The organism is Pseudoxanthomonas sp. LjRoot125 (assembly GCF_964252705.1).
Lineage (GTDB): Bacteria > Pseudomonadota > Gammaproteobacteria > Xanthomonadales > Xanthomonadaceae > Pseudoxanthomonas_A.
In genome coordinates, this window is sequence record NZ_CAXUOY020000001.1 from 1,915,808 (window position 1) to 1,970,508 (window position 54,701).

General features: G+C 65.1%; 57 protein-coding genes and 5 tRNA genes (2 of these 62 running past the window's edge). 39 read left to right on the top strand and 23 right to left on the bottom strand.

The window, feature by feature from the left end; genetic code table 11:
* The 4 genes from ACSION_RS08855 to ACSION_RS08870 form a co-directional block, all read right to left on the bottom strand.
* Window positions 1-324 carry the 5' portion of a sensor histidine kinase gene (locus tag ACSION_RS08855; RefSeq protein ID WP_435305682.1) on the bottom strand. 762 nt of this gene lie to the left of the window's left edge, so only the first 324 of its 1,086 coding nucleotides appear in the window; the start codon lies at window positions 322-324; its stop codon lies off the left edge, out of view.
* A gap of 108 nt (window positions 325-432) precedes the next feature.
* Window positions 433-1,077 carry a trimeric intracellular cation channel family protein gene (locus ACSION_RS08860; RefSeq protein WP_435305683.1) on the bottom strand — a complete coding sequence of 215 codons (645 nt, stop codon included), beginning with the start codon at window positions 1,075-1,077 and terminating at the stop codon, window positions 433-435.
* Window positions 1,078-1,122: 45 nt separating this feature from the next.
* A complete protein-coding gene (locus tag ACSION_RS08865; protein WP_435306686.1) occupies window positions 1,123-1,563 on the bottom strand; it encodes a carboxymuconolactone decarboxylase family protein in 441 nt (146 codons plus the stop codon).
* Between the two features lie 43 nt (window positions 1,564-1,606).
* Window positions 1,607-2,494 (bottom strand): RNA polymerase sigma-70 factor, encoded by an 888-nt coding sequence (locus ACSION_RS08870; protein WP_435305684.1) that lies wholly within the window; start codon window positions 2,492-2,494, stop codon window positions 1,607-1,609.
* Between the two features lie 114 nt (window positions 2,495-2,608).
* On the opposite strand from ACSION_RS08870, the gene ACSION_RS08875 reads away from it, so the two are divergent.
* Window positions 2,609-4,126 (top strand): fumarate hydratase, encoded by a 1,518-nt coding sequence (locus ACSION_RS08875; protein ID WP_299343179.1) that lies wholly within the window; start codon window positions 2,609-2,611, stop codon window positions 4,124-4,126.
* A gap of 53 nt (window positions 4,127-4,179) precedes the next feature.
* A complete protein-coding gene (locus tag ACSION_RS08880) occupies window positions 4,180-4,815 on the top strand; it encodes a glutathione S-transferase family protein (protein ID WP_435305685.1) in 636 nt (211 codons plus the stop codon).
* Between the two features lie 113 nt (window positions 4,816-4,928).
* Here the strand turns inward: ACSION_RS08880 and ACSION_RS08885 are convergent, their stop codons facing one another.
* Genes ACSION_RS08885 through ACSION_RS08900 form a run of 4 tightly spaced genes read right to left on the bottom strand, consistent with a single transcriptional unit; the run spans window position 4,929 to window position 8,227 of the window.
* On the bottom strand, window positions 4,929-6,038 hold the full coding sequence (locus ACSION_RS08885) for a sterol desaturase family protein (RefSeq protein ID WP_435305686.1): 1,110 nt from the start codon (window positions 6,036-6,038) through the stop codon (window positions 4,929-4,931).
* Between the two features lie 47 nt (window positions 6,039-6,085).
* Window positions 6,086-6,505: an arsenate reductase (glutaredoxin) gene (gene arsC, locus ACSION_RS08890; protein ID WP_435305687.1), complete on the bottom strand. Its 420-nt coding sequence runs from the start codon at window positions 6,503-6,505 to the stop codon at window positions 6,086-6,088.
* Window positions 6,505-7,689: a phospholipase A gene (locus tag ACSION_RS08895; protein WP_435305688.1), complete on the bottom strand. Its 1,185-nt coding sequence runs from the start codon at window positions 7,687-7,689 to the stop codon at window positions 6,505-6,507. Before ACSION_RS08895 ends, arsC begins: the two co-directional genes overlap by 1 nt.
* A 52-nt stretch (window positions 7,690-7,741) precedes the next feature.
* Window positions 7,742-8,227, bottom strand: coding sequence for a DUF456 domain-containing protein (locus ACSION_RS08900; RefSeq protein WP_435305689.1), 486 nt, complete (start codon window positions 8,225-8,227; stop codon window positions 7,742-7,744).
* Window positions 8,228-8,457: 230 nt separating this feature from the next.
* On the opposite strand from ACSION_RS08900, the gene ACSION_RS08905 reads away from it, so the two are divergent.
* Window positions 8,458-8,667 carry a cold-shock protein gene (locus ACSION_RS08905; RefSeq protein ID WP_093490713.1) on the top strand — a complete coding sequence of 70 codons (210 nt, stop codon included), beginning with the start codon at window positions 8,458-8,460 and terminating at the stop codon, window positions 8,665-8,667.
* A 91-nt stretch (window positions 8,668-8,758) separates the two neighbouring features.
* On the opposite strand, the gene ACSION_RS08910 is transcribed toward ACSION_RS08905, so the two are convergent.
* Complete coding sequence (locus ACSION_RS08910) at window positions 8,759-9,232, bottom strand: glycine zipper 2TM domain-containing protein (protein WP_093490714.1); 474 nt, start codon at window positions 9,230-9,232, stop codon at window positions 8,759-8,761.
* Window positions 9,233-9,377: 145 nt separating this feature from the next.
* Complete coding sequence (locus ACSION_RS08915) at window positions 9,378-9,818, bottom strand: cytochrome c (protein ID WP_093490715.1); 441 nt, start codon at window positions 9,816-9,818, stop codon at window positions 9,378-9,380.
* Between the two features lie 76 nt (window positions 9,819-9,894).
* Between ACSION_RS08915 and ACSION_RS08920 the strand changes: the two genes are divergently transcribed.
* Window positions 9,895-10,707, top strand: coding sequence for a tRNA threonylcarbamoyladenosine dehydratase (locus ACSION_RS08920; RefSeq protein WP_435305690.1), 813 nt, complete (start codon window positions 9,895-9,897; stop codon window positions 10,705-10,707).
* Here ACSION_RS08920 and ACSION_RS08925 read toward each other — a convergent pair.
* On the bottom strand, window positions 10,688-11,455 hold the full coding sequence (locus ACSION_RS08925) for a TatD family hydrolase (protein ID WP_435305691.1): 768 nt from the start codon (window positions 11,453-11,455) through the stop codon (window positions 10,688-10,690). The genes ACSION_RS08920 and ACSION_RS08925 overlap by 20 nt on opposite strands.
* A 4-nt stretch (window positions 11,456-11,459) precedes the next feature.
* On the bottom strand, window positions 11,460-11,684 hold the full coding sequence (locus ACSION_RS08930; RefSeq protein WP_435305692.1) for a DUF6116 family protein: 225 nt from the start codon (window positions 11,682-11,684) through the stop codon (window positions 11,460-11,462).
* A gap of 172 nt (window positions 11,685-11,856) precedes the next feature.
* Here ACSION_RS08930 and ACSION_RS08935 point away from each other — a divergent pair, with 172 nt between their 5' ends.
* The 7 genes from ACSION_RS08935 to ACSION_RS08965 all read left to right on the top strand — a co-directional run bounded on the left by ACSION_RS08935 (window position 11,857) and on the right by ACSION_RS08965 (window position 18,599).
* Complete coding sequence (locus ACSION_RS08935; RefSeq protein WP_435305693.1) at window positions 11,857-12,669, top strand: glycine zipper 2TM domain-containing protein; 813 nt, start codon at window positions 11,857-11,859, stop codon at window positions 12,667-12,669.
* Between the two features lie 149 nt (window positions 12,670-12,818).
* Window positions 12,819-13,982, top strand: a complete 1,164-nt coding sequence (locus ACSION_RS08940; RefSeq protein ID WP_056880919.1) for an acyl-CoA dehydrogenase family protein — start codon at window positions 12,819-12,821, stop codon at window positions 13,980-13,982.
* Window positions 13,983-14,071: 89 nt separating this feature from the next.
* A complete protein-coding gene (locus tag ACSION_RS08945) occupies window positions 14,072-14,623 on the top strand; it encodes a GNAT family N-acetyltransferase (protein ID WP_435305694.1) in 552 nt (183 codons plus the stop codon).
* Window positions 14,620-15,108, top strand: coding sequence for a hypothetical protein (locus ACSION_RS08950; protein WP_435305695.1), 489 nt, complete (start codon window positions 14,620-14,622; stop codon window positions 15,106-15,108). Before ACSION_RS08945 ends, ACSION_RS08950 begins: the two co-directional genes overlap by 4 nt.
* Window positions 15,098-15,748 (top strand): glutathione S-transferase family protein, encoded by a 651-nt coding sequence (locus tag ACSION_RS08955; RefSeq protein WP_435305696.1) that lies wholly within the window; start codon window positions 15,098-15,100, stop codon window positions 15,746-15,748. The genes ACSION_RS08950 and ACSION_RS08955 overlap by 11 nt, the downstream gene beginning before the upstream one ends.
* A gap of 13 nt (window positions 15,749-15,761) precedes the next feature.
* The gene (locus ACSION_RS08960; RefSeq protein WP_435305697.1) at window positions 15,762-18,029 is read left to right on the top strand and encodes a thiamine pyrophosphate-dependent enzyme; all 2,268 of its coding nucleotides are present in this window, start codon (window positions 15,762-15,764) and stop codon (window positions 18,027-18,029) included.
* A gap of 27 nt (window positions 18,030-18,056) precedes the next feature.
* Window positions 18,057-18,599, top strand: coding sequence for an NADPH-dependent FMN reductase (locus ACSION_RS08965; RefSeq protein ID WP_435305698.1), 543 nt, complete (start codon window positions 18,057-18,059; stop codon window positions 18,597-18,599).
* 4 nt (window positions 18,600-18,603) lie between these two features.
* On the opposite strand, the gene ubiM is transcribed toward ACSION_RS08965, so the two are convergent.
* Both ubiM and ygfZ read right to left on the bottom strand, forming a co-directional pair.
* Complete coding sequence (gene ubiM / locus ACSION_RS08970) at window positions 18,604-19,836, bottom strand: 5-demethoxyubiquinol-8 5-hydroxylase UbiM (RefSeq protein ID WP_435305699.1); 1,233 nt, start codon at window positions 19,834-19,836, stop codon at window positions 18,604-18,606.
* An 86-nt stretch (window positions 19,837-19,922) separates the two neighbouring features.
* Window positions 19,923-20,786, bottom strand: coding sequence for a CAF17-like 4Fe-4S cluster assembly/insertion protein YgfZ (ygfZ, locus tag ACSION_RS08975; RefSeq protein ID WP_435305700.1), 864 nt, complete (start codon window positions 20,784-20,786; stop codon window positions 19,923-19,925).
* A 39-nt stretch (window positions 20,787-20,825) separates the two neighbouring features.
* On the opposite strand from ygfZ, the gene ACSION_RS08980 reads away from it, so the two are divergent.
* The 9 genes from ACSION_RS08980 (at window position 20,826) to lolD (ending at window position 27,476) form a co-directional block, all read left to right on the top strand.
* Window positions 20,826-21,011 carry a DUF1674 domain-containing protein gene (locus ACSION_RS08980; RefSeq protein ID WP_435305701.1) on the top strand — a complete coding sequence of 62 codons (186 nt, stop codon included), beginning with the start codon at window positions 20,826-20,828 and terminating at the stop codon, window positions 21,009-21,011.
* A 55-nt stretch (window positions 21,012-21,066) separates the two neighbouring features.
* Window positions 21,067-21,459, top strand: coding sequence for a succinate dehydrogenase, cytochrome b556 subunit (gene sdhC / locus ACSION_RS08985; protein WP_435305702.1), 393 nt, complete (start codon window positions 21,067-21,069; stop codon window positions 21,457-21,459).
* Complete coding sequence (sdhD, locus tag ACSION_RS08990) at window positions 21,456-21,839, top strand: succinate dehydrogenase, hydrophobic membrane anchor protein (protein ID WP_093490729.1); 384 nt, start codon at window positions 21,456-21,458, stop codon at window positions 21,837-21,839. Before sdhC ends, sdhD begins: the two co-directional genes overlap by 4 nt.
* Window positions 21,840-21,843: 4 nt before the next feature.
* Entirely contained in the window at window positions 21,844-23,634 is a 1,791-nt protein-coding gene (gene sdhA / locus ACSION_RS08995; RefSeq protein WP_093490730.1) for a succinate dehydrogenase flavoprotein subunit, read from the top strand.
* Window positions 23,635-23,652: 18 nt separating this feature from the next.
* The gene (locus ACSION_RS09000) at window positions 23,653-24,435 is read left to right on the top strand and encodes a succinate dehydrogenase iron-sulfur subunit (protein WP_056880929.1); all 783 of its coding nucleotides are present in this window, start codon (window positions 23,653-23,655) and stop codon (window positions 24,433-24,435) included.
* 4 nt (window positions 24,436-24,439) lie between these two features.
* Window positions 24,440-24,871: an MAPEG family protein gene (locus tag ACSION_RS09005; protein WP_435305703.1), complete on the top strand. Its 432-nt coding sequence runs from the start codon at window positions 24,440-24,442 to the stop codon at window positions 24,869-24,871.
* Window positions 24,868-25,116 (top strand): succinate dehydrogenase assembly factor 2, encoded by a 249-nt coding sequence (locus ACSION_RS09010; protein WP_056880931.1) that lies wholly within the window; start codon window positions 24,868-24,870, stop codon window positions 25,114-25,116. Before ACSION_RS09005 ends, ACSION_RS09010 begins: the two co-directional genes overlap by 4 nt.
* A 412-nt stretch (window positions 25,117-25,528) precedes the next feature.
* Window positions 25,529-26,776 (top strand): lipoprotein-releasing ABC transporter permease subunit, encoded by a 1,248-nt coding sequence (locus tag ACSION_RS09015; protein WP_093490734.1) that lies wholly within the window; start codon window positions 25,529-25,531, stop codon window positions 26,774-26,776.
* Window positions 26,769-27,476: a lipoprotein-releasing ABC transporter ATP-binding protein LolD gene (gene lolD / locus ACSION_RS09020; protein WP_435305704.1), complete on the top strand. Its 708-nt coding sequence runs from the start codon at window positions 26,769-26,771 to the stop codon at window positions 27,474-27,476. Before ACSION_RS09015 ends, lolD begins: the two co-directional genes overlap by 8 nt.
* 490 nt (window positions 27,477-27,966) lie before the next feature.
* On the opposite strand, the gene ACSION_RS09025 is transcribed toward lolD, so the two are convergent.
* The 3 genes from ACSION_RS09025 to ACSION_RS09035 form a co-directional block, all read right to left on the bottom strand.
* Window positions 27,967-28,347: a GFA family protein gene (locus ACSION_RS09025; protein WP_435305705.1), complete on the bottom strand. Its 381-nt coding sequence runs from the start codon at window positions 28,345-28,347 to the stop codon at window positions 27,967-27,969.
* A gap of 1,026 nt (window positions 28,348-29,373) precedes the next feature.
* Entirely contained in the window at window positions 29,374-29,631 is a 258-nt protein-coding gene (locus tag ACSION_RS09030) for a hypothetical protein (protein WP_435305706.1), read from the bottom strand.
* Window positions 29,632-29,982: 351 nt separating this feature from the next.
* Window positions 29,983-31,209, bottom strand: a complete 1,227-nt coding sequence (locus ACSION_RS09035; protein WP_435304588.1) for an IS256 family transposase — start codon at window positions 31,207-31,209, stop codon at window positions 29,983-29,985.
* Window positions 31,210-32,665: 1,456 nt separating this feature from the next.
* Here ACSION_RS09035 and ACSION_RS09040 point away from each other — a divergent pair.
* Window positions 32,666-33,754 (top strand): IS110 family transposase, encoded by a 1,089-nt coding sequence (locus ACSION_RS09040; protein ID WP_213605433.1) that lies wholly within the window; start codon window positions 32,666-32,668, stop codon window positions 33,752-33,754.
* A gap of 1,909 nt (window positions 33,755-35,663) precedes the next feature.
* Here the strand turns inward: ACSION_RS09040 and ACSION_RS09045 are convergent.
* From ACSION_RS09045 to ACSION_RS09065, 5 genes are all read right to left on the bottom strand, one after another.
* Entirely contained in the window at window positions 35,664-35,966 is a 303-nt protein-coding gene (locus ACSION_RS09045) for a hypothetical protein (RefSeq protein ID WP_435305707.1), read from the bottom strand.
* Window positions 35,967-36,023: 57 nt separating this feature from the next.
* Window positions 36,024-36,635 (bottom strand): hypothetical protein, encoded by a 612-nt coding sequence (locus tag ACSION_RS09050; RefSeq protein ID WP_435305708.1) that lies wholly within the window; start codon window positions 36,633-36,635, stop codon window positions 36,024-36,026.
* 69 nt (window positions 36,636-36,704) lie between these two features.
* Complete coding sequence (locus tag ACSION_RS09055) at window positions 36,705-37,010, bottom strand: SCO4225 family membrane protein (protein WP_435305709.1); 306 nt, start codon at window positions 37,008-37,010, stop codon at window positions 36,705-36,707.
* Window positions 37,011-37,067: 57 nt separating this feature from the next.
* A complete protein-coding gene (locus ACSION_RS09060; protein WP_435305710.1) occupies window positions 37,068-37,526 on the bottom strand; it encodes a hypothetical protein in 459 nt (152 codons plus the stop codon).
* Between the two features lie 57 nt (window positions 37,527-37,583).
* On the bottom strand, window positions 37,584-38,099 hold the full coding sequence (locus ACSION_RS09065; protein WP_435305711.1) for a DUF2199 domain-containing protein: 516 nt from the start codon (window positions 38,097-38,099) through the stop codon (window positions 37,584-37,586).
* A gap of 177 nt (window positions 38,100-38,276) precedes the next feature.
* Here ACSION_RS09065 and ACSION_RS09070 point away from each other — a divergent pair, with 177 nt between their 5' ends.
* From ACSION_RS09070 to ACSION_RS09140, 15 genes are all read left to right on the top strand, one after another.
* On the top strand, window positions 38,277-39,284 hold the full coding sequence (locus ACSION_RS09070) for an integron integrase (RefSeq protein ID WP_435305712.1): 1,008 nt from the start codon (window positions 38,277-38,279) through the stop codon (window positions 39,282-39,284).
* Entirely contained in the window at window positions 39,277-41,667 is a 2,391-nt protein-coding gene (locus tag ACSION_RS09075) for a DNA internalization-related competence protein ComEC/Rec2 (RefSeq protein WP_435306687.1), read from the top strand. The genes ACSION_RS09070 and ACSION_RS09075 overlap by 8 nt, the downstream gene beginning before the upstream one ends.
* A 2-nt stretch (window positions 41,668-41,669) precedes the next feature.
* Complete coding sequence (locus ACSION_RS09080; protein WP_435305713.1) at window positions 41,670-42,323, top strand: MotA/TolQ/ExbB proton channel family protein; 654 nt, start codon at window positions 41,670-41,672, stop codon at window positions 42,321-42,323.
* Window positions 42,324-42,332: 9 nt separating this feature from the next.
* The gene (locus ACSION_RS09085; protein WP_093485470.1) at window positions 42,333-42,755 is read left to right on the top strand and encodes an ExbD/TolR family protein; all 423 of its coding nucleotides are present in this window, start codon (window positions 42,333-42,335) and stop codon (window positions 42,753-42,755) included.
* Between the two features lie 38 nt (window positions 42,756-42,793).
* Window positions 42,794-44,506, top strand: coding sequence for a lipid A export permease/ATP-binding protein MsbA (gene msbA / locus ACSION_RS09090; protein ID WP_435306688.1), 1,713 nt, complete (start codon window positions 42,794-42,796; stop codon window positions 44,504-44,506).
* Complete coding sequence (gene lpxK, locus ACSION_RS09095; protein ID WP_435305714.1) at window positions 44,503-45,513, top strand: tetraacyldisaccharide 4'-kinase; 1,011 nt, start codon at window positions 44,503-44,505, stop codon at window positions 45,511-45,513. Before msbA ends, lpxK begins: the two co-directional genes overlap by 4 nt.
* A gap of 23 nt (window positions 45,514-45,536) precedes the next feature.
* Window positions 45,537-46,298 carry a 3-deoxy-manno-octulosonate cytidylyltransferase gene (kdsB, locus tag ACSION_RS09100; RefSeq protein ID WP_435305715.1) on the top strand — a complete coding sequence of 254 codons (762 nt, stop codon included), beginning with the start codon at window positions 45,537-45,539 and terminating at the stop codon, window positions 46,296-46,298.
* The gene (locus ACSION_RS09105) at window positions 46,295-46,759 is read left to right on the top strand and encodes a low molecular weight protein-tyrosine-phosphatase (protein WP_435305716.1); all 465 of its coding nucleotides are present in this window, start codon (window positions 46,295-46,297) and stop codon (window positions 46,757-46,759) included. Before kdsB ends, ACSION_RS09105 begins: the two co-directional genes overlap by 4 nt.
* 31 nt (window positions 46,760-46,790) lie before the next feature.
* Entirely contained in the window at window positions 46,791-48,206 is a 1,416-nt protein-coding gene (locus ACSION_RS09110; RefSeq protein ID WP_435305717.1) for a hypothetical protein, read from the top strand.
* Window positions 48,203-50,050 (top strand): excinuclease ABC subunit UvrC, encoded by a 1,848-nt coding sequence (gene uvrC / locus ACSION_RS09115; RefSeq protein ID WP_435305718.1) that lies wholly within the window; start codon window positions 48,203-48,205, stop codon window positions 50,048-50,050. Before ACSION_RS09110 ends, uvrC begins: the two co-directional genes overlap by 4 nt.
* A 5-nt stretch (window positions 50,051-50,055) precedes the next feature.
* The gene (gene pgsA / locus ACSION_RS09120; RefSeq protein ID WP_093485480.1) at window positions 50,056-50,703 is read left to right on the top strand and encodes a CDP-diacylglycerol--glycerol-3-phosphate 3-phosphatidyltransferase; all 648 of its coding nucleotides are present in this window, start codon (window positions 50,056-50,058) and stop codon (window positions 50,701-50,703) included.
* A tRNA-Gly gene (locus ACSION_RS09125) sits at window positions 50,694-50,769 on the top strand. The genes pgsA and ACSION_RS09125 overlap by 10 nt, the downstream gene beginning before the upstream one ends.
* Before the next feature lie 173 nt (window positions 50,770-50,942).
* A tRNA-Cys gene (locus tag ACSION_RS09130) sits at window positions 50,943-51,016 on the top strand.
* 31 nt (window positions 51,017-51,047) lie between these two features.
* Window positions 51,048-51,123 (top strand) — tRNA-Gly (locus ACSION_RS09135).
* 114 nt (window positions 51,124-51,237) lie between these two features.
* Window positions 51,238-51,324: transfer RNA gene (locus tag ACSION_RS09140), tRNA-Leu, on the top strand.
* 14 nt (window positions 51,325-51,338) lie between these two features.
* Here the strand turns inward: ACSION_RS09140 and ACSION_RS09145 are convergent.
* On the bottom strand, window positions 51,339-51,485 hold the full coding sequence (locus ACSION_RS09145) for a hypothetical protein (RefSeq protein ID WP_158253509.1): 147 nt from the start codon (window positions 51,483-51,485) through the stop codon (window positions 51,339-51,341).
* A gap of 155 nt (window positions 51,486-51,640) precedes the next feature.
* Here ACSION_RS09145 and ACSION_RS09150 point away from each other — a divergent pair, with 155 nt between their 5' ends.
* The 3 genes from ACSION_RS09150 to gyrA form a co-directional block, all read left to right on the top strand.
* On the top strand, window positions 51,641-53,263 hold the full coding sequence (locus ACSION_RS09150) for an FMN-binding glutamate synthase family protein (RefSeq protein ID WP_435305719.1): 1,623 nt from the start codon (window positions 51,641-51,643) through the stop codon (window positions 53,261-53,263).
* 58 nt (window positions 53,264-53,321) lie between these two features.
* Window positions 53,322-53,396 (top strand) — tRNA-Val (locus ACSION_RS09155).
* A 290-nt stretch (window positions 53,397-53,686) separates the two neighbouring features.
* Window positions 53,687-54,701 carry the start of a DNA gyrase subunit A gene (gene gyrA, locus ACSION_RS09160; RefSeq protein ID WP_435305720.1) on the top strand. It continues 1,682 nt past the right edge of the window, so only the first 1,015 of its 2,697 coding nucleotides appear in the window; the start codon lies at window positions 53,687-53,689; its stop codon lies beyond the right edge, outside the window.

The window sequence follows — 54,701 nt, forward strand, 5'->3', positions numbered from 1 at the left end:
GCAGGTTTCGCAGAAATCGACCAGCGCCTCGCGGGTGACGAAATCGATGACCGCTGAACTGAGCAGGATGGCCGGCATCATCACCGCCAGCAGACGGCGCGGTGGCAGCCCCCAGCAGGCGCGCAGCAGGTAGCGCAGCCCGAGGGTGACCACGGCGCCGGTGATCGTCGCCGTCAGCGGCACCACCCAGTACCCGGAGGGCTTGCCGTGCGCGACCGCATACAGGCAACCCTGCGCGAAGTAGGCGCCCCAGCCGCCCAGGTGCAGCAGCCAGAAGGCCTGCTGGCGGGGCATGTCGAGAGAGTGGGATGCAGCGATGGCCATGGCGGTGGACGGGGACGGACGCAGATGCCGCCATGCTAAGGCCATGCGCCCCGCGATGCGGCACGGCTCATCGGCCCCCGTGCACGCTTGGGCGCACGGGGACGGACCTCAGCGCAGTGGGCCGGGTGGTTCGCCGTCGCCGCCGGACTGCAGCGCCACCGGCAGATGCCAGCCGAAGGTGATGGCGGCCATGCGCAGACCGAAGCAGACCGCCGCGCCGACCAGCGCGCAGGGCAGGGGCGGAAGCATCAGCCAGTACCCCAGGGCGACGATCGATGCGCCGGCGAGCGCGGCCACGGCGTAGAGTTCGGCGCGCAGCACCAGCGGCACCTGGGCCAGCAGCAGGTCGCGGGCGATGCCGCCGCCAATGCCCGTCAGCATGCCCATCGCCGCCGCCATCGGCGGGGCGATGCCGTATTCCAGTGCTTTCTGCGTGCCGGCGACCGCGAACAGCGCCAAGCCCATCGCATCGAACAGCCGCACCGGATGGTGCAGCTTCTCGATCAACGAGGCCCGGAAGAACGTCACCACGCCCGCCGCCAGCGAGGTGACCGGATAGCGCCAGTCGCTGAGCGCGGCCGGTGGCGTGGCGCCGATCAGCAGGTCGCGGGTGATGCCGCCCGCGGTCGCGGCGAGGAACGACAGCACCAGCACGCCGAAGATGTCCAGGCGGCGGCGCACGCCCAGCATGGCGCCGCTGAGCGCGAACACGAACGTGCCGACCAGGTCGAGGATGAGCACCAGGGTATCCATCCCCATATTGTGCCGCCCACGCACTGGGCCGGCGAGCGCCGCGGATCAGGCCAGGATCGGCTGCATCCCCACGCCCAGGCGATTCCAGGCATTGATCGTGGCCACCGCCATGGTCAGCTCGGCGATGCCGTGTTCGTCGAAATGCGTCTTCAGCGCCTCATAGGTGCTGTCGGCCGGTGCGCCGGAGGGCAACGTGGTCAGCTGCTCCGCCCAGGCCAGTGCCGCGCCTTCGCGGGCATCGAAGAAGCGGCTGTCTCGCCAACCGGCCAGCGTGTGCAGCTTGCGCGACTCCACCCCGGCCTTGACCAGTGCGCTGCTGTGCATGTCCATGCAGTAGGCGCAGCCGTTGATCTGCGAGACGCGCAGGAAGATGAGTTCGAGGAACTCCTTTCCCAGCACGCCGTTGTGGACGGCCGTGCTGGTGGCGTAGAGGCCGCGGAAGGCCTCGGGAACATGCTTGGGATAGTCGACGCGATGGAATTTCATGCTCATGGCAGTGCCTCAATGGCGGCCACACCGGCCACCTTCACTACCAGGACGCGCCACCGTCCTTCGCCGTGACAGCCGTGCCCAACTTGTCCGGATTGGCCACGGTGAAGATCTCGCTGATGCGCTCGCCGTCGCTCATCGCCACGATCACCGCGACCAGCACGCCATCGCGGTAGCGCAGGATCGCCGGTTCGCCGTTGGCCGTGCCCATGCGCCAGGCGATGGCCGGGTCCTGCCGGCGATACGCGGCCCAGAACAAGCGCGCGATCCGGATCGCGCCCAGCAACGGACGGATGACCGCCTGTCCCTTGCCGCCGCCGTCGGAGACCAGTTGCGCGTCCTCGCGAAGCAGGGCCGCGATCGCAGGCTGGTCGCCGCGGCGCGCGGCGTCCATGAAGCGCTCCAGCAGGCGTCGGTGGTTCTCCGGCGGCACATCGAAGCGCGGACGGCCCGCCTGCACGCGTTCGCGCGCGCGGTGGACCATCTGGCGGCAATTGGCTTCGCTCTGGCCGAGCAGGGGCGCGATCTGCGCGTAGTCGTAGTCGAAGGCTTCCTTCAGCAGGAACGCGGCGCGCTCTTCCGGGCCCAGCCGTTCCAGCACCGCCAGGAAGGCCAGCGAGACCTGTTCCGAAACTTCGGCGGTGCGCTCCGGGCCGGGGGCCTCGTCGATGTCCGAGGGCGCGGGCAGCCACGGGCCGGTGTAGTGCTCGCGCTGCACGCGCGCCGCGCGCAGGCGGTCGATGCCCAGACGGGTGGCGGCGGTGACCAGCCAGGCCTCGGGGTCGCGGATGCCGGTCTTGTCGGTCTGCTGCCAGCGCAGCCAGGTGTCCTGGACGACATCCTCGGCGTCGCTGCGGCTGCCCAGCAGCCGGTACGAGAGCCCGAAAAGACGGGAGCGGTGGGTTTCGAAGGTGTTTTCGGCGTTCATGCGACCAAAGACGGGGCAGGGCGACGTGGCGTGACAGCCGGGCACGGAGTCACTTTGGCCTAAAATGGGCGCTTCCGCCCGCTACCCCACCGGCAGCCCCCGGCTTCACGTCCCATGACCTCGATCAAGCAAGAAGACCTCATCCAGTCCATCGCCGACGGCCTGCAGTACATCAGCTACTACCACCCGGTCGACTACATCAAGAGCCTTGCGTCGGCCTATGACCGCGAGGAGTCGCCCGCCGCGAAGGACGCCATCGCGCAGATCCTGATCAATTCGCGCATGTGCGCCGAAGGCCATCGGCCGATCTGCCAGGACACCGGCATCGTCACCGTGTTCCTCGAGATCGGCATGGACGTGCGCTGGGACGACGCCACGATGGGCGTGGAGGACATGGTCCACGAGGGCGTGCGCCGCGCCTACAACCATCCGGACAACAAGCTGCGCGCCAGCGTGCTGGCCGACCCGGCCGGCAAGCGCACCAACACGAAGGACAACACGCCGGGCGTGGTCAACGTCAAGGTCGTGCCGGGCAACACCGTCGACGTGATCGTCGCTGCGAAGGGCGGTGGTTCCGAAGCGAAGTCGAAGTTCGCGATGCTCAATCCGTCCGACTCCATCGTCGACTGGGTGCTGAAGACCGTGCCGACGATGGGCGCCGGCTGGTGCCCGCCGGGCATGCTAGGCATCGGCATCGGCGGCACCGCCGAGAAGGCGATGCTGCTGGCGAAGGAATCACTGATGGAGCCGATCGACATCACCGACCTGCAGGCACGCGGCGCGTCCAATCGCGCCGAAGAGTTGCGCCTGGAGCTGTACGAGAAGGTCAACGCACTCGGCATCGGCGCGCAGGGCCTGGGTGGCCTGACCACCGTGCTCGACATCAAGGTCAAGGACTACCCGACCCACGCGGCCAACCTGCCGGTGGCGATGATCCCGAACTGCGCCGCCACGCGCCATGCGCACTTCACCCTCGACGGCAGCGGGCCGGTGATGCTGGACCCGCCGTCGCTGGAGGACTGGCCGGAACTGACCTACGACGCATCGAAGGGCCGTCGCGTGGACCTCGACACGCTGACCCGCGAGGACGTCGCCAACTGGAAGCCGGGCGAAGTCCTGCTGCTCAATGGCAAGTTGCTGACCGGCCGCGATGCCGCGCACAAGCGCATGGTCGACATGCTCAACAAGGGCGAGGCGCTGCCGGTCGATCTGAAGGGCCGCTTCATCTACTACGTCGGTCCGGTCGATCCCGTGCGCGATGAAGTCGTCGGCCCGGCGGGCCCGACCACCGCCACCCGCATGGACAAGTTCACCGAACAGGTGCTGGCGCAGACCGGCCTGCTGGGCATGGTCGGCAAGGCCGAGCGTGGCCCGGCGGCGATCGAGGCCATCAAGAAGCACCAGTCGGCCTACCTGATGGCGGTCGGCGGCGCGGCGTACCTGGTCTCCAAGGCGATCAAGGCGGCGAAGGTCGTCGGTTTCGCCGACCTGGGCATGGAAGCGATCTACGAGTTCACCGTGCAGGACATGCCGGTGACCGTCGCGGTCGACTCGCAGGGCACCTCGGTGCACCAGACCGGCCCGAAGGAGTGGCAGGCGCGGATCGGGAAGATTCCGGTAGTGGTGGCATAAGCGCTGTCTCCCTCGCCTGCCGGGCGAGGGCCGTGGGTTCCAGGAGCCGATGCATGACGACGACGTTGTATTACTCCCGCAGCACTGCCAGTTTGGTCGTGCATTGGCTGCTGATCGAGCTGGGCATTCCGCACGAGTTGCATGAGCTGGACTTCGACAAGCGCGACCAGAAATCCGAGGAGTACCTGAAGCTCAACCCCGCCGGCGTGGTGCCCACGCTGGTGATGGATGGGCAGGTGATCACCGAGACGGCCGCGATCCTGATGCATCTCGCCGATACGCATCCGCGTGCCGAACTGGCGCCTGCGGTAGCGAGCACGCAGCGTGCGCAGTACTACCGCTGGATGCTGTTCTGCGCCAACACGCTGATGCCCGCGTACCGCGCGTGGTTCTATTCCGACGAGATCGCCGGCGAGGCCAATGTCGAGGCCACCCAGCAGCACGCACGGGCGAAGCTGGAAAAGGCGTGGGGACAGGTGGCCGAGCATCTCGAAGCGCATGGCCCTTACCTGCTGGGCGCGCAGCGCACCGCGGCCGACTTCCTGCTGACGATGCTGATGCGCTGGTCGCGCAACATGCCCAAGCCCACCGATGCCTGGCCGGCGCTGCAGGCCTACGCACAGCGCATGAAGGCGCTGCCGAGCTTCAAGGACGTCTATGCGCGGGAAGGGTTGACCGATTGGACGTAGTGGACAAGCGTCTTGTGGGAGCGACGTAAGTCGCGAGCTTTTCTCCGGCTCGCATCGCTTGGGTCACCTAGTTTCGCGACTCACGTCGCTCCCACACCGATTGCCTTGGCAACTCAGTCCACGTACTCGTCGAACTTCCGGCCGCCCTGGAACGGCATCAGGTGCTGGCGCACGATGCCGCGCGGAACCGTTTCGAGCTTCATCACGCCGTATTCTTCGGGCCACGCTTCCTGCTTGGGTGGCAGTTTGAACGTGCCCATCAGCATGTCCACCAGCGGCAGGTGGATGGCGTAGTTCACGTCCAGGTAATCCTTGTGCCGCGCGTGGTGCCAGTGGTGGTAGCGCGGCAGCACCAGCAGGTATTCGAGCCAGCCGAAGCGGATGCCGAGGTTGGCGTGCGCCAGCACGGCCTGCAGGCCCACCAGGATCACGTAGGCATTCACCGCCGGCGTCGAGAAGCCGAGGACCAGCAGCGGCAACAGCACCGCGCTGCGGGTCAGCACGATCTCGACGATATGGATGCGCGAGCCGGCCAGCCAATCCATCTCGCGGCTGGAATGGTGCACGGCATGGAAGCGCCAGAGCCACGGAATGTTGTGGTACGCGCGGTGCAGCAGCGCTTGCGCGAGGTCGGCGACGAATACGGCGATCAGGAACTGCGCCCAGACCGGCAGCGACTGGATGGCGTCCTTCAGCGCGGGGAACGCGGCCAGGCCGGCGATGGTCGAGGTGGAGGCCGTCACCAGGATCAGGATGAACTGGACCAGCATGTGGCTCATGAAAAAGTACGTCACGTCGGTGCGCCAGCCGGGACGCAACGGCGAGATCCGGCGCTTGCCCAGGTAGTGTTCCAGCGGCACGAACACCAGCGCCGAGAAGAACAGCGAGATCACGAACCAGTCCAGGCCCAGCGAGTACGGTGTCTTACCGATGGCGTCGAACTGCACGTTGGTGCCGCCCAGCAGCACCGCCAGCGTGGCTCCGCCCACACCGATCAGCGCGATGCGCTTGTTGCGGTCGCGCAGGATGGCCACGGTACCCAGCACGAACGCCGCAACCAGCCCGACCAGCAGCAGGTGGCGGGCGAACTGTTCGTTGTACGCCGCGCGGAACTCCTTGCTGGTCAGCAGTTCCGGATAGTGGAAGCACAGCACCGCCATCAGGCTGAGCACGCCCAACAGGGCAGAGGCATAGGCGAAGAACGAACGGCGCGGGCGCAGCATGGTTGGCTTCCTTGGCAGGCGAAACAGGTCCTGCGCCCGATCTTACGTCAGACGATGCGGTTTCCGGCCGCGTCCACGACTGCCTCGCCGTCTTCCTTGTTGAAGGCGCCGCGCTGCGGTTGCGGCAGGATGTCGAGCACCGCTTCCGAAGGGCGGCACAGTTTCGTGCCCAGGGCGGTGACCACGATCGGGCGGTTGATCAGCGCCGGATGGGCCAGCATGGCGTCGATGAGTGCCGCATCATCGGCGTCGGCAAGGCCCAGTTCCGAGTAAAGCGCCTCCTTGGTCCGGACGACCTCGCGCACGGGCGTGCCCATGGCCGCGATCAGCGACACCAGCGTCGTGCGATCAGGTGGCGTCTGCAGGTATTCGATGACCCGCGGCTCGATGCCGGCATTGCGGATCAGCCCCAGCGTATTGCGCGAGGTGCCGCAACCGGGGTTGTGGTAGATCGTCACGTCGTCCATCAGTACCAGTCCAGCAGCGAGATGCCCAGGCCGAGGTAGGTGGCCTTGTGGTTGTAGTCGATCAGGCTTTCGCCGTAACCATGGAAGACCTGCACATGGCCGCGGAAGGTGCGGTTGATCGGAAAGCCGTAGTCCACCTGCAACGCGCCGTGCGAATCGTCGCCGCCGCGCAGCGAGTGTCGTCCCAGCACGGTGAACACGTGGCCGCCTTTCGCATAGGTCAGCATCGCGTCGCCACGGCCGATGTAATCCTCGATGTCCGGATTGTCGTCGTCGTTCCCGTCCGGCACGCGATACCACGGCCGCACGACGAACGCCCAGTTCTCGCGGTCCAGGCCGATGGTGGCGATCACCCGGTTCCAGCTGCGCGACAGCGGATCGCTGCGCCCGTTGGACTGGTGGTTGATGCCGATGCCGGCCATGCGGCCCTTCCAACCGGCGATGCTGTAGTTGTTGCGGAACACCAGCATCACTTCCGGTTCGTAGTTGGTCTCGCGGAACGGGCGCGATTCCTCGCCGTTGAAGACCTGCCAGCGCGAGCTCTGGGTGTAGGCGCCCCACAGGTCGCCGTTGTCGCCGAACAGGTTCTCGGCGAACTTGGTCTTGAAGCTCAGCTGGAACTTCGCCTCGATGTCCTGCAGGTTCTGCGGCGTGGTGACGGTGTTGTCGGGATTCGGCGAGGTCGGAGTCTCGTTGACCTGGCTGGTCCAGAAGGCGGGCAGCAGGTAAACCGGCTTGTAGCCGCGCAGCTGGAAGACACCCAGCTTGGAGTCCTTGGCCAGCTCCCAGCGGCTGTCGAGCAACGAACCGCGCCCGGCGTTGGCGATCAGGTCGGCGTCCGCCGGGTCGTCCGCGCGGAACCACGCCCCCAGGCGGCGACGGGTGCGCTCACTGAGGGCCACATCATCGTCCTGCGCCTCGGCGGCGGTGCGGGCTTCGGCCCGGGCCTTGGCGCGGGCGGCGGCCTCGGCTTCCTTCGCCGCCACCGCTTCTTCATCCGCGCGACGGGTGTCGGCGGCGGTGCGTCCCAGGGCCTGGTCGTAGCAGGCCAGGCGCTGGGCGTCGTTCTCCAGCAGGAAGCAGGCTTCGGCCGATGTCACGACCGGCGCGCTTTCCTGCGCATGGGCGCTCAGTGCGCACGTAACTCCGATTACGAGGGGGAGCAGTCGAATGCAATGCGTCATGCAGGGGTCGCTCGATGGGGGCGCCGCCATTCTGCCAGCCGGCGCGCGAAGGTCAGAAGAACCAGGCGAAGACGAAGAGCCCCAGCATCGCGAAGGCCAGCCCCAGCTTGAGTACGACGCCGAGCACGATGCCCAGCCAGGTCGCGAGGCCGACTTTCGTGGCCTGGCGGAACTCTCGTCCATGCCATAGCTCACCGATCAGGGCGCCGATGAAAGGGCCTGCCAGCAGGCCGATAGGCATGAAGAACAGGCCGGCAAAGGTCCCGATGACGGTGCCCAGCAGCGCCTTCTTGCTGGCGCCCACCCGCTGTGCGCCGATCGTCGTGGAGAAAATATCGACCGCGAAGGACAGTGCGGTCAGCAGGCCCAGCACCACCAAAGTGACCCAGCCGATCTGCTGGAAATCCCCCGCCCAGGCCGCGAGCAGCATGCCGGCGAACACCAGCGGGAGGCCGGGCAGGGCCGGGAGGATGACCCCGGCGATGCCCACGAGGATCAACACGATGGCCACGGCGTAGTACAGATACTGGATGTCCAAACAATTCTCCTAGGGAATCAAGGGCTTGCCGGGGGGTTGACTTTCTCGTTCAAGCGTTTGCATTTTGCCAAATGCCGGGTTACTGTGCGGCCGCTGTCGTTGCCAAGGTCACCGTGCACCGTGGCCTGATGGGGTAGATCCAATGATCCGCTGCATCGCTTGTACCTCGTGTCCTCCTTGCAACCAGCCGCCGAGAGGCGTAACCACCACCCGTTCCAAGGAGCAACTAGATGTCCGAGCGTGAAACCGGAACCGTTAAATGGTTCAACGATGCCAAGGGCTTCGGCTTTATCAGCCGCGAGAATGGCGAAGACGTGTTCGTACACTTCCGCGCCATCCAGACCCAGGGTTTCAAGAGCTTGAAGGAAGGCCAGAAGGTCACCTTCACCGTCGTGCAGGGCCAGAAGGGCCTGCAGGCCGATGCGGTAGAACCCGCCTGAGTGATCGTAACGCGTACCGCGCCTGGCGCGGGCTCCGCAAGAAAAAGCCCGGCATCTGCCGGGCTTTTTCTTTGGCTCTCAGGATGGGTCTTCAGCGCAATACGACACGACCATTCTGGATGCGCACATAGGTGTTCTCGCGAATGCCACCCAGGTCGTGCTGGCTGATGGTCACGCGACGACCGTCGTCCATGCGGACCGTGACGTTGTAGGTGTCGCCGGTGGTGCGCTTCTGGATCGCGTTGCCAGCGGCCGCACCGGCCACCGCACCAGCGACCGTCGAGACGTTCTTGTTGCCCTCGCTGCCTCCGGTGCGGTCGGAAATCTGGCGACCCGCGACGGCACCGACGATGCCGCCGAGGACGGCGCCTGTCGCCGACGGCGCACTGCGGCCGGACGAGACCACATCGATGCGTTCGACGATGCCGCAGTCCGCACAGTAGCGATTGGCCGGCGCGCTGTAGCCGCCACCGTAGCCGCTGCTGCCATAGCCGGGGGAGGTGCTGGCACAACCGGCGAGGGCGACGGTAGCGGTCAGGCCGATGACGAGCAGACGCGTATTCATGGGGAGCCTCCTGGTGTGCGACGGGCCCGTGCGTGTGCCGGGTCCTCTCGTGTCACATGCTCGGCAGGGGCGCGTGAACGTGATGACAATCGGGCCGCTTGCGCGGCCCGGATGTCAGGTGGGATTCAGAGGCGTGAGGCCGCCGTCAACCCTTGAAGTCCTGGTGGCAGGCCTTGCAGTCGGCTCCCACTTTCTCGACCAGCGTGGACGCAGCGGCGCAATCGGTCGGTGGGGCGCTCAGCGCGGCATCCAGGTCGGCGCGGAACTGGCTCGTGTGGCTCTTGAAGCGCGCATCGTCCGCCAGTCCCGGAAACGCGAGCTCCAGGTCGTTGGCCATTGCACGCAGCGTGCGCACGTGCGGGATGGTGTCGGTGGCGGCGCAGCGGTTCTCTTTCACCTTGTCGGCGAGCTGGCCGGCATGCTTGCCCATCACGTGCATGACGCTGTGGGGGAACGGATCCTGGCGCGCCTGCAGCGCACGCATTGCCATCACGGTACAGATGGCGCCCACCACAAGGCCGATCAGGAAGAGGAAGAAGTAGCGTGAAGCGGCGGACGGCTTCTTGGTCTCGGGCTGGCTGGCCATGTGGCGGGCTCCTTGTAGGTGACGGGGCGATGGTACGACGGCCGTCACGGTTCGCGCCACGGCTTACACTAGTGAGATGAAGAAAGAACTCCGGGACCGGTTCGCCGGCATCGATCGCCTGTACGGCGTGGGCGCGACGGAACGCTACGCGGCGTCGCGCGTGGCCATCGTCGGCATGGGGGGCGTCGGGTCGTGGGTGGTGGAAGCCCTTGCACGCTCGGGCGTGGGTCATCTCACACTGATCGACGCCGACGACATCTGCGTCTCCAATACCAACCGCCAGTTGCCTGCACTGGAAGGTCAGTACGGCCGCAACAAGGCCGAGGCGATGGCCGACCGCTGTCGCGCGATCAATCCGTTGATCGACGTCGAAGTCGTTCCGCAGTTCCTGACCGCTTCCAACATGGGCGAGTTGCTGGACCGCGATTTCGACCTGGTGCTCGATGCTTGCGACAGCTTCCGGGTGAAAGTGGAGATGATCGCGTGGTGCCGGCGACGGAAGCTGCCGGTCGTGGTCTCCGGTTCGGCGGGAGGGCGCACCGATCCCACCCAGATCCGCCTGCGCGATCTCTCGCGCACCGAGCACGACGCCTTGCTGGCGCTGGTCCGCAAGAAGCTGCGCGCGGAGTTCAATTTCCCGAAGAACCGCGACCGCTACTTCGGTGTGCAAGCCGTCTATTCGCTGGAGAACGTGAACTACCCGCAGGCCGATGGCACCGTCTGTGGCCTGCGCCCGCAACTGGGCGCCGATGCGGCATTGAAGCTGGACTGCGGCGTCGGCCTGGGTGCGGCGACGCACATCACCGGCGCCTTCGCGTTCGCGATGGTGGGCAAGGCGCTGGAACTACTGTTGAAGAAATCCCGCGTCGTCAGTGCGACGGTAGCTTGAACAAGCGTTCTGCGTTGCGCGTGGTGGCCCGGGCGAGCTCGTCGGGTGCAAGGTCGCGCAGCCCGGCGATGACGTCGCGGATCACCGGCAGCCGCCCAGGTTCGTTGCGTTGCCCGCGGATGCCAGCATCGGGCTGGTCCGGCGAATCCGTTTCCAGCAGCAGGTAATCCAGCGGCATCGTGGCGGCGAGGGTGCGCAGTCGGTTCGCGCGTTCGTAGGTCACCGGGCCACCCAGGCCGATCAGGAAGCCGGCCTGCCACAGCTGCTTCGCTTGTTCCGGGCTGCCGGAAAAACTGTGCACCACGCCGCGCAGGTCGCCGACCCGCCTGATCGACGTAATCACGGCGTCCACCGCACGACGCGCGTGCACGATCAGCGGCAGGTCGAACTCGCGCGCGAGTCGGAGTTGGCCATCGAAGTACTGCTGCTGCGTCTCCGCATCCAGCCCTTCCACGAAGAAATCAAGGCCGCATTCGCCGACGGCGACCGGCTTTTCCCGTTCGATCCAGGTGCGCAGGTCGTCGAGGTGCGCGGGCCGATGTTCTGACAGGTACATCGGATGCAAGCCATAGGCGGCGAATAGGCCCGCATCCTGCGCGCAGACGTCGCGCAGTTTCGGCCACGACGCCGCCGTCACGGCAGGCACCACCTGGCGCGTCACCCCGGCGGCGCGTGCACGTGCGAGCACGGACGCGCGATCGGCGTCCAGCTCGGGCGCATCGAAGTGGCTGTGGCTGTCGACCAGCATGGCGTCAACGGTGCGCGTCGGGCGCCTCGAGCGAAGAGGGCGGGTCTTTCCTGCGCTTCCAGTTGGCGAGCAGCAGCGTGCCGAGGCCGAACAGGATTTCATCCACGAACGGCACCGGATCGGGCAGGAACAACGTCACCACGAACAGCCCCGCGGTGATCTTGAACAGCGTGGGGTAGCGCAACTTGCGCGCCCAATCGAGGAAGGGCAGCAGGATGGGGCTGGGCATGGCGTCGGCACTCGAACGCGTTGGGATGGGCGTCACGCTAGCATGATCGGCAGGTCACGGAATCGTTCATTTTCCGTTGTTTTTCGTGGCCGTTCGCGGGTACTTGGTTCAGGTTCGCAGTGGTGCAATGATGACCAATGTGAACCGGGCGAGGCCCGACTTGGAGGCAGCGATGAAGAGCAATACCACAACGATTCTTGTCGCCGTCGGCGCGCTGCTGGTGGGCGGTGTGGCCACTGCGGCTTTCCTCAAGGGCGGCGACAAGGGCCCGGCGGATGCCGGCCTGGTGACGGCCGCGGATGGCGCACTGGTCGCGGACGATGCGGCCTCGACCGACAACCAGATCCCGGTAGGCACCCTGCAGTACGCCGAAGTGGTCAAGTCCGCTCCCGTGACGAGTTCGGAGAAGCTGTACGCCACGGTGATCGGTACCGAAGCCGTGCGCGAGACGACGACCAGCACCACGCCGCGCGAGGTCTGCCAGGACGTGGTCGTGCAGGAACGTGCGCCTGAGCGCGACGGCAACGTCGGCGGCACGGTCGCGGGCGCCGTGATCGGTGGTCTGCTGGGCAACCAGGTGGGCAGCGGCAGCGGCAAGAAGGCCGCGACGGTAGCCGGCGCAGTCGCCGGTGGCGCCATCGGCAACCAGGTGGACAAGCGCCACGTCGGCGGCAAGGTCGTCAGCCGTACCGAGCGCCAGTGCCATACCGAGAATGCGACGTCCGAGTCCTCGCGCGTGACCGGCTACAACGTCACTTACCGCAACCCGGACGGCACCACCGGCACGATGCGCATGGACAGCAAGCCGGGCAGCCGCATCGCCCTGGGCACGACGGACAAGGTGGTCGGCTACGACGTGACCTACCGTTTCGAGGGCCAGGAAAAGACGATCCGCATGGAACAGGAGCCGGGCGCCCGCCTGCCGGTGATCGACGGCCAGGTCGTCACCCAGACCGCCAGCGTGGATACGCCCAAGCAGGGCTGATCCCGCGGTCCCGGCCGGGACCTGCGTTTCAACGTGGCACCCCTCGAAGGCCGGCGTTTCGCCGGCCTTCGCTTTGCGGACTGGCGCTTACCGGCGCGGACGGCCACCGCATACAATCGCTGGATACCTCAAACGCCGGTTGAAATGCGATGGCCCTGAACCCGTACGACCTGTTCGATGTCCGCTCCCTGCTGAGCGAAGAGGAGCGCGCTGTCCAGGACGCCGTGGCGCGCTTCACCGATGAGCGTGTACGGCCGATCATCGGTGACGCTTTCGATCAGGGGCGTTTCCCGAAGGAACTCGTGCCGGAGATCGCCGAACTTGGCCTGCTGGGTTCCTCGTTGCCGGAAAAGTACGGCTGCGCCGGCCTCAACGCGGTCAGCTACGGTCTGATCTGCCAGGAACTCGAGCGCGGCGACAGCGGTATCCGCAGCTTCGTCAGTGTGCAGTCCTCGCTGTGCATGTACCCCATCTATGCCTACGGCAGCGAAGAACAGCGTGAGCGCTGGCTGCCGGACATGGCGGCCGGCAAGGTCATCGGCTGCTTCGGCCTGACCGAACCCCACGGCGGCTCCGACCCGGCCAACATGAAGACCCACGCGCGCCGAGATGGCGACGATTGGGTCATCAACGGATCGAAGATGTGGATCACCAACGGCAACCTGGCCGACATCGCGATCGTCTGGGCGCAGACCGACGACGGGATCCAGGGCTTCCTGCTCGAGAAGGGCATGGCCGGGTTTACCGCGCAGGAGATCAAGCACAAGATGAGCCTGCGCGCATCGGTGACCAGCGCGCTGTTCTTCGACAACGTGCGCGTGCCCGACAGCAGCCGCCTGCCCAACGTCAAAGGCCTGAAGGGCCCGCTGGGCTGCCTGACCCAGGCGCGCTACGGCATCACCTGGGGCCCGATCGGCGCCGCCATCGCGTGCCTCGACGAAGTGCTGGCCTACACGAAGGAACGCATCCTGTTCGACCGCCCGGTGGCGGCCACGCAGAGTGCGCAGATCAAGATGGCCGAGATGGCCCGCCGGATCACCCTGGCGCAGTTGCTGTCGCTGCAGTTGGGTCGCCTGAAGGATGCCGGCACCATGGCGCCTTCGCAGGTGTCGCTGGCGAAATGGAACAACTGCCGCATGGCCATCGACATCGCCCGCGAATGCCGCGACCTGCTGGGCGGCGCCGGCATCACCACCGAGCACGCTGCCATCCGCCACGCGTTGAACCTGGAATCGGTCATTACCTACGAAGGCACGGAAACCGTGCACCAGCTGGTGATCGGCCGCGAGCTGACGGGCATCAACGCGTTCTGAGGAAGCGCCGCATCGCGCGCGGCTGAGGCGCGCGCGGAGCGGGTGTTCAGCGCGTGGGTGGCCTTCCGTTCTGGGATGACGTGGCACCGATGGACCTTTCCGAACTCCAACTCGAAACGCCCCGCCTGCTGCTGCGCTTGCCGCGGCGGGAGGACTACGAAGCGTGGGCCGCGTTCGCCACCGATGAAGAGACCATGCGTTACATCGGCGGCACGCAGGCCCGTTCGCCGGCATGGCGCAGCCTGGCGGCGACGCTGGGCAGTTGGCATCTGCAGGGCTTCGGGATGTTCTCGGTGATCGAGAAAGCGACCGGCCGCTGGATCGGCCGGGTAGGGCCGTGGCAGCCGGAAGGCTGGCCGGGCACCGAGGTGGGCTGGAGCATCGCCCGCGGGGCCTGGGGGCGTGGCTACGCGCCCGAGGCGGCGACGGCGAGCGTGGACTGGGCGTTCGACCACCTGGGGTGGGAGGACGTGATCCACACCATCGACCCGCAAAACGCGAACTCGAAGGCGGTCGCTGCGAAACTCGGTTCGGCCTACCTGCGGATGGATCGCCTGCCCGAACCGCACCACGAGAAACCGGTCGAAGTCTGGGGCCAGACGCGCGCGCAGTGGCAGGCACGCAGGGTCGCCCAACCGTGACGCCAACGTCCGCGCTGCACGCAGGCCTGCACGATGCCTTGCCCGAGCTGGCGCGGACGTTCCGCGATCCTTGGTGGATCATCGGCAGTGCCGCGATGGTGCTGGCGGATATTCCGAACGTCGCACCGCAGGACATCGACGTACTCTGCAGCCGTCGCGATGCGCTGCAATTGCGGGAGGCCTGGATCGATCATGTCGATGCGACCTACCGCCCCGCAGACGAAACCCGCTTCCGTTCCGCGTTCGCGCGCTTCGTGCATCTGCCGATGCCGGTGGAAGTCATGGGCGGACTGGAGCTGATGACAGCCGCGGGATGGCGGCCCGTGCAGGTGCACGACGACCTGCGCCTCGACGTCGCCGGCCATGAAGTGCGCGTTCCGACGTTGGATGAGCAACGCCGCATCCTGCTCGCGTTCGGTCGGGAGAAGGATCTCGCCAAGGCCGCCCGCATTCCCGTATCGCCGGAGCACCCGCATGTCGCCTGATCCCGTCACCGTCCATGGCATGTCCACCTCGGGCAACTGCCACAAGGTGCGCCTGTTGCTCGAACAGCTCGCACGGCCTTACGCGTGGGTCGAGGTCGACAGCGCCAACGGTGGTACCCGCACGCCGGACTACCTGGCGAAAAACCCCAACGGCAAGGTGCCGATGCTGGAGCGCGCGGACGGCGCGATCCTGGTGGAGTCGAACGCCATCCTCTGCTGGCTGGCCGAGGGCAGTCCGTACTTGCCGGCCGATGCCTGGCAGCGTGCGCAGGCATTGAGCTGGCTGTTCTTCGAACAGTACAGCCACGAGCCCTGCATCGCGGTGGCGCGCTTCATCCGCGGATGGACGCCCGTGGATTCGCCGCGCCGTGCCGACCTGCCTCGTCTGCAGGAACGCGGCGCCCAGGCGCTGGCCGTGATGGAGAAGCACCTGCAAGGCGCGGCGTGGTTCACCGGCGACGACTACGGCGTGGCCGACATCGCGCTGTTCGCCTACACCCATTGCGCCGACGACGGCGGCTTCGACCTCGCCGCATACCCGCATATCTCTGCCTGGCTGGCCCGCGTACGCGCCCGGCCGGGTTTCGTTCCCATGCCCGGCGTGAGCGACGATGTCGCCGCACGCCTGGCGTCCTCCTGATCCGAGCGAGCACATGACTGCCAAAGCAATTCCCGCACGCATGAAGGGCCTGAACCGGGCCGAGATCTGCGACCAGAATTTCGTCGAGTTCGTCAGGGAATGGGACGGCCAGGTGCGCACCGCGCCGGCCCACGGCGATCCCGTGCTACCCGGCAGCGCGCTGGATGCGACCGGCTTCGTGGAGCTGCTCGAATCCCAGCTCGTGAGCCGCCATCTCGACCTGATGGCGCGCGTGCTGCGCGTACAGAACAAGGTTTTCTACACCATCGGTTCCAGCGGCCACGAAGGCAATGCGATGGTGGCGCGTGCGACACGCCATACCGATCCGGCCTTCCTGCACTACCGCAGCGGCGGGTTCATGGCCGAACGCTTCCGCAAGCTGCCCGGCATGGATCCCGTGATGGACTCCGCGCTGAGCTTCGCTGCCAGCGCGGAAGACCCCGCGTCCGGCGGCCGCCACAAGGTGTGGGGCAGCAAGCCGTTGTGGGTGCTGCCGCAGACCTCGACGATCGCCTCGCACCTGCCCAAGGCACTGGGCACCGCCGTGGCGATCGAACAGGCGCGCCGCATCGGAATCGGCCATGCGCTGCCGATTCCCGACGACAGCATCGCGATCTGTTCGTTCGGCGATGCGTCCTCGAACCATGCCACCGCACAGACCGCGTTCAACGCGGCGGCATGGACGGCTTACCAGAAGCTTCCGGCCCCCGTGTTGTTCGTCTGCGAGGACAACGGCATCGGCATCTCGGTGAAGACGCCGGACGGCTGGATCGGGCGCAACTTCCGCGACCGCGCCGACCTGGACTATTTCCATGCCGATGGTTTGGATCTCGCCGCGGGCTACGGGCAAGTGCAGGCCGCGGTCGAGCATTGCCGGCGCACGCGCCGTCCCACGTTCCTGCACCTGCGCACCACCCGCATCATGGGCCACGCCGGTACCGACTTCGAGATCGAATGGCGTCCGCTGGAGGAACTGTGCGCGGTCGAGGCGACCGATCCGCTGCTGCGCAGCGCCGCGGTCGCGCTGGCATCGGGCTTGTACACCAAGGAGTCTCTGCTCGCGACATACGAAGCCATGCGCAAGCGCTGCTTCGCTGCCGCGGAAGATGCCGACCGCCGTCCGCGCATCACGACGCTGGATCAGGTGATGGCGCCGCTCGCGCCCTACACGCCCGGCGCGGTGGCGGCGGAAGCCGCGCGCGAAGCACCGCACGATGTCCGCGTGGCCGCCTTCGGTAGCGAGGACAAGTTGCCCGAGAAGTTGCCGCCGCGGCATCTCGCCATCCAGATCAACAACGCGTTGCACGACCTGTTCTGCAAGTATCCGGAGACGCTGTTGTTCGGCGAAGACGTGGCCCAGAAGGGCGGCGTGTACACGGTCACCAAGGGCCTGCAGAAGGCGTTCAAGGGCAGCCGCGTGTTCAATACGCTGCTCGACGAGACGATGATCCTCGGCCTGGCCCAGGGTTACGCCAACATGGGCATGCTGCCGCTGCCGGAAATCCAGTACCTGGCGTACTTCCACAACGCCTGCGACCAGATCCGCGGCGAGGCGGCTAGCCTGCAGTTCTTCAGCAACGACCAGTACCGCAACCCGATGGTCGTGCGCGTCGCCGGCCTCGGGTACCAGCGGGGATTCGGCGGGCATTTCCACAACGACAATTCGATCACGGCCTTGCGCGACATCCCGGGACTGGTCGTCGGGTGCCCCTCGCGTGGCGATGATGCCGCCACCATGCTGCGCACGCTGGCGGCGCTGGCGAAGGTGGATGGGCGCGTCACCCTGTTCCTCGAGCCGATCGCGCTGTACATGACCAAGGACCTGTACGAAGCCGGCGACGGACAGTGGCTGTTCCCGTATCCGCCGCAGAGCGAGACGATGGTTCTGGGCGAGGGGCGCGTGTACGGTGAAGGCGCGGACGATCTGGTGATCTTCACCTATGGCAATGGCGTACCGATGAGCCTGCGTGCTGCAAGGACCATCGAACGCAAGCATGGCTGGAAGGTGCGTGTGGTCGACCTGCGCTGGTTGGTGCCGCTCAATGCCGCCTTCATCGCCGAGCAGGCGAAGACGGCCAAGCGCATCCTGGTGGTGGATGAGGGCCGGCAGGCGGCCGGCGTGGGCGAGGGCGTCATCACGGCGATCGCCGAGGCGGGCTACCGTGCGCGCCCGTTCCAGCGCGTGGTCGGCGCCGATACCTACACGCCGCTGGCTGGCGCGGCTTTCCTCGTGTTGCCGGGCGACGAGGATATCGTCGCGGCCGCCGACCGGCTGGCATGATGGCGACTCCCTGATCGAGGAACGCACATGCCTACGCCCCGCATCGGCATCATCATCGGCAGCCTGCGCGAGGGCTCCTACAACCGGCAGCTCGCGCATGCGGTGCAGCGGCTGGCCGGCGATCGCTTCGCGTTCGAGGAGATCGGCATCGGCGACCTGCCGCTGTACGACCAGGACGACGATGCGGATTTCCCGGCGGCGGGCCGGCAGTTCAAGCAGCAGGTGGAAGCCTGCGATGCGCTGCTGTTCATCACGCCGGAGTACAACCGCTCGATTCCTGGCGTGCTGAAGAACGCCATCGACGTGGGTAGTCGTCCCGGTGGCAGCAATTCCTTCGGCGGCAAGCGCGCGGCGATCGTCGGTACCTCACCGGGCGCGCATGGCACGGTGTCGGCCCAGCAACACCTGCGTAACGTACTGGCGGCGGTCGACGTGGCGGTGCTGCCGCAGCCCGAGATCGCCATCCAGTATCGCGAAGGCCAGATCGATGCGGCGGGCGATATCGCCGACGAGCGCCTGCGCAAGCGCCTGCAGCTGTTCCTGGATCGTATCGAAGCCTGGTTGGCCTGAGCCGTCAGGCCGGGCGCAATAGCGCCAGGCCATCGCGCAGGCGCTGCAGCGGGCGGCGGTCGTTCGGGCTCTCGTCGGCCAGCATGCCCGCGAGTGCGCGTCGGAAAGGTGTCAGTCGCCGACCCGCTCGCAGCACCCCCTCGCGCAGCAAACGTGCCGGCGTACGGTCGTCGGTGTACAGCTCCACGATGGCGCGCGTGGCCAGGTACAGCGGCCGCGTGCCGCGACGATGGCGGCGCTCGTAGTGCGCCAGCCCTTCCGCGCACCCGAGGTCCACCTTGCGCTGGATCGCGTCGCGCGCCATGGCAGCCAGCCGCTCGACGCTGGCCAGGCCGAGATTGAAGCCATGCGCCGTGACCGGGTGCATGCCGACCGCTGCATCTCCGGCCAGCGCGAACCGGCGCCCGACAAACCGGCGCGCATAGACGCCCACCAGCGGATACACATGCCGGCTGCTTTCCAGCTTCATGTGGCCCAGGCGGTGCCCGTAACGCTGCTCCATCTCGCAGGCGAACGCGTCGATGTCCAGCGCGGCGAGGCGTCGCGCCGCGGCGTCGGGCAGGGTGATGACCACGGAGGACTCGTGTTCCTTAAGCGGGAGCAGCGCCAGTGTCTGCCCCTGGCCGAACCATTCCCACGCCACGCCCTGATGCGGCTGTTCGTGATGCATGCGGCAGACCAGCATGCTCTTGCCGAAATCGTACTGATCGGCCCCGATGCCCATCGCGCGGCGCGTCTCGGAGAAGCGGCTGTCAGCCGCGATCAGGAGCGGTGCTTCCAGGCGGAGTCCGTCGCCGAGGGTGATGCCGGCATGGTCGTCGGTCGTGCGGACGGCATGGATGCGCGCGCCATCGAAGAAATCCAGCCCGGGCAGGTCGCTGACGGCCTTCCATGCCGCTTCGCGGATCCGCTGGTTCGGCACCAGCATGCCGAGCTGTTCCTTGCCGGCCAGCGCGGCGTCGATGCGCATGTCGTGCAGGCTGTCGCCTTCCATCACCCGCGCGGCGCGCAGGGGCGAGCAGGCGTCGTCGGGCAGGTGCTGCCAGATCCCGAGGTCGCGCAGCAGGCGCATCGAAGCATGCGTCAACGCGATTTCGCGGCCATCGAACGCAGGTTCTGCGATGGCCGCGCGCGACTGGCGCTCCACGAGGGCGACCTTGAGGTCGAGATCGCACAAGGCCTTGGCCAGGCATAACCCAGCTGGGCCGGCGCCGATGATGATGACGTCGTGGTGCATGCGCGTGTCCTCGTGCCTGGGTTCACGGCAGTCTAGGCACGCCGCCGTCCACGTCATTGACGTGGATCAATCGCCACGCAGAATCGTCAGCGGTTCAAGCCGTCAAGCAAGGGAACGCGCGCCAGCGCCTGCGTATCGGCCGACAAGCCTTCGCCGGTATGGTCCAGCGGCAGCACAGCCAGCAGCAGGGTCTGCGGACCGTCCGCTACGGTGCTTACGACTTCCCCAATGTCGCGCTCGCTGTCGCGCACCATGACACCCGGAGCGATGGAGCCTGCCGCGTGGAAGCCCTGCAACGCGCGCTTGGCCTTGCCGAGGAAATGGGTGCGCGCCACGATTTCCTGCCCCGGATAGCAACCCTTCTTGACGCTGTAGGCGGCCAGCCGGTCCAGCGCGAGTTGCTGCGGCGTCCATTGCTCGCGTTGCGCATCGGGAAGGCGCGGAAGACCATGGCGCAAGTCAGCGGCACGCCACATGGTCTGCGCCGTAACGTCATCGACGGCCGGCGCGCCGACACGCAGCGTGCGGGGGCCGCCTTGCCCGCTCCAGTCCAGTTCGAGCACGCCGTCGTCCATCGCCAGCGTCGCGCCATGCGCCACGACGGGTGCGGCGAAAGCACCGCTGATCGCCGTATCGACGGGGAGCTCGATCTTCAACTTTCGTCTAAACACGAAACGTCGCAGGGACTCGACGAATGCGGGGGCAGGGTGGTCCGGCAGGACCAGCCACACGCGGTCCTCCGCCAGCCGCGCCAGCGCAAACACCGCCATCACGCGTCCCTTGGGCGTCAGCCACGCGTTCCACTGCCATTGCCCGGCCGGCAAGCCGGCCACGTCGTTGGCGAACTGGGCCTGTGCAAACGCCGCCGCATCAGGCCCTTCCAGCGTCACCAGGGCGTGGTCGGACAGGGCGAAAAACGGCGCGGTGGTACGGGAAAGGTTGTCAGCCAAGGGGGTGGGGATTAAAATTTTGTGCGTTGCGAGACCGCCATGATAGGTCAAACACCCCCGACTCCCGACACCGATCCCGGAACACAGCCACCCGAAACCTCGACCCCGCAAGCGGGCGACGGGGCAGGGGGAACGGCCGTGGCGAAGGAGATCGGCGGACGCGACGGGCCCGAGCCCACGCGTTACGGGGATTGGGAAAAGAACGGGCGCTGCATCGATTTCTGAGCAGCGTTTCAGCCAACGCGGTCACGACCGCCCAGCCGAGACAACGAGCGCGTCAATGGCGACTCCACAACGTCCGCTTTCCCCCCATCTGCAGGTCTACCGCTGGCAGATCCAGATGGCGACCTCCATCCTGCACCGCGCCACCGGCATCGTCCTCGCCGCCGGCGCCCTGGTGATCACCGCGGGCCTGCTGACGCTGATGATCGGCCCCGAAGCCTGGAATTGCTTCACCGACCTGGCGCGCGCCTGGTACGGCCAGCTGTTCCTGTTCGGTTGGACCTGGGCCTTCGCCTACCACCTGTGCAACGGCATCCGCCACATCGTGCAGGACTTCGCGATCGGTTACCGCATCGCCACGTTCGTGCGCAACAGCTGGCTGTCGGTGATCGGCAGCCTGGTCATCACCGCCCTGGTGTGGGCGTACGTGCTGCTGGGAGGTGGCGCATGAGCAACTTCCGCACGCCCATCAAGAATGCGCGCGGCCTGGGCTCGGCGAAGACCGGCACCGAGCATTTCGTCCACCAGCGCCTGACCGCCACCGCGCTGGTCGCGCTGACGATCTGGTTCCTGGTGTTCGTGCTGAGCCTGATCGGCGCCGATTACGTCACCGCCACCGCTGCCGTGTCCAAGCCGTGGAATGCCGTGCTGCTCGTGGGCTTCCTGGTGGCCATGTTCTGGCACGCCCAGCTCGGCCTGCAGGTCGTGCTGGAAGACTACGTTCACAACTCGCTGCTCGCCCTCGCGGTGCAGACCACCGTCAAGTTCATCGCCGTGCTGGGCGCCATCGTGAGCGTCTTCGCCGTGGCCCGCATCGCGCTGGGGAATTGAGTCAATGTCCGCTTACAAGATCACCGAACACAAGTACGACATGGTCGTGGTGGGCGCCGGCGGCGCCGGCCTGCGCGCGACCTTCGGCCTGGCCGCCAAGGGCCTGCAGACCGTCTGCCTGACCAAGGTCTTCCCGACCCGCTCGCACACCGTCGCAGCGCAGGGCGGCATCTCCGCCGCGCTCGGCAACATGGGCGAGGACGACTGGCGCTACCACTTCTACGACACCATCAAGGGCTCGGACTGGCTGGGCGACCAGGACGCCATCGAGTACATGTGCCGCGAGGCCATCCCGGCCATCATCGAGCTGGAGCACTACGGCGTGCCGTTCTCGCGTACCGAGGAGGGCAAGATCTACCAGCGCCCGTTCGGTGGCATGACGACCAAGTACGGCGAAGGTCCGCCGGCGCAGCGCACCTGCGCCGCAGCCGACCGCACCGGCCACGCCATGCTGCACACGCTGTACCAGCAGTCGCTGGCGCACGATGCGCGCTTCATGGTCGAGTACTTCGCGCTTGACCTGATCTTCGACGAAGAAGGCGCCTGCCGCGGCGTGCTCGCCCTGGACATGGCCACCGGCACGCTGCACCTGTTCCGCGCCCATGGCGTGGTGCTGGCCACCGGCGGCTACGGCCGTGCCTACTTCTCGGCGACCTCCGCGCACACCTGCACGGGCGACGGCGGCGGCATGGTGATGCGTGCCGGCCTGCCGATGCAGGACATGGAGTTCGTGCAGTTCCACCCGACCGGCATCTACGGCGCGGGCTGCCTGATCACCGAAGGCGTGCGCGGCGAAGGCGGCATCCTGCGCAACAGCAATGGCGAGCGCTTCATGGAGCGCTATGCACCGCACTACAAGGACCTGGCCTCGCGCGACGTGGTCAGCCGCTCGATGACCATCGAGATCCGCGAAGGCCGCGGCGTGGGCGAGCACAAGGACCACATCCTGCTCGACCTGACCCACCTGGGTCCGGAAGTCATCAACGAGAAGCTGCCCGGCATCGCCGAAAGCGCCCACATCTTCGCCGGCGTGGACGTGACCAAGCAGCCGATCCCGGTCATCCCGACCGTGCACTACAACATGGGCGGCATCCCGACCAACTACCACGGCGAAGTGGTGCGCAAGGTCGGCGACAACCCGGATGCCGTCGTGCCCGGCCTGTACGCCATCGGCGAAGCCGCCTGCGTATCGGTGCACGGCGCCAACCGCCTGGGCTCGAACTCGCTGCTCGACCTGGTCGTATTCGGCCGCGCGGTGGCCAACCGCTGCGCCGAGACCATCAAGAGTGGTTCGTCGCACAAGCCGCTGGCGGGCGATGCCTGCGACAAGGCGCTGTCGCACCTGGACAAGCTGCGCAACGCGAATGGCGACACGCCCACCTCGGTGATCCGCGACAACATGCAGCGCACGATGCAGGCCGACGCCGCCGTGTTCCGCACCAGCAAGACGCTGAAGGAAGGCTGCGACAAGATGGCCGACATCTTCTCCAGCTTCCAGGACGTCAAGGTCAGCGACCGCTCGCTGATCTGGAACTCCGACCTGATCGAGACCTACGAGCTGCACAACCTGCTGCTCAGCGCGGTCGCGACGATCAACTCGGCCGAGCAGCGCCACGAGAGCCGTGGCGCGCACGCGCACGAGGACTTCCCGGAGCGCGACGACGTCAACTGGCAGAAGCACACGCTGGTCAACGTCGCCGAAGACGGCAAGTGCAGCTTCGATTTCCGCCCCGTGCACATGTACACGCTCAGCAAGGACGTGGATGTGGTGCCGCCCAAGCCGCGCGTTTACTGAGCCCGGGAGACCTGACACATGGCCGAATTTTCGCTCCCGAAGAACTCGCGCGTCACCAAGGGCAAGCACTTCCCCGCGAAGGGCGCCAAGAACGTGCGCACCTTCAAGGTGTACCGCTGGAACCCGGACGACGGCGCCAATCCGCGCACCGACACGTACGAAGTCGATCTCGACAAGTGCGGCCCGATGGTCCTGGACGCGCTGATCAAGATCAAGAACGAGATCGATCCCACGCTGACTTTCCGCCGCTCGTGCCGCGAAGGCATCTGCGGTTCGTGCGCGATGAACATCGATGGCACCAACACGCTGGCCTGCACCAAGGCGATCGGCGATTGCGGCAAGGCGGAAGTGCCGATCTATCCGCTGCCGCACATGGAGGTGGTGAAGGATCTGGTTCCCGACCTGACCCATTTCTACGCGCAATACGCCTCGATCAAGCCCTGGATCCGCACGCAGACCCCGGCCCCGCCGGATCGCGAGCGCCTGCAATCGCCGGAAGACCGCAAGAAGCTGGACGGCCTGTACGAGTGCATCCTGTGCGCCTGCTGCTCGACGAGCTGCCCGAGCTACTGGTGGAACGGCGAACGTTACCTCGGCCCGGCGATCCTGCTGCAGGCCTACCGCTGGATCATCGATTCGCGCGACGAGGACACCGGTGCGCGCCTGGACGATCTGGAAGATCCGTTCAAGCTGTACCGCTGCCACACCATCATGAACTGCGCCCGGACCTGCCCGAAGGGCCTGAACCCGGCGCTGGCGATCGCCGAGATCAAGAAGCTGATGATGGCGCGTCGCGCCTGACCGCATGAGCGACGGACCTGCCACGGCAATCCTCTGGCCCGCCGTGGCGATGGCCGGCCTGACCTTCCTCGTGTGGGTCAGGCTGTACCAGCTCCGCCTGGGGGAAATGGCCCGCAAGCGCATCCACGCGCAATCGCTGGCGAATGCCGCGGATTCGGTGCGCCTGCTGAGTGATACCCGCGCGTCGGACAACTTCCGCAATCTCTTCGAGCTGCCGGTGCTGTTCTATGCCGGCGTGCTGCTGGCGGCGCAGCTCGGCGTCTCGGATGCGGTGTCGCTCGCGCTGGCATGGGCGTTCGTCGCGTTGCGGGCGGTGCACAGCCTGGTGCACTGCACCTTCAACCATGTCATGACCCGCTTCGTGGCCTATGCGCTGGCAACGCTGGTGTTGATCGCGTTCTGGGTGCGCCTCGCGCTGGCGCTGGCCGCGATATGAGCGACGATCCCGAACTCAAGCGCATCCGTTGGCGCTGCCGGCGCGGGATGCGCGAACTGGACCAGCTGTTCGGTCGTTATCTCGACCGCAGCTGGGCGACCGAATCCGAGCCGCAGCGCGTTGTTTTCCTACGGTTGCTGGATTGCGAGGACGATAAGCTCTGGCGCTGGTTCATGGGCTACGAGCAGTGTCCCGATGCGGAACTCGCCGCGCTGGTCGAACGGATCCGTCAGCTGCCGGCTTGAGTGGCACCCGTCGCGCCTGTTGCAGGCATGCCTGGTCGTCGAGGGGTTGCTGGCGGCCGCGTCCCTCCTGATATGCGAAATGCCGCGCGCGTTCGCCTGGCCGGGCGCCGTGCTGGCGCTCGCCCGCGGCCTGTGGCTCGCCCACGCCCATGGCGTGCAGCCGGAGCGGACGTTCTGGTTCCCGGGCGACGATAGGCCTCCCACGGTCGACGGGGCCCTTCTCCACGATGCCCAGCTCCGTTGGCGGGGCCCCCTCGCGTTCCTGCGCTGGCGGGAGTCGCCGGGCGGACGCTGGCAGCATGCGGCCTGGTGGCCCGATACGCTGCCTGCCCGAGCCCGGCGTGAACTGCGCCTTGCTGCGGGCGGTGGCGATGCTGGGCGGCCGGGTGGAGCGATGGCACCATAGGGGTCTATGTTCAAACCCATTCCCGTCGCCATCGGCCTGCGCTATCTCCGCGCCAAGCGCCGCAACGGTTTCATCTCCTTCATCTCGCTGGCCTCGGTCGTGGGCATCGCCCTCGGCGTGATGATCCTGATCACCACGCTGTCGGTGATGAGCGGCTTCCAGCGCGAAATCCGCGATCGCTTGCTGCAGGCCACGGCGCACGCCACGGTAATGGGGGCAGGCGAGGCCATGCACGACTGGCCGCATGCCACCAAGATCGCGATGGACGACCCGCGCGTGTCGGGTGCCGCTCCTTTCATCAACGTGCAGGCGATGCTGACGGGCAATGCGGATCCGCAGGGTGCGCTGGTCACCGGCATCCTGCCCGGCGAGGAGCCGAAGGTTTCCGTGATCGGCGACAAGATGAAGGCCGGCACGCTGGACTCGCTGAAGCCGGGTGAATTCCACATCCTGCTGGGCCAGGAACTGGCGGCCTGGCTCCGCGTCGGCGTCGGCGACAGCGTCGTGGTCACCGCGGGCGACTTCCAGGGCACGCCGATGGGTGCGATGCCCAAGATCAAACGCTTCACCGTCACCGGCATCTTCGCGGTCGGCCACAACGACGTGGACCGGAACCTCGCACTCGTCCACATGGGCGACCTGCAGCGCGTGCTGCGGATGGGCGAGGGCGTGACCGGTGTTCGCCTGAAACTGCACGATATGTACCAGTCCTGGGACGTGGCGCGCGACCTCGCGCTGCGCCTGCAAGGCCCTTACCGGATCAGCGACTGGACCAGCGAGAACGCCAACCTCTATCACTCGCTGAAGATGGAAAAAACGGTGATGGGCATCCTGTTGTCCTTCATCATCCTGATGGGTGCCTTCTCGCTGGTGAACTCGCAGGTCATGCTGGTCACCGACAAACAGGCCGATATCGCCATCCTGCGCACGCTCGGCCTCACGCCGCGCGGCGTGATGCAGGTCTTCATGGTCCAGGGCGTACTGATTGGCGTGATGGGCACCGTGTTGGGCGTGATCGGCGGCATCTTGCTGACCATCAACCTCGAATACATCCTCGCGGCCATCGAGGCCGTGTTCAAGGTCACCCTGCTGCCCTCGGATGTCTACTACATCACCGGTTTGCCGTACGAACTCGACGCAGGCGAAGTGGTGCTGATCGCGGCCGTGGCGCTGACGATGAGCTTCCTGGCCACGCTGTACCCCGCGTGGCGTGCCGCCCGCACCCAGCCTGCGGAGGCGCTGCGCTATGAATGAGTCCATCCGCACTGCGGTCATCCATGCCGAAGCGCTGGGCAAGACCTACGCCGAAGGGAAGCTGCGCACCCCGGTCTTCGACGGCCTGGAGCTCAACGTGCAGCCGGGCGAGACCGTGGCCATCGTTGGTGCGTCGGGTGCGGGCAAGAGCACCTTGCTGCATCTGCTGGGCGGGCTCGACACGCCCACCTCCGGCGAGGTCTACGTGGCCGGCAAGAAGATGTCGTCGCTATCGGATGCCGCGCGCGGCCAGCTACGCAATACCTCACTCGGTTTCGTCTACCAGTTCCACCACCTGCTGCCCGAGTTCACCGCGCTCGAGAACGTCATGATGCCGGTGATGTTGGGCGGCGCCGGCACGGTCGATGCGGCCGCGCGCGCGAAGGCGTTGCTGGAATCGGTGGGCCTGGGGCATCGCCTCGAGCACAAGCCCGGCGAGTTGTCGGGTGGTGAACGCCAGCGCGCCGCCGTCGCTCGCGCCCTGGTCAATCAACCCGCCTGCGTGCTCGGCGACGAACCGACCGGCAACCTGGACGAGAAGACCGCTGCCGTCGTGTTCGACCTGATGCTCGAGCTCAATCGCGCGCAGAAAACCAGTCTGGTGCTGGTGACCCACGATCGTCGTCTGGCGCGTCGACTGGATCGGGTGCTTGAACTCCATGAAGGCAAGCTACGCGAATTGGCGCCGGAAGCTGTCTGATTGTCCTTTCCCGCGCCTGGCTGCCGCCAGGAGCGTGACGGTCGAAGCATCACTTCGGCCGGAATGACACGTCAGGCCTGCGGGGTTTCCATCCATGGTTCGCGCGCGCCCTGCCGATACCAGTGCCGCCAGCCGTGGCGATAAGCGTGTTGGATGTACGGGCCGCGAAGGATCCGTTCTTCGGATTGCGTGGATGATTCGGTACCCAATAGGTAGGCGGCCGCCGACCATGCGTCCACGACGTCACTCGGTGTGCGGGCGAGTTGCTGGTCTACCAGTGTGGCTGCTTGCTCCACAGACCGGGCTCTTACGAGGAAGCAGGTGTCAGGACCGTCTGGTCCTCCCATGGGTGCGGCATGCGAGTCGTTGCCCCACCGGATAACTTCAAACAACAACATTGCGGGATCGGATGGATGCACGAGCGGATCGCCGTTGGTGGGGTGAATGACGCCATAAGACGACCGGGAAGTGGTTCGATTAGAACGAACTCTTAGGGCGCGGGCGAGACAAGCGTCTGTGCCGCGCCATTGCTTGCCCCGATGTTGCCGATGGCGGACACGTCAATCCCATCGATGCAAGCAAGGTTGAAGCCATACTCGGTTGGAACGCTTCGGCGCTGATGGTGTGTGTAGATGCCGCAAATACTGCAGAAGTAGTGCTTTGCGATCTTGGTGTTCCATTGATAGAGCGAGAGCTTGTCTGCGCCTCGCGTGACTCTGAGTCGCTCCAAAGGTACGCCGGCCATGATCGCCCCCTTGCGGCTGCAGATAGAGCAGTTGCAGCGTCGAACATTCTCAAAACCGTTCACCAGATCGACCTCGAACTCAACCGCTTTGCAGTGGCAAGTGCCTTTGACCGTTTGCGTGATCATTCCGATTGCGCCCTAGATCCCATAGCTGAAGCCTAACGCCTGGATTGAGCCGACCCGCGAAGCGGGTTCGGCTTGAATGAATTGTTAGGCGGCCAGCTAAGGGCGCCGAAAACCGACAACCTTGCCATGCTCTGTGCCGCCAAATAGCCCATAGGAAACATAAGTGCCGTCAAATTGAGCGCCAGAAACTGTCCCCACAAACGAAGTGTATGCATCACAGAGTCCGTTTGTTAGCAGGAGCTCAAGGCGTCCGTTTGAATAGGTGTAAGCCGGGTCCGACGGTTTGAGTCCTCCCGCCGAGATCACCTTTGCCCTGAACCACTGACCGGAAATGCAAGTGTCCGCCGGTGCATCACTGAGCTGGAAGGCGGACTTACGAATGCCGTCCTTGTCCGTAGTCGTGAACTCCCAGGTGCCCAACATGGTCTCGGGCGCGGGCGTAAGACTAGGCTCGTTGGTGGTGATAAGTGGAGGCGCGGTAGAGCAACCGGTAGCTATGAGCGCTGCTGCTCCGAACGATAAGAATGCTTTCATGGCTGCCTAACGCCTTAGTTAAGCCGACCCGCGAAGCAGGTTCGGCTTGAATGAATTGTTACGTCGCGGTGGCAAGTACAAGTGAAACCTCCCTCGCGGCAACCGTGACCACCCCGAACTCCCCAGCAATACGGTACTCGCCTAGTCGCACAAGCGAAAGCTCGTCAATGCAGCCGTAATCCAGGCTGCCGTCAGCGTCTTGTGTGGGTAGAACAGCGTCTTGTGGGAGCAGGCCGCTAACAGAAGAAACACTAGAAAACCGGATAAGGCCGAGGTGATAGCAAGCCCAGTCACCACTTGCGGGCGGCGTTGCTTCCGGGTGGCTTTGCAAGAGGCTCGCGAGGACGCTGAATGTGAGCGAATCTGATGCGTAGTGCCACGAGAGAACGAATGTGTCCTCCAGCGAGATGTTGTCAAACGCATCGATTCTCATGAGCGGCCTAACGCCTGAACTAAGCTGGCCCGCGAAGCGGGTTCGGCTTGAATGAATTGTTAGGCCGCAGTTTTGCGCAGCCTACGACGAAGAGCTAATCCCGCAACTAGAATCGCCAACCCGAGAATCGCGAGAGCGTACGGCAGGTAACCAATACTTTGTGAAACGGTTGGAACGACACGCCAATAGTGAGAGTGAGCCTGGCCGTCGAAGGGAAGCATGAAGTCAACGGGAAGCAAACCTAGGATCCAAGCCAGCGCGTAGACAAGAATGGCTATGCCGAGGGTTATAGAGGAACTTGCCAAGATGTTCTTCATGCGGCCTAACGCCTGAATTAAGCCGACCCCCGAAGCGGGTTCGGCTTGAGTGAATTGTTAGGCCTGTCCACGAGGAGGGGCCACCAGAGCGAACTGCTGCATAAGATTACTGCCGAGCAGCTTGTCTACTGACGCGATGCTTGAGATGGCGCTGCCGGCGTCGAAGGACTCGCCGTGCTGCCAGGCAGCATATGCCTGATTGTGGAGCGCATAAGCCAGATGGGCTGCGACTCTAACTGGATGATCACCGGGGTTGTCACTGCCGAGATAGCTCGCCAAGAGAAGACGCATCTCATAGAGAGCGAACGCGAGCACGAGCCTGTGCAGATTTTTGTGTAACCGGATTTCGGTTTACAGCTGAGGGAGTCGTCCCTCGAACTGGATCGTAAACTGGTTCAACGCGGCCTTCCAGTCGCGGATCGGCAGCGTCCACTTCTTGCTGATGTTGCGCAGCGCCAGGTACATCAGCTTCACCAGCGCTTCGTCGGTCGGGAACGCGCCGCGGTGCTTGGTCAGCTTGCGCAGGCTGAAGTTCACCGACTCAATCGCGTTGGTGGTGTAGATCACCTTGCGGATCTCCGGGGCGAAGTCGAAGAACGGCGTCAGCCGCGCCCAGTTGCGACGCCACGATTGGCTGATCGGCAGGTACTCGGCGTCCCACTTGGCCTCGAACTCGGACAGGCGCTGCTCGGCTTCCGCCGCCGTGGCGCAGGTGTAGATGCGCTTCAGGTCGGCGGCCACTTCCGGTCGGCGTTTCCAGGTCACGTAGTTCAGGCTGTGTCGGACCATGTGCACCACGCACAGCTGGACCAGCGTCTGCGGGAACACGGCCTCGATCGCTTCGGGGAAACCCTTCAGCCCGTCGACGCAGGCGATGAAGATGTCCTGCACGCCGCGATTGCGCAGCTCGGTCACCACCTGCAGCCAGAACTTCGCCCCTTCCGTCTGCGCCAGCCACAGGCCCAGCACTTCCTTCTCGCCGGCCAGCGTGACGCCAATCGCCAGGTACACCGCCTTCACCCGCACCGCGCCCTCGCGCACCTTCACGTGGATGCAGTCGAGGTAGACGATCGGATACACCGCATCCAGCGGCCGGCCCTGCCACAGCTTGACCTCGTCGACCACCGCGTCGGTGACCGAGGAGATCAGGCTGGGTGACACTTCCGTGCCATACATTTCCTGCAGGTGCGCCTGGATCTCGCGCACCGTCATGCCGCGGGCGTACAACGACAGGATGCGCTCGTCGAAGCCGTTCCAGCGCCGTTGGTGCTTGGGCACGATCTGCGGCTCGAAGCTGCCTTGCCGGTCGCGCGGCACCTCGATCGGCATCTCGCCGAAGTCACCCTTCAACACCTTGCGGCTCTTGCCGTTGCGGGCGTTGCCCTCGGCGTTGCCGACCGGGTCGTGCTTCTCATGGCCCAGGTGCTCGGCCATCTCGGCTTCCAGCGCCCGCTCCACCAGCAGTTTGGTCAGCTGCTTGAGCAGGCCGTTCTCGCCGATCAGGTCTTCGGGCTTCTTGTAGTTGGCCATCAAGCTGGCCAACAATTCCTCAGGTACTTCGTGCTTGCGGGTTGTCATCGTGTCTCCGGGTCTGGCGGCAGTTTCCTGCCAAGGGCCCGGTTACACAAAATTTAGGACAGGCTCGCGAGCACCTTGATCTGATCTGTCTGGTCCGTCATTGGCTCTCGGCAGGCCTAACGCCTGAATTAAGCCGACCCGCGAAGCGGGTTCGGCTTGAATGAATTGTTAGGTGCCATCTCGCAGCTCCGGGTTGATGACGCTGAGGATGACACCGTGCCCGACGATACGCGAACCCTCTTGCACAGGGAACCTAAAGCTAGGATGGAGGCGGCGAGACTGGTATTCAGGAGCGAGGAACCAGAGATTTGCTTTTGCCGATGAGCCTGGGGCAATGGACTGGCATCCGACATACTCGTGCATTGCGTCATTGAGCATGCCTCCGACTCCAAAATCGTGCGCAGCACGATAGCCGGAGGGAGCAGGAGCGCTACGACCGCCTTGCTCCGTGGGCAAGAAGGAGATCTCTGCTTCTAGGTCCGGCGGATGGCTCGACATGGCACCTAACGCCTGAATTAAGCCGACCCGCGAAGCGGGTTCGGCTTGAATGAATTGTTAGGCCTCAACCGACACGACGCGGCCAGTCCCCTTGTTGCCATTCTCCCAGACCGTGAACTCAGTATCTGCGGGAAAGTTCTGAACTGCATCTGGAACGAGCAACTGTACCGCCGCCAGGAAGGTGTCGCCGGGCGATGGAGTGCCTGTGAAGACAATTCGGGCTGACCAATACTCGTTGTTGGTGCCGAGGATGGTGCGCCACTCGCCAGATGAAAGCGGGGAGGATCGGCCAGCGGCTTGAGTTGGAAGTAGATAAATCTCAGCTATAAAGTGAACTCGCATTGCGGCCTAACGCCTGAGTTAAGCCGCGCCGCGAAGCGGTGTCGGCTTGGGCGAATTGTTAGGCGGCGTACTCTGAGCCCGGAGGCTGGCGCGCAGTGCGACTGCAAGCGCGGCAAAGCCGAGTCCGGGCGCCATTATTAGCCCCACGATGAGAAATACCGCCGGGGAGAACTTGCCCGAGGAAACTGAAAAGAAAAGAGCGAGCAGCCCGGATCCGACGTAATACGCAAACCCAGCCCATGAGAGTAGGTGCAGCAAGCGGACCCCCCAAAGGTAGCGAAGTCCAGTCGCTACACCTCCGACTGCGCCGGCTAGCGCCACAGTTGAGAAGGCAGCGACCTGGATCCAATAGGTCGTCTCCGACTTAACCGTCGAGATAAGCGCCATTCCCGCAATAGCTGGAGCCATGAGAAGCCACAGCCAGCCGATGACTCGGGTTCCAGTACTTAGTTGCGCCGGACTTGCCATAGCCGCCTAACGCCTGAATTAAGCCGACCCGCGAAGCGGGATCGGCTTGAATGAGTAAAAAGGAGACTTCCCCTCCGACGGCACTGCCGTTCGGCCTCGAGGGCCATGATTGGGTTGCGACTCAATCAACGCAGAGGAGAAGTCTCCCGTGGCCACTATAACCATTGGCATTGACCTGGCAAAACTGGTGTTCTCGGCCTGCGAGCTGGATGCCGCTGGACACGTCCGGCAGCGACGCGACCTGCGACGCGACGCCCTAGGGTCATGGTTAGCGCAGTTGCCCGCGGGTACCGTCGTGGCCATGGAAGCCTGTAGCGGCGCGCACCATTGGGCGCGGTATTGCCTGAGCCTGGGGCTCGTCCCCAAGCTGATCGCTGCACAGTTCGTGACCCCGTTTCGCAAGAGCCGAACAGCCAAGAACGACCGGAACGACGCCGAAGCCATAGCGACCGCCGCCCGGCAAGGCAACATGCGCTTCGTGCCAGTGAAATCCATCGACCAGCAGGCGCGGCTGGCGGTGCATCGGGTGCGGGAAGGCTACAAGGTCGAGGCCTTGGCCACCAGCAATAGACTGCGTGGCCTGCTGGCCGAGTTCGGTGTGGTCGTGGCCCGACAGGATCAGGCGCTGCGGCACGCCGTGGGTGATCTGGCGATCCGCGATCAACTACCGGGTGCGCTACTGCACCTGATCGACGACCTCGCACTGCATTGGAAGACAGTGATTGAGCGCATTGTGGCGTGCGATGCAGCCATCGCGTCGACGGCTTCGAAAGACATCCGGTGCGTTCGTGCGCGCCAGGTCATCGGTGTTGGTGCGCTGACCGCCGACGCCCTGGTGGCGACGGTGGGCGATGCGCGCGAGTTCAAGAACGGTCGCCAGATGGCGGCGTGGTTGGGACTGGCGCCGACACAGCATTCCAGCGGTGGAAAATCGCGACTGGGTACGATCAGCTGTCGAGGCGATAGCTATCTTCGAACCTTGTTGATCCAGGGCGCCCGCAGCAGCCTGCAGCGCGCCAAGGCGGTCGCCATCGAGAAGGCCACGCCAGAACAGCTGTGGATCCGCGATCTGGTCGCGCGATTGCCGTTTGGCAAAGTGCTGGTCGCCATCGCCAACAAACACGCACGCCAGCTGTGGGCGATGCTGGCACGCGAGGAGGACTACGACGCACACGCGTGGCTGAAGCACCCGATGGTGCAGCGACCGCGAAGCACACGGCCGTTCCAAACGGCCTGATTCACAACAGCTTTCACCGCCCGAGCGAGCACGGTAGACAACGGGTCAGACCCACCTGGAGAGAGCCTGACTAACTGTTCGGCGCCACCGCATGCCAAAGCTGATCCCTGGGGCATGGGCGAAACCGATGAATGAAAGAGGCCTCCGGGCGCGGTTTTTACCCTGGTCCGGGCGAGTACCAAAACGCCCAACAAGACCGATTACGGAAATGCAGTCTGGCAACCGTTGAATCCGAATCGCACTGGCAGCACCGCAGCATCAAACGACAACCTGAGAACAGCAACGGCCTTCAAGCTACAGGCAAGAGCGTCATGTACCCGGGCTTGACGGGAAGCTCCTTACGGAATTGTTAGGTGGGGAGCCGGTGAGGTCTTGCAACTGAGCCGGCTTGAGCGGCATGCCCTCGGGTTGCTCGTCCACACCTCTAATCCAGAGCTGTCCGTCCGAGCGAGCCTCAACCTCAACCGGGCGTGAGGCCGGACAAAGAACGAGCATCGCTGGCGAAACCAGGAAACGGTGGTTGACCGCGCCAAAATCGAGGGATGACAGCGAAGTGACCTGGACAGCCGCGCTATCGGTCGGCTCTAGTACAAGAGCACGACCCTCCATAGGGACTGATACGTCCACCCCAGAGGAATTGAACAAGGTGACGGCACAAGCTGGATCGCCCGCGGTGGTGAGCAGGAATGCAACTAAACCCGGAGTTATCGCCATCTTGTCCTCCCCACCTAACGCCTGAATTAAGCCGACCCGCGAAGCGGGTTCGGCTTGAATGAATTGTTAGGGCCTACACCGCTGAAGCTAGCCCCGACGCTTGTATCCGACGCCATAGCCTATTGCAATGATGCCAGCCCCAATAAGGGGAACAACAAACGACTGACCGAGTGGTGGGTCTGTGTAGGCGGGGATGCTGGTCGCCTCGTAGATGCTCAAGCCGATCAGAAGTGCCGCCAAGCTGAGCGAGAGTAGACCGACAACAATGAAAAGCTTCCAGAGCTGCATGTAGGGCCTAACGCCTGAATTAAGCCGACCCGCGAAGCGGGTTCGACTTGAATGAATTGTTAGGCTGCATGCTCATGACTGTCTCCGGACGCGAGCATAGGTGAGGAGGACGATAAGGGCCAATCCAAGCGTGACCCACGTTAGGCCGAAGAGGAGGTTGTACAGAGGCTGGCCGAGAAATGTCAGGAACGCCTGCTCCAAACCGCAGTTGACCCTGCAGGGCCCAGTTCCGGTCGGCCTTAGAAAGAGCATGATCGAGCCGTAGCCGACTACCACAAGCCCAAGCATTGACCCAAAGGTCACAACAAACATGGATGGCCGTTTTAGACGCCGTCTCGCTACGTTCTTTCCCATGCGGCCTAACGCCTGAATTAAGCCGACCCGCGAAGCGGGTTCGGCTTGAATGAATTGTTAGGTGCCAAGGCTAGCGACTGCGAACACAAAAGCAACCGAGCCTGCGCCAAGTAGGCCGTAAGTAGCCCAGAGAGGCGTGCCCTGGCCCAACGAAAACGCAACATATCCCTCCCGCGGGTCTCTGCCAGAGATGATGGACACTGCAAAGATGGCTATGAGCGGCAAGACCGACGCCAGACCAAAGCCAAGTCCAAGTGGTCGCCAGTCAGAACTGTCAAAGCCGCCAATCCGATACAGGAGAACACCGAATACAAGACCTGCAAAGAAAAGCGCATTGGCCGTCCAGACTGCAGGACGATGCTGCCGAAGGAGCGTGTCGCGTGACTTGCCGTTGTGCCTTGAAGGGAGTCGACGAGACCAGCGAGACGTGAGCCAAGTGGCGATGATGCCACCTGCCACACCGCTTAGAACTGGACGTATCGACTCAAATTCCATTGGCACCTAACGCCTGAATTAAGCCGACCCGCGAAGCGGGTTCGGCTTGAATGAACTGTTAGGCAGCATGAACCGCTGCCTCCGAGATGTCGGTCTGGATATCGGCAGGCACGTTGACCCAGCGGGTGCTGGAACCCAAGACAAGCGTTACCCCTTGCGCAGATGCGACCGATTGGATTATCTGAAACCAACGGCCGTAGCTCCATTCTCGCGGAATCGGGGAGCCGAGTGTCCGGGTGGCTAAGTCCCATGACACCTCCATTGCCTCGCGGTACGCGAACGGGAACTCGTGGGTTGCTGGCGCAACAAGCAAGCGCCCCTCTTGATCGATCTCAACAACGGCAACCTGATCTACGTCCATGCTGCCTAACGCCTGAGTTAAGCCGCGCCGCGAAGCGGCGTCGGCTTGAACGAATTGTTAGGCCTGCACTTTAGAAAGCGACATGACCTGCGGTGCGCCCGTTGCAGGATGGGAAAGAAATGCCATGAACCCCTCACCACTGATGGAAATGAAATGGCACTCCAGCATCTCGTGGAGCTTTTGCACGTCTTGCTTGAGCTGCGAGGCATGATCTTGGAGGAACGTGTCTTTGTTCTTGGAGGTGTAGGGATTGATCTCGTGCAGCCAACTGTGCATGCGCTGATACATCTCGATTAGAGAATCATGTGTCAGGCGACGCTCAGGAACTCCTAAGAACACGATCTTTGCATCCTCAGGGGCGTTGTCCTCCGGCAGAGGTCGACGAAACTTGTTTGGTCCAGGAAAGGTTTCAGGGTGTCTCTTCTTGAGTCTTTTTAGTATCACTTCAGCGTTCCATTGGCCTTTTGAATCGTTTGGAATGATCTTTAGGCCGTTGTGAAGCGCCACTAGGCAGCTGAAGGCGATCGCCTCAATAATTTTTCGACTTTGAAAGGCAGTGAACTCAGCTTTGCTAAAGGAATCTGCTTGAATGCTGTCGAGCGCCTCGATAGCGTCGAACCGCCTACGAATTCCAACTAGGAGAGATATGTAGATTTGTTCGGGTGCCAAGATCCCTCCATGCGGGCCTAACGCCTGAATTAAGCCGACCCGCGAAGCGGGTTCGGCTTGAATGAATTGTTAGGCCTCATTCCGATGAGCCGGAATCAGCCTTGATGCTAGAAATAGTACGGCTGCTTGTGCGAGGCCGCAAAATATCATCCACGCCAGCTGTGCGAAGGGCGACTGGAAGGCCTTTGGGAAGGTCGCAGTAAGAACTGCAATGGAAAGCGATGTTGGGGCAGTTAAGAACAGGAGCAGCATGTCCGGAAATAGGTGCTCTCGCGAGGAGTGCAAGAATCCAATGTCCACGGACATGGCCCATATCGCGACAAGAACCACGAGCGCTGCGTAGAAGACTGCCAGGGAACGGAGTGGGTTTCTCATGAGGCCTAACGCCTGAATTAAGCCGACCCGCGAAGCGGGTTCGGCTTGAATGAATTGTTAGGGCGCATCCGGGACGAGCCTAATCATATCTAGCACGCGCCATGCAATGAATGCTGCTACACCCAAAGCTAGAAACCAGAACTGGAAACGGTAGTACCTGCTTGCAGAATTGGAGTTGTTCTCTATTGCTTTGCGAACGCCAGACATGGCGGCATGTGCAAGATGCGGGGGCGGTTGCTCGGGATGGAGGCCGTACTGCATTTGAAGAAGTGCGAAGTTGGCGTACATGGTTGATTGAGTCCAGGTAATACGCTTGCAGCCGCAGAAGAAGCTGATGAGCCAGCAGCCGACAGCGAGTAGACCCGGAGCAGCCTGCCAAGACAATGGCAAGCCATCGAGTTTTTGCAGCGCGTATCCCATGGCAGCGCCCGCCGCTGCCAATAGAAAGTAAACATACTTGGACTGACTGTCCGAGTACTGACGGTGGAGTTCATGGAGCTCGGGGTGATCTGTCATGCGCCCTAACGCCTGAATTAAGCCGACCCGCGAAGCGGGTTCGGCTTGAATGAATTGTTAGCTGCGTCCATGCATAGCCTCTTCTGCGATCTTCTGAGCTTCTTGAGCGCTCAGGCCATGATGATAGTGGACGGCTAGTGGATGGTCGCTCGGTTGCAACTCAAGATATGGTCTTGCGCTGCCATTTCTGGGCCGCACATTTGTCTTTAGGTTGATTGTGTCAGGGTAGTACGGAAGGCGATTGCTGAACCAGCCAAAGTAGCTGTCGGATTCATCATGCTCGCCCCAGGTTGACGTGTACTTGTCAAAGCTCTCTTTGCTAAGCGAAACCCAGACACCCCAAAGGAACGGCTCTTCAGTCCCGTGAATGGGAAGCTCCAAAACAACCCGAGCAAAGTAGTCGGTGCCCTCCGGGTGATCGATCTTGCAAAGGTCGTCGTTGATCTGCGCGATTGATTGCTTGTCGTGCTCTGACAAGTGGTCAAAAGGCATTGGAGTCTTGTACCCGAAGCTGGGCGAGCCCTTATGAAGCTCCCCACAGCATGAGCAAGTGAATACAAAGATCGCGGCCATGTCTGTTTGCAGCTAACGCCTAATAGACCCCAATCTGGGGTGATAGCTCCGAGTATTCAGCTTGGCCCGGCAGGCGTCAATCAGGACTTTCTTACTTGATATCAATGCCTTGCCCTAGCGCTTGTGAGTGTCAGGCATGCGACGTTGTCCGTGCTATTCGCACGGAATGCGTTGCTTATGGATTATCACGGCAAAGATGGGGCGGTATCTGCTGGTGGGCGCAGGGGGCTGCTTGAGGAGGTGACGCGCAGACTGCGCGTGGGTCACTACAGTCTGCGCACGGAGCGCGCTTATCTGGGATGGATACGTCGGTTCATTGTTGCCAATGGCAAGCGCCATCCGCGCGAGCTGGGGGCGGCTGAGGTCGAGGCTTTCCTGACCGGATTGGCTGTCGAAGAAAGGGTGGCGGCGAGCACACAGAACCAGGCGCTGTCATCGCTGCTTTTTCTGTATCGCGAAGTGCTGGGCTTGAAGTTGGCTTGGATGGAGGATGTGGTGCGCGCCAAGCGGCCGCAGCGCGTACCCACCGTTTTGTCGCAGCGGGAAATGCGCGCGATGCTGGTGCAGATGGAGGGACGTATGGCCTTGCTGGCGCAGCTCCTCTACGGCACGGGCATGCGGCTGATGGAAGGGATGCGGTTGCGCGTGAAGGACGTGGATTTCGCCCGTAACGAGATCACCGTCAGGGGAGGCAAGGGCGGCAAGGATCGGCGCACCGTGCTGCCCGCATCGCTGGTAGCCGGGCTGCAGGCGGAAGTCGAGCGCGTGCAGGTCCTGCATGTTCAGGACCTGGCGCGCGGTGCAGGGGAGGTGTGGCTTCCGCATGCCTTGTCGCTGAAGTATCCCCATGCGGCGCGCGAACTCGGCTGGCAATACATGTTTCCCGCGCGAGCCATCAGTCTGGATCCGCGTGATGGCCGATGGCGACGGCACCACCTCGATGAAGCCATGCTCGCGCGCGCGCTCAAGCGGGCCCGCGGCGCGGCGGGTATCGCCAAGCCGGTGACGGCGCATGTGCTACGGCACTCTTTCGCCACACACCTGATCGAAGCAGGCTACGACATCCGCACCGTGCAGGAATTGCTCGGTCACAAGGATGTCTCGACGACGCAGATCTATACGCATGTACTCAATCGAGGCGCGGGTGGTGTCCGAACCCCGCTCGATCGTGTCGGCGATGCGTGAGTCGGCGGAGCGCGCGGTCGTGGCGCCGCTCGGTGTCGCCTGTGCGGTCGCCTGGCTTGCAGGTGCGCTCTGCACCCTGTGGCGAGGCGAATTGCCCGGCGTGGCGGCGCTGTGGATCGGCTTGGCGACGGGGTTGGGATGGTGGGTGGCATCGCCCAGGTGGCGTTGGATAGGCGCAGCCCTGGTGGGGCTGGCATGGACAGGGCTGCATGCGGGGTGGAGTCTGCGCTCCCAGCTGCCCGTGGCGTGGGAGGGGCGCGAGGTTTCCCTCAGCGGTCGCATCGAAGGCTTGCCCGAGCCCGAGGCGCGCCGTACCCGCTTCCTGCTCCGTGTCGATGACGGCATCGGCCAGCCGTTGCCCCTGCGTGGGCGATTGGTACGCGTCGCGTGGTACGACGAGCATGGCGCCGAGACGATCGGCCCTCGTCGTGCGCTAGGCGCGGGCGAACGGTGGCGCTTCCAACTGCGGCTGAGGGCACCTCGTGGGTTGGCCAATCCCGGAAGCTTCGACGCCGAGCGGTATGCGATGGCACAACGAATCAGTGCCACCGGCTACGTACGTGAGCCTGGGCGTGCGATGAAGCTCGAAGCGGGCGGCGGTATGGATGCCTGGCGGTCCAGGATGTCGGCCCGCATCGAAGCCGAGGTGCCTGCCGCATCGAACCGTTTCGTGCGTGCGCTCGCGCTCGGGGATACGCGTGGGCTGCTGCAGGACGACTGGCAAGTGCTGCGAGCGTCTGGGCTGACGCATCTGATTGCGATCTCCGGTTTCCATGTCGGCTTGGTAGCGGGCGCGTTCGCGCTGCTGGCAGCTGCGGCATGGCGACTGTTTCCGGCGCTCGCGCGGTGGATGCCTCGGCCGCAGGCCATCGGGTGGCTCGCATTGGCGGGGGCGCTGGGCTATGCGGCGATCGCCGGGTTCGCGTTACCCACTCTGCGCACGGTGCTCATGATCGCGGTGGTCGTGCTGGCGCGCACCTCGCGGCGTCCCGCACGCGTGGTCGATGCGCTGATGCTGGCGATGTTCGCCATCCTTGTGTTCGATCCCCTGTCGCTGCTGGCGCCCGGTTTCTGGTTGAGCTTCGCCGGCGTCGCTTGGCTGGCCTGGTGCCTGCCTGCCTCGCTGCACGGGGCGAAAGCGTTCCTGCCCGCACAGGGTGTCGCAACGCTGGGGCTGTTGCCGCTGACGGCCGCGCTGTTCGGGCAGGCCTCGTTGGCGGGTCCCGTGGCGAATCTGCTGGCCATTCCGTGGTGGAGTCTTGTCGTCGTGCCGCTGTCGCTGATCGGCACCCTGGCGGAGCTGGTCCATCCCGGCGCGGGCGGCATGGCGTGGCGTGCCGCCGCAATCTGCTTCGACGTGTCATGGCCGGTATTCACCTGGCTGGCGGACAGCCGTTTCGCCTTGTGGTGGCTGCCAGAGCCCTCCGCGTGGGCGCTGCCGCTGGCCGTGGTGGGCGCCGCCATCATCCTGCTGCCGACGGGCATGCCGGGGAAGGTATTGGCGTCGTTGTTGTGGTTGCCGCTGCTGTGGCCCGATCGCGGGTTGCCCCGCGAGGGCGAAGTGGAGCTGGTGGTGATCGACGTCGGGCAAGGGCTCTCCGTGTTGGTGCGCACGGCGGAACATGCGCTGTTGTACGACGCGGGGCCTGCAGTGGAAGAGGGATTCGACGCGGGCGAGCGGGCCGTCGTGCCCGCGTTGCGGGGATTGGGGGTGCCTCGCTTGCATGCGCTGGTTGTCAGCCATGGCGACAACGACCATGCCGGTGGGGTCGCCGCTGTCCGCGAAGCGGTTCCGGTCGCGACCACGCTGGCGCCCGCAGGCGCTTCGCTGGAATCCGACGCGCCGTGCCTCGGTGGTGCGGCGTGGCGTTGGGACGGCGTGGAGTTCCGCTTTCTTCACCCGCCTCCACATTTCCCCTATCTCGGCAACGAGGCGAGCTGCGTCCTGCGGGTGGGAGCGGCGCAGGGAGCGATCCTGCTGCCGGGCGACATCGGCTCGCAGGTCGAGTCGGGGTTGACGGCAAGGCAGGCCGCCTGGTTGCGTAGCGACGTGGTGGTCCTGCCGCATCATGGCAGTGCGGGGTCTTCTGCAGGCGGCTTCGTCCGTGCCACTGGTGCGCGTTTGGCGGTGGGATCCAGCGGCTTTGGCAATCGCTTCCGCCATCCGCGGCCTGAGGTGGTGGCCCGCTGGCGTGAAGAGGGCGCCGAGGTGCTGGACACGCAATCCAGCGGCGCCGTGCGCGTCTGGCTGGGACGCGACGGGCTCTCGGTCCGTGAGCGGCGTCACGACCAGGCGCGTCTGTGGGACGCCGTGCGGCGGCAGCGGGCCGGTGGGCTATCCTATCGGCCTGAAGACGGACGGCCCGATGCGCCGGAGGACTGAACGTGCTGGAACTGGTGAAGGCCGGCGGTTGGCCGATGATCCCGCTGCTGCTGCTGGGCGTGCTGGCGCTGGGCATCGTGGTGGAACGCTTTTGGTCGCTGCGTCGCAAGGAGATCCTGCCGCCTGGTCTGGGCGAGGAAGTCCGTACCTGGGCCGCCCGCGGCCAGTTGGAACCGGCCCATATCGAATCCCTGCGCCGCAACTCGCCGCTCGGTGAACTGCTGGCGGCGGCATTGGACGTACGGAACAAGCCGCGCGACCAGATCCGCGAGCGCATCGAGGACACCGGTCGTCACCTGGTCCATCGCATGGAGAAGTTCCTCAATGCGCTGGGCAGCATCGCGTCCGCCGGTCCGCTGCTTGGCCTGCTGGGCACCGTGGTGGGCATGATCCAGATGTTCCTGGGCATCCAGGACAGCGGCGTCGGCGACGTCAACGCGCTGGCCGGGGGCATCGGCAAGGCACTGGTCTGTGCCGCGGCCGGCATGATCGTGGCGATCCCCGCGTTGCTGTTCCATCGCTACTTCCGCGGCCGGGTGACCGGTTACGTGATGGAGATGGAAAAGGAAGCCAGCGCCCTGATGGATGCCCTGGAGGCCCGCCATCCGCGCGTGGTGCCACGCCCGGCGGCCGCGCCGGCGGCGACGGGTTCCTGAGGCCGCCGCATGCGTATCCGTGACGACCGCGCGCAGGACGAGCCCGATCTCAACCTGGTGCCGCTGATCGACGTGATCCTGGTGCTGATCATCTTCTTCGTGATCACCACCACCTTCGACGCGCGTTCGATGCTGCAGCTGCAACTGCCCAGCGCGAACGGCGAGCCGGTCGCCGCGCAGGTCAAGGCGCTGAGCGTGCTGGTGAACGCGGACGGGCGCTACTTCGTGGACGAACATGAAGTGCTGCGCACCGACATCGACGCGCTGAAGCAGACCCTCGAACAGGTGGCCGGCAGCGATCGCGCCCGTCCGGTGCTGCTGCGCGCAGATGCCCGCACACCGCATCAGGCGGTGGTCACCGCATTGGATGCGTTGGGCCAGTTGGGATTCCGCAAGATCAACATCGCGACCGCGCCGGAGGCGCAGAAGTGAGCGATACGCAATCGCCGTGGCAGGTCTACAGGCGGCTGATGACGTTCGCCCGGCCGTACCGCGGCCTGCTGTTGCTGGCGGGGCTCGGCATGCTGATCGAAGCTGCCGCGGGTGGCGCCTTCAGCAAGCTGATGGAGCCGGTGGTCAACGAGACTTTCATCGATCGCGACCGGGCCAAGAGCCTGTTGTTGCCGCTGGCCATCGTGGGGCTGTTCGTGATCCGCGGTATCGCCGGCTACGTCACCGACATGGGGATGGGCAAGGCGGCGCGCAGCATCGCACGCGATGTCCGCGTCAACGTGCTGGGCAAGTATCTACGCCTTCCGGGATTGCGCTTCGACACCGAGCCGGTGCCCGCGATGCTGGTCCGCCTGGGTTCCGACGCCGACCAGATGGCCCAGGCGGCCGTCGACGCGATGAAGGTGATGCTGCAACAGGTCCTGCAGATCATCGCAGCGCTGGTGGTGATGTTCTGGACCAGTTGGCAGGTCACGCTGGCGATCCTGGTCATGGCGCCGCCGCTGTCGTGGATCATGGACAAGGTGGCCAAGCGCTACCGTCGCATCAGCCACCGTATCCAGGAGAGCGGTGCGGAAATGATGCAGGCCGCCGACCAGACGCTCTCGAACCAGCAGGAAGTGAAGGTCTACGGCGCCCAGCGCAGCGAGCTCACGCGCTACGAAGGCCTGGCCAATGCCAACCTCAAGCTGGCGATGAAGGTCGAAGCCACGCGCAGCATTTCCTCGGCGATGGTCCAGCTGATGGGCGCGATCGGGCTGGCGCTGCTGCTGTTCTTCGCAGGCCGGGAAGCGATGGCGGGGCGCTTGACGGCAGGTGGCTTCGTCACCCTGATGATCTCGATGATGGCGATCATCCCCGCGCTCAAACAGCTGACCAACGTGCAGAACATGCTCCAGCGCGGGGTGGCCTCGGCGCAGCGCCTGTTCTCGGTGCTGGACGCGGACGACGAAAAGGATTCAGGCAGCCGCAACCTCGACCGCGCGAAAGGCCTGCTGGAATTCCGCGATATCACCACGCGTTACCCGGGGCAGGCGCGTCCGGCGTTGGACGGCATCAGCTTCACCGCGCGGCCGGGTACGGTTACCGCGATCGTTGGTCGCTCGGGCAGCGGCAAGTCCACGCTGATCAAGTTGATCCCGCGGTTTTACGAAGCGGAGTCCGGGCAGATTCTGCTCGATGGCCATCCGCTCCAGGATTACCCGCTCGCCGACCTGCGCCGCCAGATCGCGCTGGTGGGGCAGCAGGTGATGCTGTTCGACGGCACCGTCGCGGCCAATGTGGCCTATGGCGAACTGCAGGGGGCGGACGTCGCCGGCATGGAAGCGGCCGTCCGTGGCGCGAACGCGATGGAGTTCGTGCAGGAACTGCCGGAAGGCATGCAGGCGCCGATCGGGAACAAGGGTGGGCGACTGTCGGGCGGCCAGCGCCAGCGCCTGGCGATCGCCCGCGCCATGCTGAAAGACGCGCCGATCCTGATCCTCGATGAAGCGACCGCGGCACTGGACAACGAATCCGAGCGGCTGGTGCAGAACGCCCTGCAGAAGCTGATGCCCGACCGCACCACCTTGGTGATCGCCCACCGCCTGTCCACCATCGAACATGCCGACCAGGTCCTTGTCCTCGATCAGGGGCGGCTGGTGGAGCAGGGCACGCATGCCGAGCTCATCGCGAAGGGTGGCCTGTATGCGCACCTGCACCAGATGCAGTTCCGTGAGGGCGAACCGGGGTGAGCAAGCGCGAGGCGCAGACCCCCGCTTACTGGTTCGGTGATGCGCCCGTGCCCTTGTGGGCCCGGGTGCTGTCCGGGGTCTATGCTGCGCTGATCGCGTTGCGCTTGAAGCTCTACCGTGCCGGCGTGCTGCGCCGCCTCGGCGTCGGCGTGCCGGTGATCGTGGTCGGCAACATCACCGCAGGCGGCACCGGCAAGACGCCCCTGACGATCGCGCTCGTGGAGCGCCTGCGCGCGGCGGGCTTCAAGCCGGGCGTCGCCAGCCGAGGCTATGGCCGTCGCGACGAAGCAACGCCGCGCTGGGTCGATGCCGCCACTGCGCCCGAAGAAGGCGGCGACGAGCCCTTGTTGATCGCACGCCAGACAGGCACGCGTGTCCGCGTCGATCGCGACCGCGTGGCGGCAGCGCGCGCCCTCGCCGCTACCGGCTGCAACGTGATCGTCTGCGACGACGGCCTTCAGCACTACCGGTTGCGACGCGACATCGAGATCGAGGTCATCGACGGTGCGCGCCGGTACGGCAATGGCCGGATGATGCCGGCGGGCCCGCTGCGTGAACCGGTCGAGCGTTCGGCCGAATGCGATTTCCGTGTGGTGAACCTGGCCTCGCCCGACGCCGAAGCGGCGTTCGGCGAATGGCCGATGCAGTTGCAGCCTGAAGTCGCGATACCGCTGCGCGGCGGGCGTCCGCGCGCCCTTTCGTCATTCGCGGGGCAGCGCGTGCACGCGGTTGCGGGCATCGGCCACCCGCCGCGTTTCTTCGCGATGCTGCGGGCGTGGGGCCTGGGCGTGGTGCCGCATGCTTTCGCCGATCATCACGACTACCGCGCGGAGGATTTCGCGTTCGGCAGCGAACTCCCCGTGTTGATGACGGAGAAGGACGCCGTGAAGTGCGCCGCCTTCGCCAACGACTGGTTCTACAGCGTGCCGGTCGCCGCCCAGCTGCCGGAAGCCTTCTGGATCGCCCTGCTCGACAAGCTGGGTGCGCCGCCGCGTCCGTCCCCCTGACCTTGTTGCCGGTGTCCATCGCCATGCCCCCTTTCGTCGTCGCCATTCCCGCCCGCTACGCCGCCTCGCGACTTCCGGGCAAACCGCTGCGCCTGCTCGGCGGCACGCCCCTAGTGGTCCACGTTGCACGACGGGCACTGGCGGCCGGCGCGCAGCAGGTCTGGGTCGCCACCGACGATGCCCGTATTCGCGATGCGCTCGAGGGCACCGAGGTGCAGGTGGCGATGACGTCCGAGCGTCATGCTTCGGGCAGTGACCGTCTGGCCGAATGCGCCGACATCGCCGGTTGGGATGACGATGCGCTGGTGGTGAACCTGCAAGGCGACGAGCCCTTCGCGCCGCCTGCCGGTATCCGCGCCGTGGCCGAAGCGCTGGCCGACAGCGGTGCGCCCATGGCGACGCTGGCGGTGCCCATCGAGGACGCGGCCATGCTGTTCGACCCGAACGCGGTGAAGCTGGTGCGTGCCGCCAATGGCGATGCGCTGTACTTCAGTCGCGCGCCCATTCCGTGGCACCGCGACGGCTTCGCGCGCTCCCGCGATGAACTGCCGCCGGGACAATGGCTGCGCCATATCGGCATCTATGCGTATCGGGCAGGCTTCCTGCGCCGCTTCTCCTCGCTACCATCGGGTCGGCTGGAGCAGGCGGAATCGCTCGAGCAACTCCGGGTACTGGAGGCAGGTCACCGGATCGCCGTGGCCCTGACGCCGGCGCCATTTCCCCCCGGCGTCGACACGCCAGAGGATCTGGACCGCGCCGAAACCCTCCTGAAAGGCGGTGCATGAAACTGCTGGTGGTGTGCTTGGGCAACATCTGCCGTTCGCCCATGGCGGAGGGTGCGCTGAGGGCGCGCCTTGATGCTTCGCCCCTGGCGGGGCAGGTCGAGGTTGATTCAGCGGGCACGGGCGGTTGGCATGCCGGCGAACCGCCGGACCGTCGCGCCATCGCCTGCGCGCGCAGCCATGGCGTGGACATTGGTGGCCAGCGCGCCCGCCAACTCCGGCCCACCGACTTCGACGACTACGACTGGCTCCTGTGCGCCGATGCCAGCAACCTGCGCGATGTCCGCAAGCTGGCGCCGGCTACGCGCCGCGACCGGGTCGTCCTGCTGCTGGACTGGGCCGGGATCGAGCCGGGCGGCGAGGTGCCGGACCCCTATACTGGAGGGCCGGAAGACTTCCGACAGGTCTGGCGACTGGTCGATTCCGCCGCACAGGCGGTCGTGGCCCGGCTCTCCACCGCCTGAGACTTGGGCATAATCAGGGATGATGACGGACATGACCTTGGCCCCCGAACTGCCGCGTGGCCTGCAGTGGCTGAATGCGCCGGCGACCACGCTGCACGAGCAGCGGGGGCGGATCGTTGCGCTGGCGTTCGTCAACAGCGCCTCGGCTTGGTGCGCACAACGGCTGAACGACCTGGCCGTGCTCCAGGCCAGGTACCTGGGCCGCCTGCAGGCACTGGCCATCCATGTGCCGCGATTCGACAGTGAACGTGATCCCCAACAAGCGCTCAAGCGCCTCCGCCGGCATGGCAATGCCCTGCCAGTGGCGCACGATGCCGATTGGGTCGCCTGGCAGCGTTATGGCGTGGACGCCTGGCCGACCGTCCTGCTGATCGACGGCGAAGGTCAGGTGCGTCATCGTGCGGTCGGGGCCGATGGGCTGCAGGAGCTGGAGCGCCAGATCGCCCGGTTGTGCGACGGCCTGCATGCCCCCCTGGACGACGACCTGCGCAGCTTCCGGGAGTCGCACCCCGAGCCGCGGATGCCGCTGTGCTTCCCGACGGGCGTCGTGGCCACGCCGGACCGCTTGTTCGTGGCGGACAGCGGCCATCACCGCGTGCTGGAGTGCAACCATCAGGGGCGGGTGATCCGGCAATTCGGCATGGGCACGGCGGATTTCGCTGACGGCGAGCTCAACCATGCGGCCTTCCGTCGCCCCCAGGGGCTCGCATTGGTGCGTGAGTCGCTCTACGTCGCGGACACGGGCAATCACGCATTGCGTCGCATCAACCTTCCCACCAGCACGGTGGACACGCTGTGCGGCAACGGCCGCGCGGGCGAGCCGGCCGACGGCGTGGTCGACGTGGCGCGGAACGTGGCGCTGAACCAGCCGCAGGCGCTGCTGGTGAACAACAACCAGATATTCCTGGCCATGGCCGGGGACAACCGGATCTGGAGCTACGACCTGGGGACGCGCGAGCTCCGCGCGCGCGCAGGTTCAGGGCAGCTCGATGTCCGTGACGGCAGCGGACCGATGGCGGCGTTCGCGCAGCCCGCGGGCTTGGCGGCGGTACTGCAGACACTCTACGTCTGCGATGCCGTGGGTTCGTCGCTGCGCTCCATGCAGTTGCGCGGCGACACCGTGCAGACGCTGGTGGGGCAGGGCGTCTGGACATTCGGTGCGGAGGATGGCCCGCGTGAAGGCGCGCGCCTGCAGCACCCCCAGGCCATCGCCTTGAGCCCCGACGCGCCGGTCATGTGGATCGCCGACAGCGGCAACGGCACCTTGCGCACGCTGCGGTTGGGCGGTGGCGAACTGACGACCGTCTCGCTGCCACGCGCCCTGCATGGGCCCGCTGGCCTCTCCGTCGCCGCGGGCGCGGTCTGGATCGCCGAGACCGATGCCCATGCGGTCCTGCGCTACGATATTGCGACCGGCGAATTGAGCCACGTTCCGATCGACGAATGAGCGGTAGTCCCCAGCCGGCCTTTGACGGCAAGGCCTTTGCCGCCGGCCTGAGCACCGCTCCCGGCGTATATCGCATGTATGCCGCCGACGACGCGCTGCTGTACGTCGGCAAGGCGGGCGCGCTGCGCAAGCGCGTCACCAGCTACTTCAACAACTCGCCCAAATCCCCGCGCATTCTGTCGATGCTGACCCAGGTCGCGCGCATGGATGTGACCGTCACTCGCACGGAAGCCGAAGCGCTGCTGCTGGAAAACCAGCTGATCAAGTCGCTGACGCCACGCTACAACGTGCTCCTGCGCGACGACAAGAGCTATCCCTATGTGCTGCTGACGCGCGAGGAATGGCCACGCATTGCGTTCCACCGTGGCGCGCGCGCGGTCCCGGGGCGTTACTTCGGCCCGTATCCGAGCGTGGTCGCTGTTCGCGAAACACTGAACCTGATGCAGAAGCTGTTCCGCATCCGCAATTGCGAGGACAGCGTGTTCCGCAACCGGTCGCGGCCCTGTCTCCAGTACCAGATCGGCCGCTGCAGCGGCCCCTGCGTCGGTCTGGTCGCCGAGGCGGATTACGCCGAATCGGTGCGGCAGGCCGGCCTGTTCCTCGACGGCCGCAGCGACGAGCTGACCAAGGAGCTGACCCAGGCGATGGAGCAGGCGAGCATCGCGCTGGAATTCGAGCGTGCGGCGCGCCTGCGCGACCTCGTCGCCTCGATCCGAACCCTGCAGGCGCGCCAGTACGTGGATGGGCACGCGGCGGATCTCGATGTGTTGGCCTGCGCCATGCAGGGAAGCCAGGCCTGTGTGCTGCTGCTGGCGTTCCGCGATGGACGCAACCTGGGCACCCGTACCTTCTACCCGAAGACCAATGGCGAGGACAGCGCGGAAGAAGTCCTGGGCGCCTTCGTCTCCCAGTACTACGCCGAGCAGCCCGCGCCGCAGGAGATCGTGCTGGATCGCGAGATTCCGGACGCGGACTTGATCGAGCACGCGCTTGCCGCGTCGGCCGGCCGCAAAGTGCAGCTCAAATGGAACGTGCGCAGCGAACGCGCCGGCTATCTGGAACTGGCCAAGCGCAACGCGGAAATAGCGCTGACCACGGAGCTCACCAGCCGCAACGCGCAGACCGCACGCAGCGAAGCGCTGAAGGAGCTGTTGGGCCTGGCCGATGTCGCCAAGCGGATCGAATGCTTCGACATCAGCCATACGATGGGTGAGGCGACGGTAGCGTCCTGCGTCGTGTTCGATGCCAACGGCGCGGTCCGCTCGCAGTACCGTCGCTACAACATCACCGGCATCACGCCGGGCGATGATTTCGCCGCCATGCACCAGGCCATCGAGCGAAGGTTCCGGCGCGCGGTGGAGGAGGGGGGCGTGATGCCCGATGTGCTGCTGATCGATGGCGGTGCCGGCCAACTGGCGCAGGCGCAAGCCGTGCTGGCCGACCTAGGTGTCACAGGGGTCACCCTGGTCGGTGTGGCCAAGGGCGTAGAGCGGCGCGCCGGCCACGAGACGCTCGTGTTACCTGACGGGCGCGAGCTGCGTCCGGGCGCCGCTTCACCGGCACTGCAGTTGATCCAGCAGGTGCGCGACGAGGCGCACCGTTTCGCGATCACCGGCCATCGCGGCAAGCGCCAGAAGGCCCGCATGACGAGCAAGCTCGAGGACATTCCCGGCATCGGGCCGCGCCGTCGCGCAAGCCTGCTGAAGCATTTCGGCGGGCTCGCGGGCCTGAAGGCCGCCGGCGTCGATGAGATCGCACGCGTCGAAGGCGTGAATGCCGCGCTCGCGGCGCGAATCTACGCTAACCTGCACGGGCTGCCGTCGCCCGAGGCCGGAACCGAGTAAGTTCGATGAAGTTGACCGTTCCCACCTGGCTCACACTGCTGCGGATCTTGCTGATCCCGGTGCTGGTGCTGGTGTTCTACCTGCCGTACACGTGGACCAATTTTGCGGCGGCGTTCATCTTCATCCTGGCGGCGGTCACCGATTGGCTGGATGGATGGATCGCGCGCCGATATCACTTGTATTCAGCCTTCGGCGCCTTCCTGGATCCGGTCGCCGACAAGCTGATGGTGGCCGTGTCGCTGTTCCTCATCGTGCAGGACACCCCCACGATGTGGATGGCGATCTGGGCGGCCGTCATCGTCGGGCGCGAGATCGCCGTGTCGGCGCTGCGCGAGTGGATGGCCGAACTGGGTCAGCGCGCCACCGTGAAAGTCGCTGCGTTGGGCAAGATCAAGACCATCGTGCAGATGGTGGCGCTGTCCTGTCTGTTGTACGCGTCCACCCCGGGTTCGCAGCAACTGTCCGACATCTGGATGGGGCGGTGGGTCTTCGTGCTGGGCGACTGGTTGCTGGCCATTGCGGCCCTGCTGACCCTGTGGTCGGGCATCCAGTACCTGCTCGCCGCATGGCCGATCCTGCGCGACGGCGAGAAAAAGACGGTTGACACTTCCGAACAACCCGCTACAATTTCGCCTCTCACGACGCGGGAATAGCTCAGTTGGTAGAGCACGACCTTGCCAAGGTCGGGGTCGAGGGTTCGAGTCCCTTTTCCCGCTCCAGTTTTATCGTCCCGAGAGGGGCGGCCCACAAAACCCCGTTCGCGGGGTTTTGTGTTGTAGGGCGCCAGGAAGGCGTACCTTGATTGCGCCTGTCTGGCGCGGTCGCCGCCAGGCTGGTGGCAGAGTGGTAATTCGGTGGATTGCAGCGCAATATGGATCCGCTGAAGAAGTTCGGCCTCGTGGCAGAGTGGTGATGCACCGGATTGCAAATCCGTTTACAGCGGTTCGATTCCGCTCGAGGCCTCCAATGTAGAATCGGCGATGCATGCATCGTCCATGCGGGAATAGCTCAGTTGGTAGAGCACGACCTTGCCAAGGTCGGGGTCGAGGGTTCGAGTCCCTTTTCCCGCTCCATATTCGCTCCCCTCGGGGAGTACGCCGAAGCCCCGCACGCGGGGCTTCGCTGTTTCCGGTGATCGGAAGCGTGCCGCTTTCCAAGGCGGCACGACTGAGGCAGGCTATCCCAGTGCCCGGATGGCGAAATTGGTAGACGCATCGGACTTAAAATCCGCCGGCCGCGAGGCCATGCCGGTTCGATTCCGGCTCCGGGCACCAGTTCGACGATACGGTCAGCGCCGCTGGCGTTTCTCTTCCTCGCGCACCTTCTTGCGCACGAACATCGCCACTGCGAAGGCGATGCCCACCATGACGATGCTGCCACCGATGGCCAGCCAGCCGACCGGCTCGAGCAGGATTTCGCGAAGGATCGGATGCATGTCGGTCTCCCCTGGGTTGTGGTGCCGCCACGCTCGCACTGCATCCGGATGCCGGCATTGATCCGGATCAACCCTCGCGACCCGCAAAGCGGCTCCTGCGGCGTGCGGTCGCAGGGCTTGGCTTAGAATCGCGACTGGCCCACGGGAGACTGCCGATGCAGCGTTACCTCGCCTATGCCGTCACGGTGTTGCTGACGGCCTGCATGCTGGTGCTGGCGTTGTCCTGGCCCGTGGCCTGGTGGGGTGTTGCGCTCTTCGGCGCGCTGGCGGTGCTCGGCACGTGGGATGTGCTGCAAACGCGCAGCACCCTGCGCCGCAATTACCCGGTGCTGGCGCATTTCCGTTACGGGCTGGAGTCGGTCGGCCCCGAAATCCGCCAGTACTTCATCGAGGGCGACACGGCCGAAGTACCGTTTTCGCGACAACAACGTTCGCTGGTGTACCAGCGCGCCAAGGGCGTGATGGACGTGGTGCCGTTCGGCAGCCAGCAGGACGTGTACAGCGTCGACTACGAATGGATCAACCATTCGATGGCGCCGACGCATGTGGATTCGCACGACTTCCGGGTGGTCATCGGCGCAGGCTCGGCGCAGCCGTATTCGGCCAGCGTGTTCAACATCTCGGCGATGAGCTTCGGTGCGCTATCGGCGAACGCCGTGCGCGCACTGAACGAGGGCGCGCGACGCGGAGGTTTCTATCACGACACTGGCGAGGGCTCGATCTCGCCCTACCATCGCGAGAAGGGCGGTGACCTGGTCTGGGAAATCGGTTCCGGCTACTTCGGCTGCCGCGATGACCAGGGACGTTTCAGCGAGGCGCGCTTCGTCGAGAATGCGCGCTCGCCCCAGGTAAGAATGATCGAATTGAAGTTGTCGCAGGGCGCCAAGCCAGGCCACGGCGGGGTACTGCCGGCAGCGAAGGTCAGCGCGGAAATCTCGGCGACCCGTGGCGTACCGATGGGGCACGATTGCGTCTCGCCGGCGAGGCATTCCGCCTTCTCCACGCCGGTGGAGCTGCTGCAGTTCATCGCGCGCCTGCGCGAGCTGTCGGGCGGCAAGCCGACCGGCTTCAAGCTGGCCATCGGCCACCCGTGGGAATGGTTCGGCATCGCCAAGGCCATGCAGGAGACCGGCCTGCTGCCGGACTTCATCGTGGTGGACGGTGCGGAAGGCGGTACCGGCGCGGCGCCCGCGGAGTTCATCGACCATGTCGGCGTGCCGATGCACGAGGCGCTGCTGCTGGTCCACAACACGCTTGTCGGCCTGAACCTGCGCGACAAGGTGCGACTGGGTGCCGCCGGCAAGATCATCAGTGCCTTCGATGTCGCCCGCACGATGGCCATGGGCGCGGATTGGTGTAACGCCGCCCGCGGCTTCATGTTCGCGCTGGGCTGCATCCAGTCGCAGAGCTGCCACAACGACCGTTGCCCTACCGGCGTCGCCACGCAGGATCCGAAGCGCTGGAAGCACCTGGACGTAGGCGACAAGTCGGTCCGCGTGCAGCAGTTCCACGACAACACGCTGAAGGCGCTGCGCGACATGCTGTGCGCGGCCGGCCTGGAGCACCCGCAGCAGCTGGGGCCGGAACACATCCTGCGCCGGGTGTCGCCGATCGAAGTGCGCTCGCTGGCCTCGCTGTACCGGTTCCTGGAGCCAGGCGAACTGCTGGACCGGGTGCCGGCGCATGCGGTGTTCCGGGACTTCTGGGCCGACGCCCGCAGCGACGCGTTTGCGCCGCCTCGGCGTGTCAGCGCCCTGTGCGACACCAAGGACCGCTGAGGCCGGTGCGTTGACCGGCTCCCCGGTCCCCGTTTATCATGCGCGCCCCGACGAATTCGGGCGGTTAGCTCAGCGGTAGAGCACTGCTTTCACACGGCAGGGGTCACAAGTTCGAAACTTGTACCGCCCACCAGTTCCAGCGAAAAGCCCGGCCTCGGCCGGGCTTTTTCGTGTCTGGGGTGCGCTGTCGGCGCATGCTGGCGCGCCGACCACCCGCGATTCGTTCGAGCGCGCTTCCGATGGCGCCATAAGTGCTTGTTTCTGTGGCCGAAAAGGCCGGTCTGGCACGCCTGTTGTGATACACTCCGCAGGTTGCAGAACCCGCCGGAATCCCCGCCTGTCGCTGCCTCGCCGACCCTTGTCGGCTAGGCGTGCTTTGGCCCGGATTCAGGCCCGAGACAATCAGAGAAACACGGAACCCGAATGGCCGATACCGCCAAGGAAATCATCCCCGTCAACCTCGAAGACGAGATGCGTCGCAGCTATCTCGATTACGCGATGAGCGTGATCGTGGGGCGCGCGCTTCCGGATGTCCGCGACGGTCTCAAGCCTGTCCACCGGCGCGTCCTGTTCGCGATGAACGAACTGGGCAACCACGCCAACAAGCCGCACGTGAAGTCCGCCCGCATCGTCGGTGACGTGATCGGTAAGTACCACCCGCACGGCGACCAGTCGGTCTACGACACGCTGGTGCGCATGGCGCAGCCGTTCTCGCTGCGCTACATGCTGGTCGATGGCCAGGGCAACTTCGGTTCGGTCGATGGCGACTCCGCGGCCGCCATGCGTTACACCGAAGCGCGCATGGCCAAGCTCACCCATGAGCTGCTGGCGGACATCGACAAGGAAACCGTCGACTTCCAGCCCAACTACGACGAGAAGGAACTGGAGCCGACGGTCCTGCCGACGCGCTTCCCGAACCTGCTGGTCAACGGTTCGGCCGGCATCGCGGTGGGCATGGCCACCAATATCCCGCCGCACAACCTGTCGGAAGTGGTCAACGGCCTGATCGCGCTGATCGACAACCCCGAGTTGGATGTCGACGGACTGATGCAGTACATCCCCGGCCCGGACTTCCCCACCGGTGGCATCATCAACGGTACCGCCGGCATCATCGCCGGCTACCGCACCGGCCGCGGCCGCGTGCGCATGCGCGCCAAGGCCGACATCGAGGTCAACGACGACAACGGCCGCGAGTCGATCATCGTCACCGAGATCCCGTACCAGGTGAACAAGGCGCGGTTGATCGAGAAGATCGCCGAGCTGGTGAAGGAAAAGAAGCTCGAAGGCATCAGCGAGCTGCGCGACGAGTCCGACAAGGACGGCATGCGCATCTACATCGAGGTCAAGCGCGGCGAATCGGCCGAGGTCGTCCTCAACAACCTGTACCTGCAGACGCCGATGGAATCGGTGTTCGGCATCAACATGGTCGCGCTGGTCG

Bases quoted from the DNA above. Each gene is read 5' to 3' on its own strand.
- ACSION_RS08945 (WP_435305694.1), top strand. From the start codon at position 14,072: ATGGACCTTTCCGAACTCCAACTCGAAACGCCCCGCCTGCTGCTGCGC.
- ACSION_RS08875 (WP_299343179.1), top strand. From the start codon at position 2,609: ATGACCTCGATCAAGCAAGAAGACCTCATCCAGTCCATCGCCGACGGC.
- ACSION_RS08965 (WP_435305698.1), top strand. From the start codon at position 18,057: ATGCCTACGCCCCGCATCGGCATCATCATCGGCAGCCTGCGCGAGGGC.
- kdsB (WP_435305715.1), top strand. From the start codon at position 45,537: ATGCCCCCTTTCGTCGTCGCCATTCCCGCCCGCTACGCCGCCTCGCGA.
- ACSION_RS09030 (WP_435305706.1), bottom strand. From the start codon at position 29,631: ATGAAGAACATCTTGGCAAGTTCCTCTATAACCCTCGGCATAGCCATT.
- ACSION_RS09025 (WP_435305705.1), bottom strand. From the start codon at position 28,347: ATGATCACGCAAACGGTCAAAGGCACTTGCCACTGCAAAGCGGTTGAG.
- ACSION_RS09065 (WP_435305711.1), bottom strand. From the start codon at position 38,099: ATGGCCGCGATCTTTGTATTCACTTGCTCATGCTGTGGGGAGCTTCAT.
- ACSION_RS08930 (WP_435305692.1), bottom strand. From the start codon at position 11,684: ATGCCCAGCCCCATCCTGCTGCCCTTCCTCGATTGGGCGCGCAAGTTG.
- sdhD (WP_093490729.1), top strand. From the start codon at position 21,456: ATGAGCAACTTCCGCACGCCCATCAAGAATGCGCGCGGCCTGGGCTCG.
- ACSION_RS09105 (WP_435305716.1), top strand. From the start codon at position 46,295: ATGAAACTGCTGGTGGTGTGCTTGGGCAACATCTGCCGTTCGCCCATG.
- ACSION_RS08920 (WP_435305690.1), top strand. From the start codon at position 9,895: ATGAAGAAAGAACTCCGGGACCGGTTCGCCGGCATCGATCGCCTGTAC.
- ACSION_RS08880 (WP_435305685.1), top strand. From the start codon at position 4,180: ATGACGACGACGTTGTATTACTCCCGCAGCACTGCCAGTTTGGTCGTG.
- ACSION_RS09055 (WP_435305709.1), bottom strand. From the start codon at position 37,010: ATGAGAAACCCACTCCGTTCCCTGGCAGTCTTCTACGCAGCGCTCGTG.
- uvrC (WP_435305718.1), top strand. From the start codon at position 48,203: ATGAGCGGTAGTCCCCAGCCGGCCTTTGACGGCAAGGCCTTTGCCGCC.
- ACSION_RS09110 (WP_435305717.1), top strand. From the start codon at position 46,791: ATGACCTTGGCCCCCGAACTGCCGCGTGGCCTGCAGTGGCTGAATGCG.
- ACSION_RS09005 (WP_435305703.1), top strand. From the start codon at position 24,440: ATGAGCGACGGACCTGCCACGGCAATCCTCTGGCCCGCCGTGGCGATG.
- ACSION_RS08910 (WP_093490714.1), bottom strand. From the start codon at position 9,232: ATGAATACGCGTCTGCTCGTCATCGGCCTGACCGCTACCGTCGCCCTC.
- ACSION_RS09085 (WP_093485470.1), top strand. From the start codon at position 42,333: ATGCGTATCCGTGACGACCGCGCGCAGGACGAGCCCGATCTCAACCTG.
- ACSION_RS09070 (WP_435305712.1), top strand. From the start codon at position 38,277: ATGGATTATCACGGCAAAGATGGGGCGGTATCTGCTGGTGGGCGCAGG.
- ACSION_RS08885 (WP_435305686.1), bottom strand. From the start codon at position 6,038: ATGCTGCGCCCGCGCCGTTCGTTCTTCGCCTATGCCTCTGCCCTGTTG.
- ACSION_RS08960 (WP_435305697.1), top strand. From the start codon at position 15,762: ATGACTGCCAAAGCAATTCCCGCACGCATGAAGGGCCTGAACCGGGCC.
- ACSION_RS09000 (WP_056880929.1), top strand. From the start codon at position 23,653: ATGGCCGAATTTTCGCTCCCGAAGAACTCGCGCGTCACCAAGGGCAAG.
- ACSION_RS08935 (WP_435305693.1), top strand. From the start codon at position 11,857: ATGAAGAGCAATACCACAACGATTCTTGTCGCCGTCGGCGCGCTGCTG.
- ACSION_RS08860 (WP_435305683.1), bottom strand. From the start codon at position 1,077: ATGGATACCCTGGTGCTCATCCTCGACCTGGTCGGCACGTTCGTGTTC.
- sdhC (WP_435305702.1), top strand. From the start codon at position 21,067: ATGGCGACTCCACAACGTCCGCTTTCCCCCCATCTGCAGGTCTACCGC.
- ACSION_RS08955 (WP_435305696.1), top strand. From the start codon at position 15,098: ATGTCGCCTGATCCCGTCACCGTCCATGGCATGTCCACCTCGGGCAAC.
- arsC (WP_435305687.1), bottom strand. From the start codon at position 6,505: ATGGACGACGTGACGATCTACCACAACCCCGGTTGCGGCACCTCGCGC.
- ACSION_RS09060 (WP_435305710.1), bottom strand. From the start codon at position 37,526: ATGACAGATCACCCCGAGCTCCATGAACTCCACCGTCAGTACTCGGAC.
- lolD (WP_435305704.1), top strand. From the start codon at position 26,769: ATGAATGAGTCCATCCGCACTGCGGTCATCCATGCCGAAGCGCTGGGC.
- ACSION_RS08925 (WP_435305691.1), bottom strand. From the start codon at position 11,455: ATGCTGGTCGACAGCCACAGCCACTTCGATGCGCCCGAGCTGGACGCC.
- ACSION_RS09035 (WP_435304588.1), bottom strand. From the start codon at position 31,209: ATGACAACCCGCAAGCACGAAGTACCTGAGGAATTGTTGGCCAGCTTG.
- ACSION_RS09145 (WP_158253509.1), bottom strand. From the start codon at position 51,485: ATGCATCCGATCCTTCGCGAAATCCTGCTCGAGCCGGTCGGCTGGCTG.
- ACSION_RS08915 (WP_093490715.1), bottom strand. From the start codon at position 9,818: ATGGCCAGCCAGCCCGAGACCAAGAAGCCGTCCGCCGCTTCACGCTAC.
- ACSION_RS08940 (WP_056880919.1), top strand. From the start codon at position 12,819: ATGGCCCTGAACCCGTACGACCTGTTCGATGTCCGCTCCCTGCTGAGC.
- ACSION_RS08870 (WP_435305684.1), bottom strand. From the start codon at position 2,494: ATGAACGCCGAAAACACCTTCGAAACCCACCGCTCCCGTCTTTTCGGG.
- msbA (WP_435306688.1), top strand. From the start codon at position 42,794: ATGACGTTCGCCCGGCCGTACCGCGGCCTGCTGTTGCTGGCGGGGCTC.
- ACSION_RS09075 (WP_435306687.1), top strand. From the start codon at position 39,277: ATGCGTGAGTCGGCGGAGCGCGCGGTCGTGGCGCCGCTCGGTGTCGCC.
- ACSION_RS09015 (WP_093490734.1), top strand. From the start codon at position 25,529: ATGTTCAAACCCATTCCCGTCGCCATCGGCCTGCGCTATCTCCGCGCC.
- pgsA (WP_093485480.1), top strand. From the start codon at position 50,056: ATGAAGTTGACCGTTCCCACCTGGCTCACACTGCTGCGGATCTTGCTG.
- ACSION_RS09150 (WP_435305719.1), top strand. From the start codon at position 51,641: ATGCAGCGTTACCTCGCCTATGCCGTCACGGTGTTGCTGACGGCCTGC.
- sdhA (WP_093490730.1), top strand. From the start codon at position 21,844: ATGTCCGCTTACAAGATCACCGAACACAAGTACGACATGGTCGTGGTG.
- ACSION_RS08905 (WP_093490713.1), top strand. From the start codon at position 8,458: ATGTCCGAGCGTGAAACCGGAACCGTTAAATGGTTCAACGATGCCAAG.
- ACSION_RS08895 (WP_435305688.1), bottom strand. From the start codon at position 7,689: ATGACGCATTGCATTCGACTGCTCCCCCTCGTAATCGGAGTTACGTGC.
- ubiM (WP_435305699.1), bottom strand. From the start codon at position 19,836: ATGCACCACGACGTCATCATCATCGGCGCCGGCCCAGCTGGGTTATGC.
- ACSION_RS09010 (WP_056880931.1), top strand. From the start codon at position 24,868: ATGAGCGACGATCCCGAACTCAAGCGCATCCGTTGGCGCTGCCGGCGC.
- ACSION_RS08865 (WP_435306686.1), bottom strand. From the start codon at position 1,563: ATGAAATTCCATCGCGTCGACTATCCCAAGCATGTTCCCGAGGCCTTC.
- ACSION_RS08980 (WP_435305701.1), top strand. From the start codon at position 20,826: ATGATAGGTCAAACACCCCCGACTCCCGACACCGATCCCGGAACACAG.
- ACSION_RS09045 (WP_435305707.1), bottom strand. From the start codon at position 35,966: ATGGACGTAGATCAGGTTGCCGTTGTTGAGATCGATCAAGAGGGGCGC.